This window comes from Aminobacter sp. LjRoot7 (assembly GCF_964252895.1).
Classification (GTDB): domain Bacteria; phylum Pseudomonadota; class Alphaproteobacteria; order Rhizobiales; family Rhizobiaceae; genus Aminobacter; species Aminobacter aminovorans_B.
Genome location: NZ_CAXUPX020000008.1, coordinates 279,877 through 322,471, shown reverse-complemented (window position 1 = coordinate 322,471; position 42,595 = coordinate 279,877). Strand labels below are relative to the sequence as shown.

General features: G+C 62.3%; 45 protein-coding genes, 1 tRNA gene and 4 pseudogenes (1 of these 50 cut by a window edge). 24 read left to right on the top strand and 26 right to left on the bottom strand.

Annotated features, from left to right (window positions below; genetic code table 11):
- Nucleotides 1–132: 132 nt before the first annotated feature.
- The 10 genes and pseudogenes from ACSQ3E_RS22445 (at nt 133) to ACSQ3E_RS22400 (ending at nt 8,010) form a co-directional block, all read left to right on the top strand.
- The gene (locus ACSQ3E_RS22445) at nt 133–1,896 is read left to right on the top strand and encodes a relaxase/mobilization nuclease domain-containing protein (RefSeq protein ID WP_310329921.1); all 1,764 of its coding nucleotides are present in this window, start codon (nt 133–135) and stop codon (nt 1,894–1,896) included.
- A gap of 22 nt (nt 1,897–1,918) precedes the next feature.
- A complete protein-coding gene (locus ACSQ3E_RS22440) occupies nt 1,919–3,901 on the top strand; it encodes a conjugal transfer protein TraG (protein WP_436124364.1) in 1,983 nt (660 codons plus the stop codon).
- Between the two features lie 3 nt (nt 3,902–3,904).
- A complete protein-coding gene (locus tag ACSQ3E_RS22435) occupies nt 3,905–4,312 on the top strand; it encodes a ribbon-helix-helix protein, CopG family (protein WP_192315278.1) in 408 nt (135 codons plus the stop codon).
- A gap of 269 nt (nt 4,313–4,581) precedes the next feature.
- The gene (trbB, locus tag ACSQ3E_RS22430) at nt 4,582–5,517 is read left to right on the top strand and encodes a P-type conjugative transfer ATPase TrbB (RefSeq protein ID WP_310325910.1); all 936 of its coding nucleotides are present in this window, start codon (nt 4,582–4,584) and stop codon (nt 5,515–5,517) included.
- Entirely contained in the window at nt 5,514–5,846 is a 333-nt protein-coding gene (locus tag ACSQ3E_RS22425; RefSeq protein WP_310325907.1) for a TrbC/VirB2 family protein, read from the top strand. Before trbB ends, ACSQ3E_RS22425 begins: the two co-directional genes overlap by 4 nt.
- A complete protein-coding gene (locus tag ACSQ3E_RS22420) occupies nt 5,846–6,109 on the top strand; it encodes a VirB3 family type IV secretion system protein (RefSeq protein WP_436124363.1) in 264 nt (87 codons plus the stop codon). Before ACSQ3E_RS22425 ends, ACSQ3E_RS22420 begins: the two co-directional genes overlap by 1 nt.
- A gap of 10 nt (nt 6,110–6,119) precedes the next feature.
- A complete protein-coding gene (locus ACSQ3E_RS22415) occupies nt 6,120–6,590 on the top strand; it encodes a TrbI/VirB10 family protein (RefSeq protein WP_436124362.1) in 471 nt (156 codons plus the stop codon).
- Nucleotides 6,587–6,817: a DUF2274 domain-containing protein gene (locus tag ACSQ3E_RS22410; RefSeq protein ID WP_310325901.1), complete on the top strand. Its 231-nt coding sequence runs from the start codon at nt 6,587–6,589 to the stop codon at nt 6,815–6,817. Before ACSQ3E_RS22415 ends, ACSQ3E_RS22410 begins: the two co-directional genes overlap by 4 nt.
- Before the next feature lie 174 nt (nt 6,818–6,991).
- Nucleotides 6,992–7,388 (top strand): annotated as a pseudogene (locus tag ACSQ3E_RS22405) (IS481 family transposase); the annotation flags it as partial.
- 136 nt (nt 7,389–7,524) lie between these two features.
- Nucleotides 7,525–8,010, top strand: a complete 486-nt coding sequence (locus tag ACSQ3E_RS22400; RefSeq protein WP_436124373.1) for a recombinase family protein — start codon at nt 7,525–7,527, stop codon at nt 8,008–8,010.
- A 232-nt stretch (nt 8,011–8,242) separates the two neighbouring features.
- Here ACSQ3E_RS22400 and ACSQ3E_RS22395 read toward each other — a convergent pair whose 3' ends face one another.
- The 7 genes from ACSQ3E_RS22395 to ACSQ3E_RS22365 all read right to left on the bottom strand — a co-directional run bounded on the left by ACSQ3E_RS22395 (nt 8,243) and on the right by ACSQ3E_RS22365 (nt 15,862).
- A complete protein-coding gene (locus ACSQ3E_RS22395; RefSeq protein WP_310325898.1) occupies nt 8,243–9,322 on the bottom strand; it encodes an NAD/NADP octopine/nopaline dehydrogenase family protein in 1,080 nt (359 codons plus the stop codon).
- Nucleotides 9,323–9,335: 13 nt separating this feature from the next.
- On the bottom strand, nt 9,336–10,421 hold the full coding sequence (locus ACSQ3E_RS22390) for a hypothetical protein (protein ID WP_310325896.1): 1,086 nt from the start codon (nt 10,419–10,421) through the stop codon (nt 9,336–9,338).
- A gap of 12 nt (nt 10,422–10,433) precedes the next feature.
- Nucleotides 10,434–11,573, bottom strand: a complete 1,140-nt coding sequence (locus ACSQ3E_RS22385; RefSeq protein WP_436124361.1) for a M24 family metallopeptidase — start codon at nt 11,571–11,573, stop codon at nt 10,434–10,436.
- Nucleotides 11,574–11,586: 13 nt separating this feature from the next.
- On the bottom strand, nt 11,587–12,747 hold the full coding sequence (locus ACSQ3E_RS22380) for a mandelate racemase/muconate lactonizing enzyme family protein (RefSeq protein WP_310325892.1): 1,161 nt from the start codon (nt 12,745–12,747) through the stop codon (nt 11,587–11,589).
- 103 nt (nt 12,748–12,850) lie between these two features.
- Nucleotides 12,851–14,416, bottom strand: coding sequence for a tripartite tricarboxylate transporter permease (locus ACSQ3E_RS22375; protein WP_310325888.1), 1,566 nt, complete (start codon nt 14,414–14,416; stop codon nt 12,851–12,853).
- On the bottom strand, nt 14,361–14,828 hold the full coding sequence (locus tag ACSQ3E_RS22370; protein WP_310325886.1) for a tripartite tricarboxylate transporter TctB family protein: 468 nt from the start codon (nt 14,826–14,828) through the stop codon (nt 14,361–14,363). Before ACSQ3E_RS22370 ends, ACSQ3E_RS22375 begins: the two co-directional genes overlap by 56 nt.
- Before the next feature lie 62 nt (nt 14,829–14,890).
- Complete coding sequence (locus ACSQ3E_RS22365; RefSeq protein WP_310325884.1) at nt 14,891–15,862, bottom strand: Bug family tripartite tricarboxylate transporter substrate binding protein; 972 nt, start codon at nt 15,860–15,862, stop codon at nt 14,891–14,893.
- Nucleotides 15,863–16,043: 181 nt separating this feature from the next.
- Between ACSQ3E_RS22365 and ACSQ3E_RS22360 the strand changes: the two genes are divergently transcribed.
- On the top strand, nt 16,044–16,766 hold the full coding sequence (locus ACSQ3E_RS22360) for an aspartate/glutamate racemase family protein (RefSeq protein ID WP_310325881.1): 723 nt from the start codon (nt 16,044–16,046) through the stop codon (nt 16,764–16,766).
- On the opposite strand, the gene ACSQ3E_RS22355 is transcribed toward ACSQ3E_RS22360, so the two are convergent.
- Genes ACSQ3E_RS22355 through ACSQ3E_RS22345 form a run of 3 tightly spaced genes read right to left on the bottom strand, consistent with a single transcriptional unit; the run spans nt 16,767 to nt 18,279 of the window.
- Complete coding sequence (locus tag ACSQ3E_RS22355; RefSeq protein ID WP_436124372.1) at nt 16,767–16,925, bottom strand: Rid family hydrolase; 159 nt, start codon at nt 16,923–16,925, stop codon at nt 16,767–16,769.
- Between the two features lie 3 nt (nt 16,926–16,928).
- A complete protein-coding gene (locus ACSQ3E_RS22350) occupies nt 16,929–17,123 on the bottom strand; it encodes a hypothetical protein (protein WP_436124360.1) in 195 nt (64 codons plus the stop codon).
- A gap of 1 nt (nt 17,124) precedes the next feature.
- A complete protein-coding gene (locus tag ACSQ3E_RS22345; protein ID WP_310325876.1) occupies nt 17,125–18,279 on the bottom strand; it encodes an alpha-hydroxy acid oxidase in 1,155 nt (384 codons plus the stop codon).
- A gap of 133 nt (nt 18,280–18,412) precedes the next feature.
- Here ACSQ3E_RS22345 and ACSQ3E_RS22340 point away from each other — a divergent pair, with 133 nt between their 5' ends.
- Entirely contained in the window at nt 18,413–19,120 is a 708-nt protein-coding gene (locus ACSQ3E_RS22340) for a GntR family transcriptional regulator (RefSeq protein WP_310325873.1), read from the top strand.
- A gap of 108 nt (nt 19,121–19,228) precedes the next feature.
- Here the strand turns inward: ACSQ3E_RS22340 and ACSQ3E_RS22335 are convergent, their stop codons facing one another.
- The 4 genes and pseudogenes from ACSQ3E_RS22335 to ACSQ3E_RS22320 all read right to left on the bottom strand — a co-directional run.
- Nucleotides 19,229–19,714 carry a D-aminoacyl-tRNA deacylase gene (locus ACSQ3E_RS22335; protein ID WP_310325870.1) on the bottom strand — a complete coding sequence of 162 codons (486 nt, stop codon included), beginning with the start codon at nt 19,712–19,714 and terminating at the stop codon, nt 19,229–19,231.
- Nucleotides 19,665–20,234 (bottom strand): M20/M25/M40 family metallo-hydrolase, encoded by a 570-nt coding sequence (locus tag ACSQ3E_RS22330; protein WP_310325946.1) that lies wholly within the window; start codon nt 20,232–20,234, stop codon nt 19,665–19,667. The genes ACSQ3E_RS22335 and ACSQ3E_RS22330 overlap by 50 nt, the downstream gene beginning before the upstream one ends.
- Nucleotides 20,135–20,758 carry a LysR substrate-binding domain-containing protein gene (locus ACSQ3E_RS22325; protein ID WP_310325944.1) on the bottom strand — a complete coding sequence of 208 codons (624 nt, stop codon included), beginning with the start codon at nt 20,756–20,758 and terminating at the stop codon, nt 20,135–20,137. The genes ACSQ3E_RS22330 and ACSQ3E_RS22325 overlap by 100 nt, the downstream gene beginning before the upstream one ends.
- A 26-nt stretch (nt 20,759–20,784) precedes the next feature.
- Nucleotides 20,785–20,979, bottom strand: a pseudogene (locus ACSQ3E_RS22320) (IS110 family transposase); the annotation flags it as partial.
- A gap of 70 nt (nt 20,980–21,049) precedes the next feature.
- On the opposite strand from ACSQ3E_RS22320, the pseudogene ACSQ3E_RS22315 reads away from it, so the two are divergent.
- Nucleotides 21,050–21,759: pseudogene (locus ACSQ3E_RS22315) on the top strand (IS21 family transposase); the annotation flags it as partial.
- A gap of 371 nt (nt 21,760–22,130) precedes the next feature.
- Nucleotides 22,131–22,333 (top strand): annotated as a pseudogene (locus ACSQ3E_RS22310) (integrase core domain-containing protein); the annotation flags it as partial.
- A 313-nt stretch (nt 22,334–22,646) separates the two neighbouring features.
- On the opposite strand, the gene ACSQ3E_RS22305 reads toward ACSQ3E_RS22310, so the two are convergent.
- Nucleotides 22,647–22,721, bottom strand: a tRNA-Gly gene (locus ACSQ3E_RS22305).
- A 210-nt stretch (nt 22,722–22,931) separates the two neighbouring features.
- Here ACSQ3E_RS22305 and ACSQ3E_RS22300 point away from each other — a divergent pair.
- The 4 genes from ACSQ3E_RS22300 to ACSQ3E_RS22285 all read left to right on the top strand — a co-directional run bounded on the left by ACSQ3E_RS22300 (nt 22,932) and on the right by ACSQ3E_RS22285 (nt 25,456).
- Nucleotides 22,932–23,444, top strand: a complete 513-nt coding sequence (locus ACSQ3E_RS22300) for a prolyl-tRNA synthetase associated domain-containing protein (RefSeq protein WP_310325868.1) — start codon at nt 22,932–22,934, stop codon at nt 23,442–23,444.
- Nucleotides 23,445–23,516: 72 nt separating this feature from the next.
- Entirely contained in the window at nt 23,517–24,485 is a 969-nt protein-coding gene (gene trxA, locus ACSQ3E_RS22295) for a thioredoxin (protein ID WP_436124359.1), read from the top strand.
- A 66-nt stretch (nt 24,486–24,551) separates the two neighbouring features.
- On the top strand, nt 24,552–25,223 hold the full coding sequence (locus ACSQ3E_RS22290) for an LON peptidase substrate-binding domain-containing protein (protein ID WP_436124358.1): 672 nt from the start codon (nt 24,552–24,554) through the stop codon (nt 25,221–25,223).
- Nucleotides 25,224–25,243: 20 nt separating this feature from the next.
- Nucleotides 25,244–25,456, top strand: coding sequence for a Trm112 family protein (locus ACSQ3E_RS22285; RefSeq protein WP_310325858.1), 213 nt, complete (start codon nt 25,244–25,246; stop codon nt 25,454–25,456).
- 290 nt (nt 25,457–25,746) lie between these two features.
- Here the strand turns inward: ACSQ3E_RS22285 and ACSQ3E_RS22280 are convergent, their stop codons facing one another.
- From ACSQ3E_RS22280 to ACSQ3E_RS22270, 3 genes are read right to left on the bottom strand one after another with little or no spacing between them, the layout of a single operon-like run.
- Nucleotides 25,747–29,088: an error-prone DNA polymerase gene (locus tag ACSQ3E_RS22280; RefSeq protein ID WP_436124357.1), complete on the bottom strand. Its 3,342-nt coding sequence runs from the start codon at nt 29,086–29,088 to the stop codon at nt 25,747–25,749.
- The gene (locus ACSQ3E_RS22275) at nt 29,085–30,521 is read right to left on the bottom strand and encodes a Y-family DNA polymerase (protein ID WP_436124371.1); all 1,437 of its coding nucleotides are present in this window, start codon (nt 30,519–30,521) and stop codon (nt 29,085–29,087) included. Before ACSQ3E_RS22275 ends, ACSQ3E_RS22280 begins: the two co-directional genes overlap by 4 nt.
- Nucleotides 30,496–31,482, bottom strand: a complete 987-nt coding sequence (locus tag ACSQ3E_RS22270; protein WP_436124356.1) for an ImuA family protein — start codon at nt 31,480–31,482, stop codon at nt 30,496–30,498. The genes ACSQ3E_RS22275 and ACSQ3E_RS22270 overlap by 26 nt, the downstream gene beginning before the upstream one ends.
- Nucleotides 31,483–31,672: 190 nt before the next feature.
- Here ACSQ3E_RS22270 and ACSQ3E_RS22265 point away from each other — a divergent pair, with 190 nt between their 5' ends.
- On the top strand, nt 31,673–32,095 hold the full coding sequence (locus ACSQ3E_RS22265; RefSeq protein WP_115730100.1) for a metallopeptidase family protein: 423 nt from the start codon (nt 31,673–31,675) through the stop codon (nt 32,093–32,095).
- 16 nt (nt 32,096–32,111) lie between these two features.
- Here the strand turns inward: ACSQ3E_RS22265 and ACSQ3E_RS22260 are convergent, their stop codons facing one another.
- Nucleotides 32,112–32,321, bottom strand: coding sequence for a DUF1737 domain-containing protein (locus tag ACSQ3E_RS22260; RefSeq protein WP_115730099.1), 210 nt, complete (start codon nt 32,319–32,321; stop codon nt 32,112–32,114).
- The gene (locus ACSQ3E_RS22255) at nt 32,318–33,217 is read right to left on the bottom strand and encodes an HpcH/HpaI aldolase/citrate lyase family protein (protein WP_436124355.1); all 900 of its coding nucleotides are present in this window, start codon (nt 33,215–33,217) and stop codon (nt 32,318–32,320) included. The genes ACSQ3E_RS22260 and ACSQ3E_RS22255 overlap by 4 nt, the downstream gene beginning before the upstream one ends.
- A 97-nt stretch (nt 33,218–33,314) precedes the next feature.
- On the opposite strand from ACSQ3E_RS22255, the gene ACSQ3E_RS22250 reads away from it, so the two are divergent.
- From ACSQ3E_RS22250 to ACSQ3E_RS22240, 3 genes are all read left to right on the top strand, one after another.
- The gene (locus tag ACSQ3E_RS22250) at nt 33,315–34,484 is read left to right on the top strand and encodes an NAD(P)/FAD-dependent oxidoreductase (RefSeq protein WP_436124354.1); all 1,170 of its coding nucleotides are present in this window, start codon (nt 33,315–33,317) and stop codon (nt 34,482–34,484) included.
- A gap of 234 nt (nt 34,485–34,718) precedes the next feature.
- Nucleotides 34,719–34,874 carry a hypothetical protein gene (locus ACSQ3E_RS22245; RefSeq protein WP_310329861.1) on the top strand — a complete coding sequence of 52 codons (156 nt, stop codon included), beginning with the start codon at nt 34,719–34,721 and terminating at the stop codon, nt 34,872–34,874.
- 97 nt (nt 34,875–34,971) lie between these two features.
- Complete coding sequence (locus ACSQ3E_RS22240) at nt 34,972–35,958, top strand: methyltransferase (protein WP_436124353.1); 987 nt, start codon at nt 34,972–34,974, stop codon at nt 35,956–35,958.
- Between the two features lie 267 nt (nt 35,959–36,225).
- On the opposite strand, the gene add is transcribed toward ACSQ3E_RS22240, so the two are convergent.
- On the bottom strand, nt 36,226–37,245 hold the full coding sequence (add, locus tag ACSQ3E_RS22235; RefSeq protein ID WP_436124352.1) for an adenosine deaminase: 1,020 nt from the start codon (nt 37,243–37,245) through the stop codon (nt 36,226–36,228).
- Nucleotides 37,246–37,399: 154 nt separating this feature from the next.
- On the opposite strand from add, the gene ACSQ3E_RS22230 reads away from it, so the two are divergent.
- Nucleotides 37,400–37,558 carry a hypothetical protein gene (locus ACSQ3E_RS22230; protein WP_436124351.1) on the top strand — a complete coding sequence of 53 codons (159 nt, stop codon included), beginning with the start codon at nt 37,400–37,402 and terminating at the stop codon, nt 37,556–37,558.
- An 80-nt stretch (nt 37,559–37,638) separates the two neighbouring features.
- Here ACSQ3E_RS22230 and pepT read toward each other — a convergent pair whose 3' ends face one another.
- Together pepT and ACSQ3E_RS22220 are read right to left on the bottom strand one after the other, a co-directional pair.
- Nucleotides 37,639–38,880 (bottom strand): peptidase T, encoded by a 1,242-nt coding sequence (gene pepT, locus ACSQ3E_RS22225; protein WP_436124350.1) that lies wholly within the window; start codon nt 38,878–38,880, stop codon nt 37,639–37,641.
- A gap of 154 nt (nt 38,881–39,034) precedes the next feature.
- Nucleotides 39,035–39,988 carry an alpha/beta fold hydrolase gene (locus ACSQ3E_RS22220; RefSeq protein ID WP_436124349.1) on the bottom strand — a complete coding sequence of 318 codons (954 nt, stop codon included), beginning with the start codon at nt 39,986–39,988 and terminating at the stop codon, nt 39,035–39,037.
- Nucleotides 39,989–40,098: 110 nt separating this feature from the next.
- Here ACSQ3E_RS22220 and ACSQ3E_RS22215 point away from each other — a divergent pair, with 110 nt between their 5' ends.
- Entirely contained in the window at nt 40,099–41,115 is a 1,017-nt protein-coding gene (locus tag ACSQ3E_RS22215; RefSeq protein ID WP_436124348.1) for a GlxA family transcriptional regulator, read from the top strand.
- Here the strand turns inward: ACSQ3E_RS22215 and ACSQ3E_RS22210 are convergent.
- The 3 genes from ACSQ3E_RS22210 to ACSQ3E_RS22200 all read right to left on the bottom strand — a co-directional run.
- The gene (locus tag ACSQ3E_RS22210; RefSeq protein WP_436124347.1) at nt 41,112–41,870 is read right to left on the bottom strand and encodes a DUF4239 domain-containing protein; all 759 of its coding nucleotides are present in this window, start codon (nt 41,868–41,870) and stop codon (nt 41,112–41,114) included. The two genes, ACSQ3E_RS22215 and ACSQ3E_RS22210, sit on opposite strands and share 4 nt — an antisense overlap.
- Nucleotides 41,871–42,157: 287 nt before the next feature.
- A complete protein-coding gene (locus ACSQ3E_RS22205) occupies nt 42,158–42,400 on the bottom strand; it encodes a DUF1127 domain-containing protein (protein ID WP_310325830.1) in 243 nt (80 codons plus the stop codon).
- Nucleotides 42,401–42,540: 140 nt separating this feature from the next.
- A protein-coding gene (locus ACSQ3E_RS22200) for a carboxymuconolactone decarboxylase family protein (RefSeq protein WP_436124346.1) crosses the window boundary here: on the bottom strand, nt 42,541–42,595 show its 3' portion. The gene runs 404 nt beyond the window's last position; the window shows 55 of its 459 coding nt (coding positions 405–459); its start codon lies off the right edge, out of view; it ends in the stop codon at nt 42,541–42,543.

The window sequence follows — 42,595 nt, the reverse complement described above, 5'->3', positions numbered from 1 at the left end:
GTTAAGCCATTGGCATGGCTAGCGTTTTCCGGTGCATGCCGGCCGGTCGCGGGCATGCTGCCCGAATTATTCCAATGTTTTCAATGCTTCGGCATGCACGACCAGTTTCAGATCACAACCTGGGGCACAGTCATGAGCGAGGGTGATCGCGACTTCCGCATCAAGCCAGGCCGGATCCGTTCGACGAAGGCGCAGAAGGCCAAGGGCTTCGTCAATCAGGTCCTCGCCGCGGCCAAGCGCGCAGGCCACATCTCTGGCGGCGCTCCATCGGGCAAGCCGGGCCGCCGGCTCGGCCGCTCGACCTTCGGACGCGGGCGCAATGTCTTCGGACGCTCCCGCATCTTCTCCTCGCATCGCCGCGTCGTCATCAAGGCGCGTATCGCCCGCCATCAGGGGCGGGCATTCCGTTCAGCACCGCTCTCCGCCCATGTCTCGTATCTCAAGCGCGAGGGCGTCAGCCGAGATGGAGAGAAGGGCGTGATGTTCGACGCCAACAACGATCGTGCCGAAGATCTCGCCTTCGCCAATCGCTGCAAGGACGACCGGCATCATTTCCGCTTCATCGTCTCGCCGGAGGACGCAGCCGAAATGACCGACCTCAAGGCCTTCACCCGAGATCTGGCGCGCCAGATGGAAGCCGATCTTGGTACCCGCCTCGACTGGATCGCCGTCGACCACTGGAACACCGACAACCCGCATGTGCATCTGCTCTTGCGCGGCGTCGACGACGCCGGCGCCGACCTCGTCGTCTCTCGCGACTATATCAGCCGCGGTCTGCGCTCCCGCGCCGACGATCTCGTCGACATCGAGCTCGGCCCGAAGCCGGAGCACGAAATCCGCAGCGCACTTGAAAAGGAAATCACCGCCGAACGTTGGACGCGGATCGACCGGGAGATCAAGCGCGCAGCCGATGAGACCGGCTACGTCAATCTCAGGCCAGACCGTTCCGCCCCAGCTGATCCGGAGCTCCGGCGCCTCATGGTCGGCCGGCTCCAGCATATCGAGAAGTTAGGGCTCGCCATCCAGGGCAATTCTGGAGAATGGGTCGTTGGTCTCGAAGCCGAACGCACTCTGCGCGATCTCGGCATGCGCGGCGATATCATCAAGACGATGCACCGCGCCTTCACCGAGCGCGGCCAGGATCGCGGCGTTGGCGATTATGCGGTCGACGGCGGAACCTCCGGCTTGCCGATCATTGGGCGCCTTGTCGATCGCGGCCTTCACGACGAGCTGACCGGCGAGGCCTACGCCGTCATCGATGGGGTCGACGGTCGTGCTCACCATGTCCGCCTCCGGGGCGTCGAAGCCTTCGATCTGGCTCCCGCAAATGGCGGCATTGTTGAAGTCCGTCACTTCAGTGGCACGCACGACCAACGCCCGACATTGGTGCTTGCGTTGCGGTCCGATCTCGACCTTCAAGCGCAGGTCACAGCACCCGGTGCTACCTGGATCGATCATCGCCTAGTCGAGCGCGATGCCATGCCGCTGTCGGAGGCCGGTTTTGGCCGCGAAGTACGCGAGGCCATGCAGGCGCGGGCCGAACTTCTCGCCGATCAAGGACTCGCCCGGCGCGACGGCCAGCGTATCATCATGCAACGCGATCTCCTCGCCACGCTCCGCCGCCGCGAGCTCGATGCCGTCGGCGAGAAGCTTTCGGCCGAGACCGGTCTGCCGCATGTGAAAACGATAGCCGGCCAGCACGTCGCGGGCGTCGTGCGCCAGCGGCTTGCTCTCTCGTCCGGCCGCTTCGCGATGATTGATAGCGGTCTCGGCTTCCAGCTCGTGCCGTGGTCGCGCGACCTCGATCGCAACCTCGGTCAGCATGTCGCCGGCATGACCAAGGTCAGCGGCGGCATAGAACTCACTGTCGGCCGCAAGCGCGACCTCGGCCTCTGACAACCACGGAAAGAGATCACGCATGTCAGCGACCAAAATCCTCTGGGGGCCAATCGCACTGGTCCTCCTGATCGTGATCGCCACGACCTGGGCTGCGACCCAATATGTTGCCTGGCAGCTTGGGTATCAGGCGCAGCTCGGCACGCCCTGGTTCAGGCTCGGTGGTGTCGCGATCTACTATCCGCCCGCGTTTTTCTGGTGGTGGTACTTCTTCGAAGCCTACGCGCCCGCGATCTTTAACAAAGCTGCCTTCATTGCGGCCTCAGGCGGCTTCATCGCGATCGCCGTCGCCATCGGCATGTCGGTCTGGCGCGCTCGCGAGGCCAAGAACGTCCAGACCTACGGCTCTGCCAGATGGGCCCAAAGGACGGAGGTGGAGGCCGCAGGGCTTCTCGGATCAGACGGCGTCGTGCTTGGCCGGCTGGATCACGATTATCTGCGCCATGACGGGCCCGAGCATGTGCTGTGCTTTGCGCCGACACGTTCCGGCAAGGGCGTCGGCCTTGTGGTGCCTACGCTCCTGACCTGGCCGGGCTCGGCAATCGTTCACGACATCAAGGGCGAAAACTGGCAACTCACAGCCGGCTTCCGAAACAGGCATGGTCGCGTACTGCTATTCGATCCAACCAATCCGAAATCAGCCGCCTACAATCCCCTGCTCGAGGTTCGGCGAGGCGATTGGGAGGTGCGCGACGTGCAGAACGTTGCCGATATTCTGGTCGACCCGGAAGGTTCGCTCGATAAACGCAATCACTGGGAAAAGACCAGCCACTCCCTTCTGGTCGGCGCGATCCTGCATGTCCTCTATGCCGAGGAAGATAAAACCCTTGCCGGCGTCGCTGCCTTTCTCTCCGATCCGCGTCGCCCGATCGAAGCAACGCTCGCAGCGATGATGACGACGAAGCATCTCGGCGAGGCTGGTCCGCATCCGGTTGTCGCGTCGACGGCGCGCGAGCTCCTCAACAAATCCGACAATGAACGATCCGGCGTGCTCTCTACTGCCATGTCCTTCCTCGGCCTCTATCGCGATCCGGTCATCGCGGAAGTGACTGGCCGTTGCGACTGGCGCATCGCGGATTTCACAGCCGAGGCAAAGCCGACGACGCTCTACATGGTCGTCCCGCCATCGGACATCTCCCGAACAAAGCCACTGATCCGCCTTGTCCTCAACCAGATCGGCCGACGGCTCACCGAGGACCTGCATGTCACGAAACGAAAGCATCGCGTCCTCATGATGCTCGACGAGTTCCCAGCTCTCGGCCGCCTCGATTTCTTTGAGTCCGCGCTTGCCTTCATGGCCGGCTACGGCATCAAGAGCTTTCTCATCGCTCAGTCGCTCAACCAGATCGAAAAGGCCTACGGCGCCAACAACTCGATCCTCGACAATTGCCATGTGCGCGTGAGTTTCGCGACCAATGACGAGCGTACCGCCAAACGCGTCTCCGATGCTCTCGGCACAGCCACCGAAATGAAGGCGATGAAGAACTATGCCGGCCACAGGCTCTCGCCATGGCTCGGGCACCTGATGGTCTCGCGTTCAGAAACGGCACGCCCCCTTCTCACCCCGGGTGAAGTCATGCAACTACCACCGGCCGAAGAAATCGTCATGATCGCAGGTACGCCGCCGATACGGGCAAAAAAGGCGCGCTACTATGAGGATGTGCGCTTCCGCGAACGCGTCATGGAGCCGCCGGATCCATCCGAATTGGACAGGACCAGCCGAAGCGACAACTGGTCGACAGTCCTGCCGCAGGATCCCGATCCCGTATCAGCAACCGCTGATGTGCCAGACAGCGCCAATGCGGGGCTGCGCCGCGAACCGGAGCTCCCCGAACACGTGGCCATCGCAAAGGAAACCACGGATCATACGCCTGCTCAGGAGTTCGCGCATTTCCTCGACGACGAGCCGGAGGACGCCGCTCGGCGTCGTCAGGCGCTGCGCCGCCAGATGAGCGGTGTCGCCCGCCAGGTCGCACTCGACCAGGGCGACGGCATGGAGCTCTAGGGAATGCGTGATCGTCTCAATCTCACCCTGCCGGTGGAACTTATCGGACGCATCAACGAGCTTGCCGACCGAAAAAAGTTGCCGAGGTCGGCCATCGTGGAGGCGGCTGTCAGTTCGTTCCTGTCGCCTGACCATGCCGATGCCCGCGAAGCAGCCTTCGCACGCCGGCTCGACCGACTGTCCAGGCAGATCCAGCGAATGGAACGTGATCTTGGCGTCACCGCGGAAACCCTCGCCCTTTTCGTGCGCTTCTGGCTTTCGATCACTCCGCCGTTGCCGCCGGAGGCGCAAGCTTCCGCTCAGGCCAAGGGGCGCGAGCGTTTCGACGGCTTCGTTGAAACGCTCGGCAAGCGGCTTCAGAAAGGCCAGAGCTTCCTGCGCGAGATTCCCGAAGATGTTGAGGGCAATTGAATACGTGGATGTGGCAATGGGCGGGCTCACGAAGGGCGCGCGCGTCCAGCTGAACCAACACGTCGGTCGCGCTCAGCCATGGCTATCCCGCCCTTCTCCTGCAATTGCACGCCACGCTACTACACCCTCTGAAACCTGTTGAACCTGCCTGATTTCTGGCTCCCTTAATCATCCCCGATCAGGGTCGCGCGGCGCGCCGCCCTCACCAGAACGGGGACGATGTGGAGACTTCTCAACGACATTCCGAAGCATCCTTACGGGGCGCGCGCATGCTGCGGACCGCACTGGGCCCCGCGATCGCTGGGTTCCTGGAAGATCCATCCATCGTCGAAGTGATGCTGAATCCCGACGGGCGGCTCTGGATCGACCGCCTCTCGGGCGGGCTTGAAGACACAGGTTGTACTCTCATGGCCGCGGACGGCGAACGCATCATTCGCCTCGTCGCCCACCATGTTGGGGCCGAAGTACACCCAGGCAATCCACGTGTTTCGGCCGAGTTGCCCGAAACGGGAGAGAGGTTCGAAGGGTTGCTGCCGCCCGTCGTCGCAGCACCCGCCTTCGCGATCAGAAAGCCGGCTGTCGCCGTTTTCACCCTGGACGACTACGTTGCAGCCGGTGTCATGACCGCGCAGCAGGCAACCGTGCTGCGCCAGGCTGTTGCGGGGCGCGCCAACATTCTCGTTGCTGGTGGCACCTCGACCGGCAAGACCACGCTCACCAATGCGCTTCTTGCAGAAGTCGCCAAGACCTCGGATCGCGTCGTCCTGATCGAGGACACGCGCGAGTTGCAATGCGCCGCGCCCAATCTCGTAGCCCTTCGTACCAAAGAAGGCGTCATCTCCCTCTCAGATCTCGTTCGATCGTCGCTTCGCCTGCGCCCCGACCGCATTCCCATCGGCGAAGTGCGCGGCTCCGAAGCGCTCGATCTTCTCAAAGCCTGGGGCACCGGCCATCCCGGCGGCATCGGCACCATCCATGCAGGCACCGGCATCGGCGCACTGCGACGTCTCGAGCAACTCATCCAGGAAGCCGTTGTCACCGTCCCGCGCGCACTGATCGCGGAAACCATCGATCTCGTCGCGGTCCTGTCCGGGCGCGGTTCCGCCCGGCGACTGGCCGAACTCGCTCGCGTCGAAGGGCTCGCTCCCGACGGCGACTACCGCATAGCCCCCATCACCTCCAACAACGAAGGAACCACCGCATGACCCCGCCCTTGTCCCAAGCTGGACGCCGCATCGCGGTATTCTGCTCGGTCACCGTCCTTGCAATTGCGATTGCCCCTGTCGCACACGCCGCAGGCTCGTCCATGCCCTGGGAACAGCCACTGCAGCAGATCCTGCAGTCGATCGAAGGCCCAGTTGCCAAGATCATCGCCGTGATCATCATCATCGTGACCGGTCTGACGCTCGCCTTCGGCGATACCTCGGGCGGTTTCCGGCGACTGATCCAAATCGTCTTCGGCCTCTCGATCGCCTTCGCCGCATCAAGCTTCTTCCTCAGCTTCTTTAGCTTCGGCGGCGGAGCGCTCGTCTGATGGAAGAACCAGTCCCAGGGTTCAGCGCACCTGTTCATCGGGCGCTTACAGAGCACATCCTGCTCGGCGGCGCCCCTCGCTCAATCGCCATCCTGAACGCCACACTTGCCACGGCCCTCGGGCTCGGCCTGCGGCTCTGGATCATTGGGATCGCGCTGGGGTTGATCGGGCACCTTGCTGCCGCCTGGGCCGCCAAGCGAGATCCGATGTTCGCCGAGGTTGTGCGCAGGCATCTGCGCATCCCCGGCCACCTCAGGGCGTGAGGTAATCGCCATGATGAACCTTGCCGAATACCGAAACCGAAATGCCCGCCTCTCGGACTTCCTGCCCTGGGCAGCGCTCGTGCGCGAGGGCGTTGTCCTCAACAAGGATGGCAGTCTCCAGCGCAGCGCCCGATTCCGCGGCCCGGATCTCGACAGTTCGGTTGCAGCTGAATTGGTCGCCATCTCCAGCCGTCTCAACAACGCTTTCCGACGCCTTGGCTCGGGTTGGGCGATCTTCGTCGAAGCCCAGCGTCATGCAGCCGGCGCCTATCCGGAAAGCACAGAGTTGGCGATCGACGACGAGAACCGGCTATTGCGCGCAATCCGCGATGGAGCGCAGGACACGATCAACGACGCCGGCCAGCAGATCATCCGCAGACAGCTCAACGTCGCGCCGACGCTGACCATCCGGCCGGGGTTTCCGGTGCGCGTCATCGTCACGCGCGACCTTGTGCTCGAGCCTTATGGAGCAACGCAATGACCAAGCTGAAACTACGCCCCATCACCGACGACAGGCCCGTCAAGGTAACGTTGGAGCTTCCAGCGTCGCTGCATCGCGATCTCAAGACTTATGCCGATATCCTCGACCGCGAGAGTGACCAGCCGCCTACCGAGGCCATCCGGCTGATCGTACCGATGCTCCAGCGCTTTATCGAATCAGATCGAGGGTATGCAAAGGCTCGGCGAAACGCCCATTCAGATTCATAGCGTGTGCACATGTTCACGATATCGAAGAAGGTCCGGTCTAATGATGTTGGCTGTCATAAGTTATAACCAATTAAAAATCTCCAGACAGATAGTTCTTCGATTGTTGTGACTACGTACTTCCTGAAGAATTCATCGGTCATAAATGACTTGAACTAAAAGACTACTATCGACAAAATTTACTCAATAACATCTCAAGCCGAAGCCATCCGCTCCGTTTCTGTGGCAAGAAGCCTGAGATCGCTTGCCGAGCGCTACGGCATAAACCAAAAGACGGTTGCCAATGGCCCAGCGAACCGAAGTCCACGGTTCTGTCCAGTGAAGACGAGGCGATTATCGTTGCCTTCCGCCGACACACCCTGCTGCCGCTGGACGACTGTCTCCACAGCTTGCAAGCGACGCTCCCGCACCTGACACGATCGTCCTTGCATCGCTGTTTGCAGCGCCATGGCATCTCTCGCTTGCCGGATGTCGAGGTGACAAGCCTGACTGGAAGACGTTCAAGGCCTATCCGATTGGCTTTTTCCACATCGACAGTGCCGAGGTGCAGACGGGAGAAGGCAAGCTATATCTATAAGTCTGATAGTCGATGGAAGCCAGCTTCATAACCTTCAGCGTGATGCACTGGTCAAGGCCGGCGTTCTGCCCGAGCACATCTATGGGATGCCGCATCTGGACGCCGGGATAATCGCCACGGTCTTGATGTCTGTCTGAAAGCACTCCATGCAGGGGATGCGCTGGTCGTGTGGAAGCTGGACCGGCTCGACCGTGATCCTCGCCACCTCGTCAATCTCGTTGATGACCTGACGAAGCCGGAGATCGGGCTGAAGGTATTAGCTGGCGAAGGTGTCGTCGATCGACACGACGACAGCAAATGGCCGGCTAGTGTTCGGGCCGCGCTGGCCGAGTTCGAGCGGGCGCTGATCGTGGAACGGGAGAAAGCGGGGCTGGAGGCGGCTCGTGCTCGTGGCCGTAATGGTGGACGGCCATTCAAGATGACATCGGCGAAGCTGCGCCTCGCCCGGGCAGCAATGGGTCGGCCGGAAACGAAGGCGACCGACCTATGTACCGAACTCGGCATCACCAGGCAGACACTCCACCATTTTGTCGGGCCAAAGGGCGAACTTCGTGCAGATGGTGAAAAACTCCTGGCGAGGAGAATGGCAAAAGCCTCAGGACCCCCGTTCGCCCTTTGAACTTCCTACCGTATCTCCGTGCCCCTAAAATGTTCAGGGCCACTCTGGCTAGGAAACTACGCCCGGTAACCGTTTTCACGAGATCTGCCCTCGAAACTGCAGTTTTGTCTTTGACCCACGATTTGACCACGGCCGCAACGAGCAGATTGTAGCATCCTAGGAGTGACCTTCGGCGACAAAATGGCCCTCGCGGGTTAATCCGGAGGGCCAAAAGAGCCGGGAGCGATGTGCGTCAGTTCTTACCGGCGCGAGCAATCATCGACTCGAGTGTCGCGCCATCGAGCCCCATTGCCACTGCATCGCGCGGCGCGGGCTTTGGCAGGCCAGCAACCATGATCGCGTGCAGGTTTGAGATAGCCCGGGCCGTCGGCACTTCGAGACCGGCAATGTCGGCGTAGACGAGGAACGGCGTGAGACCGTGGGTGAAGTCCTCGACATAATAGCGATGCGTAAGCGAATCCGGCGCCTTGATGCGCTTGTTGGCTTCGCCCGCCGCAATGGCGCGGTAGTCGTCATCCGACGCGTACGTCTCGACCGTGCCGATCGCCTTCATCTCGGCGATAATAGTCGGCAGATCATGGCCGAACTCGCGGCCGACAGCGATACGCTCGCGGTCGAGCGCTTCCATGACACGTACGACACTATCTGTCAGACCCTGTACGTAGAACGTGAAGTCCCCGCCGGTCGCCTCGACCCAGGATGCGCCGAGCATCGCGCCAGGCGGATGCACGATCATGTTGACGTTGCAAAGGTCGGACGCGATCACGTCGCCACAATCGTAGCTGCCCGGGAAAAGTTCAATCGCTGCCTGAAGCGCAGCTGCACCATTGCGCAGCGCCGCAGCGCGCAATGCCTTGGCACGGCCGGTGACATTAACGACATCCGGCGCCGGCTTGCGCGCAACGTAGGCGAGCGTTGCAAACTCGGCAATCGGTGGAACCCTGCCGCCAAGCTTGGTATAGGCAGTTTCGAACTCGAAAGCACCGCCGGTGTGGCCGGGGTTGAGTACTACCGGTCGGGACCCATCCCAACCGGCTGCGTGCAGATCAGCCGCTACGGTTGCCAGCGCGAAGGTTGGCAGTGCAACGACGACGCAGTCCGCGCCTTCGAGGGCCTCTGAGAGGTCCGTGGTGATCAGAGCGGGTTTCAGCACGCCCTGGCCGAACACGCCCTGATAACCGATGCCGTTGTTGAGGAACGGCTGGATCGTCGGCAGCGAGCGCCCATGCAGGGCAACATCGTGGCCAGCAAGCGTAAGCTCGACCGTCGCTGCAGCGCCGCCATTACCGGCGCCAATAATTGCTACTCTCATGACTATCTTCCGATCAGGCCATCAGGCGGGTGCGCAATGCATCAAGTTCAGCCGCAGCTTCCTCGACGTCCGTAACCTTGAAACCCTTGGCGAGCTCCGGGCTGTACTCGGCAAGCAGCGTGCGAACGCGCTCGGCGTAGGTCACATCCCCATCCCGGATAGACACACCGTCGGCGTCTTCGAACTGCTCGTTCCAGGCGATGGCGTCCGCCTTGCCGACCGTCGAAGGCAGATCAAGTGCGACACCCGACGTGTCCGCAATGACGGGATACCCGCCAGTCAATCCTCCTGGCCCAGGGACATGCACGCGTCGGGCCCCTTCGCCGGCTAGCGCCAGCAGAACCGGCACGGCATTGGCTGCCGAAATCATGTTGAGCTCCCGATATGGAAGCTGGATGTCGAGTGTCATCGCATCGACGTCCTCGATCTCACGGTCGCCAACAAAGGCGCGGACCGGTGCACCGGCACGCTGGCCAGGAGCCTTGCGCCATTCGACGATGTGGCGGTGATGGCCGAGCACGCGAAGGTCCGCACGCTCTTCCAGCGGCAGGCGACCGGCGATGACCGCCGAGAAGATGGCGATGTTGCCAACACCGGCGGTGATCGGCAAATCAGCCTGCGCCAGCACCTGGTTCACACCATCGGGATAGCAAGTGTTGACGAAGTGCGTGTTGGCGCCGAGCGACTTGATTGCGCTCGACGTGCGGAACGACAGTAGTGAATTGAAGGCGATGGTCAGGCCAAAGCCAGCCGCCGCCACCAGACGTGCCCAGTCATTCTCATTGTTGTCGACCCGCCACGGCGATTGTGCCGAGGCGGATTGAACGACGATGCGGGGATTCACCTTGGCGAACGTCTCGGCAATCGAAGCCGCCGAGGACGAGTCGAGGTAAACGCTGTCGAAGGAAAGCGTCGTGCCGAAGTTGGCGGCACGTGCGCGACACGCTTCCACCAGCCACTTCAGGCGTTCCTTGTTACGGCCAGCAATGACCACCGAAAGCGGCGTACGTGCGGTAATGGCAAGGTCGGCCAGCATGATCTCGGCATAATAGCCCGTGCCGGAAACCAGGATGTCGCAGGAAGTAGGCGTGTTGCTCATGAGGTTCCTCTCTTATCCGCCGATGCGGATGAGCTTGTCGGTGTTGCTGTAGTCGGAAAGCAGGACCGAACCGTTGCCGGTGACCTGCAGGACATCCTTGTTCTGCACGCCGAAGCCGTAGCCGGTGCGGTAGCAGAGGGGTTCGAAACCGAGCACCATGTTTTCCTCGATCAGCGCGTCGTGACCCGGCAGGCCCAGCGTCGGGGTCGAGCCGATATACGGATCTTCATGCAGGTGCAGGCCGATGCCGTGGCCGACGAACGAAATCGGCGGCAGCTTCATCTTGTCGAGGCGAGCAATGAAGTCGTTGTAGATCTTGAGACAGCTTGCACCCGGCCTGATCTGGTCGAGGATCGCGTACTTGCACTCGACCATCAGATCCCAGATTTCTTCAGCCATCGCTGGCGGCTCTTCGACATAGGCGGTGCGGCAGACGCCCGCCTGATAGCCGTTGATCACCGAGAATATCTCGACACGCGCGATGTCACCGCGCCCCAGGATACGGCTGCTCGGGCCGACATTCGGCAGTTGGCTGCGCTCGCCGGTGGCGATGATCAGAAGCTTGAAGTTCTCAGCGCCGAGTTCGTAGATGCGGCGCGTCAGAACGGCAGCGATGTCGAGCTCGCTGTCGCCAGCACGCACAGCCGACAGGCTGTCTGCGATTGCCTGATCGGCAATGCGCGACAGGCGGTGGATCAGCTCGACTTCTTCCGGCGTCTTGATCTGACGCGCGCGCGACAGCTGCTTTTCAAAGGCACCGAAGCTTGCCTTTGGCATCAGCGCGGCGAGGCGCTCAAAGTCACCTGCCGGCAGATAGTCCATCTCGACACCGATCTTGGCTTCCGACAGACCGGCCTTCGTCAGCGCTTCGGCTAGGATGACCATCGCGTCGTCATGAAACTCGCGCCAGACGGTCAGCGGCGTTTCCGGCGCGTTGCGTGCGATCGTCGTTGCTTCCATGTCGACGCCGAACAGGCTCTCGTCGCCGTTAGCGGTCAGGATCGCCATGGCGTGGCGGTGACGGATGAGTGGCTGCGTCGGAACGACGAAGCCGGTCAGGTAAGCGAAGTTCTCTGGCGATGAGGTGACGACGACGTCGAGGGCCTCTGCCTTCAGAACCTTGCAGATCTTTTCAACAATAGTCTTGCGCATTCAAAAGCTCACTTCAAAGGGAAACGGTGTATTTTTCGATCTTCGCTTCATCGACAGCGATGCCCATGCCCGGTGCGTCGGGAACGCGAACGCCGCCGTTCTCGAACACCAGCGGCTCAACCAGCAGGTCGTCGGCGTAGTAGATGCCGCCGATACGGCCGTTCTGGAATTCAGCCGGCATCGAAACCGGGATGACGTTGGAGAGCGTCGCAGCCGGGGCAGAAGCGGCGAGATGGACGTTGGCGAGGTTGCCGACGCCGGTCTCGACCGAGCCGTTGACGTTACAGACGATGCCTGCGGCCTGGCACACCGCCGACACCTGCATTGCCTTGAACAGGCCGCCCGGCTTGGTGGTGTAGATCGACACGATCTGGGCTGCCTCCTGCGCGATGATTTGGACGACGTCATGTGCGTTCCAGGCGGACTCGTCAGCCATTACCGGAGCGTCGATCGCCTTGGCGACGCGGCCGATACGCTCGATACCCATGACCGGCTGCTCGACGTAGATCAGGTTGCAATCCTGCATGCGGCGCACGGTCTGGATCGCCTGACCCGGCGTTGCATAACCTTCGTTGGCGTCGACGCAGAGCGAGATGCTTGGGCCAACCGCCTCGCGGATCGCCTTGACCATGTTCACGTCACGGTCCGGATCGACGCCGATCTTGATCTTGATGGTGCGGATGCCGTCGGCCACGACCTTGGCAACTTCGCTGACGGCTTCCTCGATGCCGAGAAGGCCGATCGAGTGGGTGATGGCGACGTTGTCGCGCAGCTTGCCGCCGAGGAGCACGTGGACCGGTACGCCCAGAACCTTGCCGGTCAGATCGTAGTAGGCAAAGTCGACAGCGGCTTTCGCGTATGGATAACCCTTGATCACTGCGTCCATGCGCTGGTGCAACCTTGCCGGGTTACCGATTTCGAGGCCCTGAACCGCAGGCGCCAGGTATTTCGAGATTACGAGATCGACGATGGCAGCGCTTTCGCCGAAGTAACGGCCGAACTCGCCGCCCCAGTCCTTCAGTGCCGGCGCTTCGCCCCAGCCAACCGTGCCGTCGCTCGCCGTCATCTTGATCAGCATGTACTGGCCGATCGGCTCAGTCAGGCCGGTCCATTTATGCTCGCGGCGGGTTGGCAACCTTACCAGGCGGGTTTCAATCGACGTGATGGTAGCCACGGGTTTTCTCCTCAGTGATTTCGTTTTGTGATCACACAAATCCTGTGAAAAAACCCATCTCCCCCGGAGACGGGCTCTTTCGCGGTTTTTTGGATGCTGCGTCCTAGTCCGCGCCGGCTTCGCGTTCGGCCTGCGCCAGGCGTTCGCGGACGTTTCCGAAGAACGGCAGCGCCAGGACGATGAAGGTAATGATCAGGAGTACTGCCGTGATCGGACGCTGGGCAAAGATGGTCCAGTCGCCGTAGACGATCAATGTGCGGCGCAGGTTCTCTTCCAGGAGAGGCCCCAAAACCAGACCGAACATCATCGGTGCCGTCGGAATTCCGAGCTTCACGAACAGGTAGCCGACTGCACCGAAGACGATCATCAAGATAACGTCGAACACCGAGTTCTGCACGGCGTATGAACCAGTTACGCAGAGGATCAAAATGCCAAGATAAAGTATACGTGGCGGTGCCGAGAGTATCTTGGCAAATACGCGGGTCAGGCCAAGCGACAGGATGAAAGTCAGGATGATCGTCAGGCCGAGAGCGACATAGATCGTCGCGATGAAATCCGGGTGTTCACTGAAGAGGGCCGGTCCCGGCTGCAAGCCATGGATCAGCAAAGCGCCGACCAGAACCGCCGTCATCGTGTCTCCAGGGATGCCGAGCGTCAGCAGCGGAACCAGCGCACCACCAACGGCTGCGTTATTGCCGGTTTCAGCTGCAACGATACCACGCGGATTGCCGTCACCGAAGGTTTCCTTCTTCTCGTAAATCTTCTTTTCTTGCGCATAAGACATCGACACAGCAACTGCGGTGCCTGCGGCAGGAATGATGCCGACGATGAGACCGACCAGCGAAGAACGGACTGCTGTTGCCCAGGTGCGGACAACTTCGCGCAGCGGCGGCCAGATCGCACCGATCTGCGTCGCGGCCTTGTCTATCTTGATCGGCTGTTCGAGCAGGCGCATGATCTCGGTGAGACCGAAGATGCCGACTGCAAACGGGACGATGTTGATACCGGCGGTAAGGCGCGTGATGCCGAAGTCGAAGCGCGACAGGTTGGTGATCATGTCGAGGCCGACAGTACCGAGCATCAGGCCAAAAATACCGGACATGATGCCAAGGAAGGTCGAACCGGGCGACGCATAGGCCAGCATCGACAGGCCGAAGATCATCAGAACCGCAAATTCGGGGCTCTGGAACGCAAAGCCGGCCTTGGCCAGCATCGGCGCGAAAATGACGAGGCCAAACCAGCCGACTATGCCGCCGAAGGTCGACGCGATCAGCGCATATGTCAGAGCGACCCCCGCCTGACCACGCTTGGCCAATGGATAGCCGTCAAGCTGCGTCAGCATCGATCCGGGCGTGCCGGGAATATTTATAAGAATAGCCGAGATCGATCCACCCCAGGCGCTGCCGTAGAAGGCGCCGAGCAGGAAGACCATGGCGTTGCCCGGCTCCATCGTGAACGAGAACGGCAGAAGCACCGCCAGCGTCATTGTCGAAGAGATGCCCGGCAGAGCCCCAAGAATAATGCCGACGAGCGTCGCGATTACCGCCAGCGCCATCGTTGTCGGGTCGGTCAAAATCGTGACGGATGCATTGAGCAGTTCGGTCATTTGACCCTCACGGGAAAGGAACGTTGATGCCGTAGGCAAACAGGTAGTAGATGCCGCCAGCAACGAGGCCGGCTTCGACCAGCAACTGGATCAGATAGCGCTGCGTGAATTTTCCGCCCGCCCGCCAGTGCAGGATGAAGACCCACGGCAGTGCAAAGATCAGGCTGGCATTTAGAAAGCCGATCGGCTTCATCGCCATCTGGAGACCGACCAGCGACGCCACGAGCGCAGCCGGAAGCCACATCTTCGACAGGACAAACTCGCCGCTGAAGGTGAATCCGCCCACCTTGCGCGATTGGATGAATGTCACTACCATCTGCGCGATGCCGCCGAAGCCGAGAGTGAAAATCCCTATCCACGGAATGAAGGTGGGGCCAGGGTCGTTACCAGCCTTGCCTATATCGAGGTACGGGTCAAAGTAGATGCTGTAGGCACCGATCAGCGCCAGGATCAAAAAGACGGCACCTGCGGCCATCCCAGTCGCCGGTGGCTGCACTGCCGGCAAACCCCCGGCAGCACTGTTTTGTGGCTCGACGCTCACTTCTGACGAACCTTGACCAGGCCCGCACCGTTGAGGATCGGGTACATCGACTTGTCGAGATTGGCGAAGAATTCCGAACCTTCGGCACTGGTCATCGGGGTGATGGTGAAGCCGGCGTCGGTCGCAGTCTTAACGAAAGCCTCGTCCTTGAGCGCGCCGAGGATTGCTTCTTCAAGCTTCGCAGCGGCGGCCTCATCAACGCCAGCGGGAGCAACGAGCGCGCGCATGGTGCCGTAAATCAACGGGAAGCCTTGCTCGGTGAAGGTCGGAACTTCGGGGGCCTTGAAGTGGCGCTCAGAACCGGCAACGCCGAGGATCTTCACATCGCCGGAAGCGTGCTGCGCTGCAAGGTCAGTCACCGACGGAGTCGCCGTCTGAACTTCGCCTGCCAAAATGGCCTGAACGACTGGAGCCGAACCTGGGTAAGGAACTAGGTTCAAATCGACGCCGAGAATCTGCTCGAAGAATGCCGCGCCGATATAGGCCGTGCCGCCCGGTTGGTCGTTGGCGTTACGAATCTCGCCCGGCCTCTCGTTTGCCTTGGCAACGAACTCTGCCAGCGTGTTGACGCCAAGGTCAGGACGCACAGCCAGGATCGACGGGTCGGTGCCGATGAAGGCGAGAACCTTGAACTGGTCCAGCGTTGGTGCATTCGGGTTGCCGTACTGCTCGGCAACGAAGCCAGTTGCGACCATCGAGATGACGTGGCCGGAAGTGTCGCCGTCGGCGACCTCACGTAGCGCAAGCGAGCCACCAGCACCTGGCTGGTTGACGACGACGACCGGCTGAGTCAGCTTTTCCGACGCCTTCTGCGCGATCATGCGCATCAGGATGTCGCTACCGCCGCCGGCCGGCCAGGGGACAACCAGCGTCACTGGCTTAGACGGGAAGTCAGCAGCGTGGGTGATTGTGGCGACGGAAAGCGAGAGCGCCAGACCCGACAAAAGGGTGGCGGCTAGATATTTCATACGCATATTTTGTTCCCATTGTTTTAGTCGTATTCTTATTTTGTTATCTCACTATGTGATCACAAATTGAGATTGGCAAGCACTTTATTTGGATCGGCTCGTAAATTTTTTGCTTTCCCAAAAGCTTGCCTAAAGATTAGCATCACGTTTCGTGATCACAAAATCCGATAGGAAATTCTCAATGAAAATTCGTGACATCGTTCCTGTCCGTTCGCCGAAGGTGATGGCGGGCATGAAGGAGCAACGGCAGCTCTGGGCACGCGAGGGCGTCGAGATCGAAGTGGTCCCGATCGAGCGCGGACCGTTTTCAATGGAGTTCGCAACCGAAGAGGTCTTGGCTGGCCCGTACATTCTCGAAGCCGTCCGTCAGGCTGAAAAGGACGGGGTCGATGCGGTGACACTCGACTGTTGCGTCGACCCAGTCCTGCGCGCCGCGCGTGAAACTGTGAGAATTCCAGTTCTTGCGCCGCTCCATTCTGGCCTTCACGTCGCCAGCATGCTGGGGTATCGGATCGCCGTTCTCAGCATGCGCAACGGTCAGCCGGCTATCGAAGAGCACATCCGGGCCTACGGTTTCGACCACAAGGTGTGCTCGATGCACATTGTCGACTGCCCGCCAGCAGACCTGATCGAATCGGCAGAATACTGCCTCGAAATCATTGAGCGCGCGATCGACGCGGCGATGACGCAGCATCGCGCCGATGTCATCCTCTTCGCTTGCACCGCAATGTCCGGCTACGTGCCGGGATTGCGCTCGAAGTATAACCTGCCAATCGTGGAGCCGATGGCCTGTGCCATCACCATGGCAGCTGCCCTCGTTACCCTTGGCATGACCCACAGCAAGGTCTGCTTCGAAACGCTGCCCGCACGCGGAACCGCGCCGGGCAGCATCGATATTCCCTGATCAGGCGAGAGCGGCGCTCGCCTGGATCTCGATCAGAAGATCAGGCGATGCGAGCGCCGATTCAACGCAGGCGCGCACCGGCTGGAAACCCTGCGCGACCCACGCGTCATAGACTTCGTTCATCGCGTCAAAATCACGCGTGTCGGAAATCCAGATCATCACTTACAACAGGTTTTCTTTTGATAGGCCAGCCTCTGCCAGCAGCACGTCGAGCTGACGCAGAACGTCCGCCGTTTGCTCCTTGATGTCCCGCGGCAGGCCGCGGGCGGTGATACCTTTGGTGAGCAGCATGCCGTTATAAGCAACCATGTTGCTCATGCGTTCGGTGCCAGGGTAGCGTTTAACTGACGTGCTCATTTTAGTCCCCGTGTCCGGGTGTACGAGTGATCGAGTCGCGGCCAATCTCGGCCAGCGACTTCCAGCCGCCGATCGTCATGGCGTTGATGATTTCCATTCGCAGCACGTTGAGGATGGCTTCGACCCCGTCTCCGCCGGCAACCGCCATGCCCCACAGGTGTGAGCGACCGATGACGCAGGCATCGGCACCGAGCGCGATGGCCTTGAGTACCGATGTGCCCCGCTCGATACCGCCGTCGAGCAGGATCGGGACACGCTTGTCGACGGCTTCCGCAACCGCTGGCAACGCATCGATGCAAGACAGCGTGCTGTCGAGCTGGCGGCCGCCATGGTTCGAAATCTGGATCGCATTTACGCCGCGCGCGATGGCTTCGTTTGCATCTTGTGGGTGCAAAATACCTTTCACGGTGAGGAACCCGTCATATTCTTCGCGCAGCCACGACAAGTCATCCCAGGTGATGTCCGGATTGAGAACGCTAGCGATGTAGGCCGCCATGTCGTTCATGTCGCCATCCGAGCGCGATGCGAAATTCGCCATCTGAAAGCGGGGCTGGCCCGCCATTCGCATCCACCACCTATAGTGGACCGCCGCGTCGAGCATTGTCGGCAGCGACAGCCGCTGATCGATCGCAAAACCGTTGCGATAGTCCTGCTCGCGACGGCCATGCACGGGAGCATCCGTGGTCACGACAATGCCGGTATAGCCTGCGTCCTTGGCGCGCGCGATGAATTCGCGGGTCAGACCACGGTCGCAGTAGAGGAAAATCTGCAGCCATTTTTGACCATGACCAGCTGCCGCAATGTCTTCCATCGACAGGATCGAGCCGGCGCTGACTTCCATGATCGTGTTGACGTTGCCTGCAGCGCGGGCAGCTTCAGCTTCGCCGCGCGGCCACAAGAGGCCGGAGCATCCTGTGGGAGCAATAAGGACAGGAAGATCAAGCTTGTGCCCACCAAGCTCTACGGAAATATCCGGATTGGAGTTGGAAGCAAAGCTGCGCGCGCGCAGCCACCAGTCGGAAAACCCATCGTGGTTTCTATTTCCAGTTTGAGCGTCTAAAGCGTAGCCTGACACGAAATCATACAGGACGCGGGGGAGTGCTTTACGGGCAGCACGGCGATAGTCATCTACGTTGACAAGCTGCTTGTTAGACATGGCTAATTTGACTGCGTTGCGACACGAACTGCGTTCCTCATGAACCCGCTTTGACTTAGCACGGATCTACGCTTTAAAATGATCACAAAGTGTCATCACAATTTTGAGTCGTCAAGCAGGAGGATGAAAACGAATGGAAGGGGCCGAACAACCAAAGAGCGCGCGTGGCAACGTGCAGGACAAGGTCCTGTCGCAGCTTCGCTATGGCTTGATGTCAGGCTTGTTCGTTCCGGGGCAAGTCTTCAGCCTTCGCAAGCTCGCTGCTGTGTTCGGCACCAGCGCGATGCCGGTGCGTGAGAGCCTGAGCCGCCTGATCGCAGCCAATGCCCTTGAAGAACTGCCCAACCGGTCGGTCCGCGTACCGCGTCTCGGCGCCAGGGCGCTGGAGGAACTGTTCGAACTGCGTGCCCGCGTTGAAGGCCTTGCAGCAAGGATCGCTACCGACAGAATCGGCGCTGCGGGACTGCAAAGCCTTCGCGACATCAACCAGACGCTTAAGGACGCACATGTCCGCGGCGCCATGGGCGATGTCCTGAAGGCCAACCGAAACTTCCACTTTACCCTCTACGGCCTGACTGAATCCTCCATCCTGCTACCAATGATCGAAGGCCTATGGCTCCGCTCCGGCCCGACTATGTATTTCTCACTCAACTCGCCAGGTCTGTGGGACACCTCGACACATCTGGAAATCATCTACGCGCTCGAAAAGAAGGACCCGGACGCCGCAGAAGCTGCGATGCGCCGCGACATCATGAAGAGCGGTCAGGAACTGATCGACCAAGCCAAAAGTGGCGTCCGCACCGGGCCGATCGCAGAACTTTCAGATTTCGGGATGGAGTGAGTTTGCGTCGAGGGTCGGCGATTCAGGGCTGTTCAAAGGAGTTCCTTCTGTCGCACGCCACGAAGATCACCGGAGTCGGAAGCATCCGCGCAATCGCGCCGAACGTGGCTAGATCGACGCCGTGCCCAGCCAGATCGTCACGGGACCGTCATTGACCAACTCAACCCACATGTCCGCGCCGAATACACCATTCGCAACGGCAACACCAAGCGCCGAAACTTTGGCGGAAAAGTCCAAATAGAGACGTTTTCCTTGCCCGGCGATGCACCCGTAGAAAAGCCGGACCGGTTGCCTTTCGTCTCGGCGGCGAGCGTGAACTGGCTGACGATGAGAGGGAACCGTCGACATCGACGACCGAACGTTCATTCGATCCGCATCGTCTCTGAAAATACGAAGGTTGATGATCTCGCGCGACAACCATTCGCTGTCCTTCTCCGTGTCACCCTTGATCGCGCATACGGAGACCAGCAGGCCATTGCCGATTTCCCCGATGATCGCACTGTCACGATGACACGGGCGGACGACACCCGCTTGACGAGTGTTCTCATAAGGCGGGGTTCCTGCTCTTATCAGCTCCGAGACGGTCGCGGACAAGCTCTACCCAAAACCGCGGGCCAAAAGATAGGAGAGCATCATTAAAATCATAGTCGGACGCATGAAGCGGTCTCCCGTGCGCGCCCGTCTCGCCATTTCCGAGGAGGAGGAAACAGCCAGGTACAGCGGTGGAAAAGTGGGCGAAGTCTTCTGAAAAGCTCATTGGCGAGCGATCCGGGATGACGTCCAGTCCCGCCGCCCTACCAGCGCGCACGACAGCATCAACGGCCTCGGGCGCATTGATCGCCTCGATGAACTCGGTCTTGCATGACAGGGTGGCGGAGACTTTGTGGGTGGCGGCGACCCCATCGACGATCTGCTGCATAAAGCCGATCGCAGCTTGCCTATCTGCCGGCGTGCGAGCCCGCATGTCCCCTTTCAACGTCGCGTGGCCGGGAAGCACATTGCGTTGCCCGTCGGTCAAGAACTCCGTGACGGAAACAACGACGCCGGCGCCAGGAGGGAGCTTTCGTGCCACGATGGTTTGTAAGGCGAGAACCAATTCGGAACCGACCGTAATCGTATCGACGCCGACATGGGGCATCGAGGCGTGACCGCCCAAACCGTCAATATTGATAGGGCGCCCGAGGCGATAAGATCGTCGTTCACGTTGCCCCAGGCGAGGATGGCCCCTTGCCCTGGAAGCGGAACCAGCAACGGATAATTGTTGAAGCTCAATTCCGGAAGACGGCCAATTTCGATACATTGGACGGCGAACCACCACTTCCATTCCGAATAGGACGCAGCAGGGCCGTCGAGATCCAAAAGGCGGGCTAATCTCAGGTCTTCCGTTGAATTGACGGGAAAGGCGGTCAGATAAGACGGGCTACCTACGGGAAGAATTTCACGCCAAAAAAGAAATGACGAATCCAGATGCGGCCAATTGCCGTTTCCGTAACGGATGGCGACATCCACCCGCTCTTCTGTCGGGTCCAGCACCGCAACGCGGGCGATCAATATAATTCTGATTTCGGGGTACTCAGCGCGGAAGCTGGCGATAAGGGCATGGTCGAGAGCGTTGGCCAAGGCGACCGTCGTGGTTATCGTCAGCTCAGCTCAACTTCTCACGCGCCCACTCCTGCCGCAGGCCGTGCCGGATGATGAGCGCTGGCGCAAGCTTCCATCGCGATCGTCTTCGGTGCCATGTCGTTCACGGTGTCTGAAAGCTTTGCGCGGCTCACGTTCCGCGACACAACCACACCGTCATCATCGATGCCATGCAGGTGGAACGACTGTTTCCTAAGGTCGATCGCAAACAGATCCATTGTCATGCTTTCCTCCGCAAGGTTGGTCACCCCAATGTGACGGAGAAGAGGGAGGCGTCCATCCCATACCATGAAGACGGCGGTGGACGCGATCTTCATCGGCAGGGATCGCCGCTACTGCCGCCACTTTGCGCAAATATGCGGGCATTACCTTGTCGAACCGGCATGCACACCAGCGGCCGGCTGGGAGAAGGGGCAAGTCGAGAACCAGGTTGGGCTGGTGCGCGAGCGCTTCTTCACACCGCGGCTGCGCTTCAAGCCGCTGGAGCCTCAACGGCTGGCTGGCCGTCAAATGTGTCGCCTATGCCAAGGCGCATCGGCATCCCGAACAAGGCGAGCGCCCGTGTGGGAGGTGTTCGAGGAAGAGCGTGCCAGCATCCTCCCCTATGCCAGGCGCTTTGACGGCTTCCATTACATTCCCGCGTCGATGTCGAAGACCTGCACGGGTGCTGTCGGGTGCCGCCGCCCGACCCGTCGAGATCCATGCTCCGCAACGAGGTCATCTACGATCCCTGGCACTACGTGCCGGGGCTTGCCCGCAAGCCGGGCGGATTGCGCAACGGCGCGCCGTTCCTTGGCTGGGTCCTGCCGTCGGCAATGGAGAAGGTGCGCCGCAAGCACAAGGCGGTTGATGACGGGGACCGGCAGATGGTGTCGATCCTCACTTGCGTGCTGACCGACGGGTTGAGCGCGGTCGAGGCCGCCTGCCAGGAAGCCATAGAGCACGGCGTCTCGTCGGCCGTGGTGATCCTTAACATCCTGGGGCCCGCAGCCGCGATCCGGCGCCGCCTTCATCGCCAGCGCGACGGTCATATCGACGCCTGGAATGGTCATCAGACGCTTCGCGCCTTCATCGAGAGCCGAACGGGCAAAATCGCGCTCGATAAGCTGGAGGTCATCGCCCAGCCGGTCGAACTCGCGCAGGTGCCGATCGATCTCTAGGCGCTCGGCCTCCGGCACGTAGCGCATCCGGGAAAGTCGCGAGGGGCGGCCATGTAACGAGCTTGGGCTCTCAGCCCACGGTCTAAAGACGGCCTGCCCGCACTTTCCTGCTCCCGGTGCCCCACGTCCCGGATGGGCTTACTATAAGGCCGTTCCCAAAGAAGAACAGCAGGACGAAAAGGCACCGCAGATCACATACCGGATAATGGCAAGGAGAGCGCTTCATTCAGACCGCGCTCAGGGAATGGGCCTACACCATTGCCTACCCGACATCCGATCATCGTGCCGGATACTTCCAATCTGGCTGCACCGATACAATTGGCATCGACCACACGGCTGCCTAAAGTCTAAAACACCAATCAGCCGCCTCGGGCTAACCGAGGACAACCTGTTGAGGTTCCACAGCATCTAGCTCTTGGCCCAACACGACCTCCCAGCGGCATCGCCGGCAACGTCTGCTTCAGCGCGCCACGCTGCCGTCGCGATTTCGCAAAGTGTGAAGCGATTTCCTGTAAAAAACCTGTTTTCCATCAATTCAAGGCCCGCGCATTAGCCAGCTGGGCCGAACGGATTCGTTTTTAGACCGCAATTGAAGGCCAGATCAGTGCAGGGGTTTCCTTGGCTATCGCCCTCAACGGTGTTGACCAGGTGGTGACCACGCCAAAAATGAGAAAAGCCGCCCGAAGGCGGCTTTCTCATAATGCTTTGTTTTCCATAAAGAAAACTGGAGCGGGTGAAGCGATTCGAACGCTCGACCCCAACCTTGGCAAGGTTGTGCTCTACCCCTGAGCTACACCCGCTCGCCGCGGCTCGTCGCCGCAACGGCTGCTATATGGCCGAAGCTCGCGGCGAATGCAACAGGGAAAAACCGCTCTTTCTTGAACTTTTTTCCGCAGACCCGAGAATCCCATATTTCCCCTCGGGAAGCACCATGCCGGCCAAAGCCGGACTTGTGCAGAAAGCCGGCTTTGCCCATAAACCTCGCGCAACGGCAATTCCCGGAAGCTGCGATGACCGCCTCGACGACACCCAAGACCCGCGCCGAACTGCTCGCCTATCTGGCCGGGCTCGGCATTTCAGTGACCACCCACGACCATCCGCCGCTCTACACGGTCGCCGATTCGCAGGCGCTGCGCGGCGCCATTCCCGGCGGGCACACCAAGAACCTCTTCCTCAAGGACAAGAAGGACAACTTCTTCCTGGTCACCGTGGACGAGGAGGCAAGCGTCGACCTCAAGCAGATCCACCAGCTGATCGGCGCTTCGAGCCGGGTCTCCTTCGGCAAGCCCGAGGCGCTGATGGAGCTGCTCGGCGTGGCACCTGGTGCCGTCACCGTCTTCGGGCTGATCAACGATACTTCGGCCAGGGTGAAGCTGGTGCTAGACAGCGCGCTGATGGAAAACGCCGTCATCAACGCCCACCCGCTGACCAACGAGGCGACGACCTCGATCGCCAATGCCGACCTGCTGCGATTCGTCGAGGCAACCGGCCATGATGCTGTTATCTTGAAAGTCTCGGGCTGATCGCCACATGGTGGACGGACAGCCGCTGGGCCTGATCGCCGGCAGAAAATAGCGAATACCGGAAGAGTGAAGATGAGCAACGAAAGCAATCCCTTCGGCGGCATGAGCAGCCAGTACGCCACCAACGTGCAGTTTGGCGCAGCGCCCGCCAACGGTGCAGCACCCGCGGCCGATCTCATCAAGGACACGACGACCGCCGCCTTCAGCGCCGACGTGATCCAGGAATCGCGCAAGCAGCCGGTGCTGGTCGATTTCTGGGCGCCGTGGTGTGGCCCGTGCAAGCAGCTGACCCCGGTCATCGAGCGCGTCGTCCAGGCTGCCGGCGGACGGGTCAAGCTGGTCAAGATGAACATCGACGACCATCCAGCGATTGCCGGCCAGCTCGGCATCCAGTCGATTCCTGCCGTCATCGCCTTCAAGAACGGCCAGCCGGTGGACGGCTTCATGGGTGCGGTGCCCGAGAGCCAGATCCGCGACTTCATCGACAAGATCGCCGGCAAGGATGGCGGCCAGCCCCAGATCGCAGAGGCGCTTGCGGCCGCTACCGAAGCGCGCGAGGCCGGTGACCTGCAGACGGCGGTGCAGATCTATGATGCCGTGCTCGAACAGGTGCCCGACAACATCGATGCCATCGCGGCACTTGCCGACATCCTGTTCGAAGCTGGCGACGTCGAAGGCGCAAACGAGGTTCTGGCGCGTGCCCCAGAGGACAAGAAGGCGGTCGCCGCACTGGTTTCGGTCCGCGCCAAGATCGCACTCGCCGAAGAGGCGGCGGCACTCGGCGATTCGGCCGAGCTCGAACGCAAGCTGGCGCAGAACCCCGGCGACCACCAGGCGCGTTTCGATCTCGCCATGATCCAGAACGCCAAGGGCCAGCGCACCGAAGCGGCCGACAACCTGCTTGCCATCGTCAAGGCGGACCGGACCTGGAACGATGACGGTGCCAGGGCGCAACTGCTCAAGCTGTTCGAAGCCTGGGGCTTCACCGACGAGGTGACGCTGGCCACGCGGCGCAAGCTGTCGTCGCTGTTGTTTTCGTGACGGCACAAGCGTTGCGGTCTTGCGTTTGACCGCCGCTACCCCAGATGAGTAGCAGCTGAGGAAAAGATGCAGGCAGGAAACGCGCATTACCGGCTCGACAGCGATCTACCGACAACGCTAGCGGTGTTCCCGCTGACGGCTGCCTTGTTGTTGCCGGGCGGGCGCATGCCGCTCAACATCTTCGAGCCGCGCTACCTCCAGATGATCGACGATGCGATAGCCGGCTCGCGGCTGATCGGCATGATCCAGCCCTCGCTCGACGGCAATCTGCGCCCCGACGGCGAACCGGCGCTCTGCCCGGTCGGCTGCATCGGCCGCATCACCTCGCTCGCCGAGACCGGCGACGGCCGCTACCTGATTTCGCTGCAAGGCGTCTGCCGTTTCCGCGTCGCCCAGGAACTGGCCGTCAAGACGCCGTTCCGGCAGTGCAAGATCACCTCCTTTGCGGCGGATCTCGGCGAGGACAAGGCCGGTGCGGAAGTCGACCGGCCGGCACTGCTCAAGGCCTTCCGCACCTACCTCCAGGCCAATGAGCTCGAGGCCGATTGGGAGAGCGTCAGCCGCGCCGACAACGCCATACTGGTCAACGCGCTGTCGATGATGGCGCCCTATGGGGCGGCCGAAAAACAGGCACTGCTCGAAGCCCCCGATCTCAAGACCCGCGCCGAGACGCTGATAGCGATCACCGAAATGGCGCTGGCTCGCGAGAACGAAGATTTCGGATCGAGCCTGCAATAGGCGACGGCCAGGAGAGCTGAATGGTCGATACCAATAAGCGCGACATCGACGTCAAGCTGCTCGAACTTTTGGCCTGCCCGCTGACCAAGGGCCCGCTGAAGTGGGATGCCGAACGCGGCGAGCTTGTCTCCAGGCTCGCAAAGCTGGCCTACCCCGTGCGCGACGGCATTCCCGTCATGCTGCCCTCCGAGGCGCGGCAGATCGGCGACCAGGAGACCGGCTCGGGCGCCTGACCCGCGACCCTCCTTGCCCGTCGCCGCCGGGCAAGATATTGCGCCCCGCATACGCGGCTGAGCGGAGCGGCCTCGCTTCAGGCAACAGCCTCTTGGACCGGCACTTGGGCGGCCTTGCCTGCCGGCTTCGCCATGCGCGTGATGCCCCCCGCCATTACTGCCTACTTGTCGGCAGGGTTTTTGTGACGTGCCGTGGCGCCGCATGACCTACGGTCCGCGCCTTGTCTGCTGTCGCCTGGCATAGCCTGCCGTTTGCCTGCGTTGTTCATCCCTCCCGTATTCCCTTCCTCCTATTGAAAGTTGCGGCCTTTGGGCATGACGCTGCTCGCCTTGCGGGCAAGCGTTTCGTAGCTCGGCAGCATGCGCGGGTCGCGTGCGGCCTTGTTGGCGGCGCTGGCCCGTCCTTCCGCAACAGGCCGGTCGCCTTGGTCGGCAGTTGCCTGCAATTCCTCCGACATCGTCGCCAGCCAATGCGTCCAGTCCTCCATCTTGTCAGCGACGATATGGATGACACCGGATTCTTTCTGCAGCTTGCCGGTGACGCGGATAAACTTCGATCCCATAATGACAGGCCGGAAGCGCTCAAAGACACGTGCCCAGACGACGATGTTGGCGATCGAACGCTCGTCCTCCAGCGTGAGGAAGATGGCATTGCCCTTGCCCGGCCGCTGGCGGACCAGCACCAGCCCGGCGACGGACACGCGTCGCCCGTCGAGCACATCGGCGAGCCGGGCATTGGGCGTGATGCCGGCGCGATCGAGACGATGCCTGAGAAAGGCCACCGGATGCGCTTTCAGCGACAGGCCGAGCGAACGGTAGTCGTGGATGACATGCTCGCCGAGCGGCATGTGCGGCAGATGCGTCTCCGGCTCGTTGTCGACCAGCTGCACCTCGGGGCGGTCGAACAGCGGCAGCATTTCGGCGGCACTCTTGCCGTCGAGCGCCCGCACCGCCCACAACGCTGTGCGCCTGTCGATATCGATCGAGCGGAAAGCATCAGCCTGGGCGAGCAGCTCGATCTCGCCGACATCGAGCCCCGAGCGCAGCCAGACATCCCGCACCGACACATAGCCCTTGCCCCGCCGCGCAACGAATGCCTGCATCTTCTTGTCGGAAAGCCCCTTGATCTGGCGGAAACCGAGCCGGACGGCATGGCTAGTCCTGATGACATCCCGCATCTCGGCGTGGCGTTGCTGAATGCGTTTCGGGTCGAAGCCTGAGCGCTCGAGCGTGCAGTCCCAGACGGAGTGGTTAATATCGATCTGGCGAATCTCGACGCCGTGATCCTGTGCATCGCGTACAAGCTGGGCCGGCCGGTAGAATCCCATCGGTTGCGCGTTCAGGATCGCCGCGCAGAACACGTCGGGATAGTAGGCCTTGAACCAGCAGGAGGCGTAGACGAGCAGTGCGAAGGCAGCGGCATGGCTTTCGGGAAAGCCGTACTCACCAAAACCCTCGATCTGCTTGAAACAGCGCTCGGCGAAGTCGCGTTCGTACCCGCGCTCCACCATGCCCTTGATCATGCGGTCGCGGTAATTGCCGATCGTGCCGGTGCGCTTGAAGGTCGCCATGGCGCGGCGGAGCTGGTCGGCCTCGCCGGGCGTGAAGCCGCCGGCAACGATGGCGATCTTCATCGCCTGCTCCTGGAACAGCGGCACGCCCAGCGTCTTGCCCAGAATGTCTTCGAGCTCCTTTTTGGGGAAATCGACCTTTTCCTTGCCCTGCCGGCGGCGAAGATAAGGATGCACCATGTCACCCTGGATCGGGCCGGGCCGGACGATCGCCACCTCGATGACAAGGTCGTAGAACTCACGCGGCCGAAGCCGCGGCAGCATCGACATCTGCGCCCGGCTCTCGATCTGGAACACGCCGAGCGTGTCGGCCCGACAGATCATGTCGTAGACCTTGGGGTCCGCCTGGGGCAGCGTCGCCAGCTCAAGCGGACGGCCATGGCGGTCACGCTCGTCATAATGCGCCTCAAGCAGGTTGAAGGCCTTGCGCAGGCAGGTGAGCATGCCGAGCGCCAGCACATCGACCTTCAATATGCCGACGGCATCGAGGTCGTCCTTGTCCCACTCGACCATCTTGCGCTCGTCCATCGCCGTCTTGACGATCGGCACGATCTCGTCGAGCCGATCCCTGGTGATGACGAAGCCGCCGACATGCTGGGACAGGTGGCGAGGGAAGCCCATGATCTCATTGGCGCGATCGATGACATGTCGGGTCACGGGATCGGCCTTGTCGAGGCCACCGGCTGTCGCCTCCTTCTCACCCAGCTCGGACGAATACCAGCCCCAGATCGAGCCCGACATGGCGCCCCTGACGTCGTCCGACAGCCCCATCGCCTTGGCGACCTCGCGCAAGGCCGAGCGACCGCGATAGGTGACGACGGAGGCCGCGAGCGCGGTCCGCTTGGAGCTGTATCTTTCGTAGATGAACTCGATGACCTCGTTGCGCCGCTCGTGCTCGAAATCGACGTCGATATCTGGCGGCTCGCCGCGTTCCTCCGAGATGAAGCGCTCGAAAAGCACATCGACGATGTCGGGTCCGACATCGGTGATGCCGATGCAGAAGCAAATGACCGAATTGGCAGCAGATCCGCGCCCCTGGCAGAGGATTTCTTTCGAGCGGGCAAACTTCACGATCTCGTGGACGGTGAGGAAATAACGGGCGTAGTTGAGCTTTTCGACGATGCCGAGCTCATGCCGGATGATGCCCTGCACCTTCTCCGGAACGCCGTCAGGATAGCGCTTTTTCGCCCCTTCCCAGGTCAGCCTTTCCAATTCCGCCTGCGGTTCCAGACCCGATTCCGTCGGTTCGTCGGGGTAATTGTATTGGAGCTCCTTCAGCGAGAAATGCAGGCTTTCGGCGAAACGCAGCGTCTCGGCCAGGGCCTCCGGGTGATTGCGGAAAAGCCGCGCCATATCGGCTGGCGACTTGAGGTGGCGTTCGGCATTCGCCTTGAGCTCGAAGCCGGCCTCGGCAACAGGCACGCTGAGGCGGATCGCCGTCAGCACGTCCTGCAGCGGGCGCTGGCCCGGTGCGTGGTAGAGCGCATCATTGGTTGCCATCAGCGCCACGCCTGCCATGGCGGCCATGGTTGCGGCCTGCTCGATCCTGAAGCGGTCGTTGCCGCCGAAATTCGGCGCGACCGCCAGCCACAAGGAGCAGCCGAACCGCTCCCTGAGGCTGCGCAGGAGCATAACGTCATCTTCCGTGGCAGCTGTGATGTCGGGCAGGACGGCTAGCGACAGCAGGTCGCCCCACTCGAAAAGATCCTCCCGATAGAGAAGCGGTGCACCCTTTTCGCTCTCATCCCGGGTATTGGCCTGGGTGAGCATGCGGCACAGATGCCCCCAACCCTTGCGGTCTTGTGGGTAAGCAAGGATGTCGGGCGTGCCGTCGGCAAAAACCAGCCGACATCCCGGGTGGTAGGTCAGCCCCTCCGTCTGAGCCATCTTCCACGCGCGGACGACACCGGCCACCGTGTTGCAGTCGGCAAGGCCGATGGCCGAAAGCCCCAGGAACTTAGCCGCGATCACCAGCTCTTCCGGCGCGGAGGCACCACGCAGGAAGGAGAAATTCGACTGGATGCCGAATTCGGCATAGCTGGCAGCGACGACCATGTTCATGCGAAGACCCCGTGCAGGAACCAGCGCGGCACCGCTTGCGCATTGTAGAGGCCTTGCCGGTAGAGCCAGTAGCGGCGGCCCTCGGCGTCCTCGATACGGTAGTAGTCGCGCGTCGGCGCATCCGACTCCTCGCGCCACCATTCGGGTGCGATGCGTTCGGGACCTTCCGCCCGCGCCACGCGATGCAGCGCCCGGCGCCAGCGGAAATTGAGCGGCGGGCCATCAGGAACCTCGGTCGCAGGAACGTCGATGGGTTCCGGTTGGCGAAACAGGCGGATGGGACGGTCGGCCTGTCGAGGCCGCCGCCCGGCTTGCTGCACCGCCCGGGTCGGGCGATCGCCCATGCCTTTGCGGGCCTCTTCCTGGGCATAGGGTCGGGCGGGCGCCGCACGTTCCGGCAAATGGCTCTCGACGGTGACAGCCTCAAGCACGGCTGCCTCGCCAAGGCGGGCACCGATGCGATCGGCAAAGATCGCCAGTTCCTCGCCACCATCTTCGACCTCACCGGCAAGGTCGGCCTGGCGCGCGTCGAAGCGGGCCGTCGACAGGGCGGAGAGACGCACCAGGTCGAAGCCGTAGCCGGCATCAAGGCTCTCGCCGAGCGTCGCCAGCCGCTCATGGAACAGCCTGCGCACCAGTGTCGGCTCACGGATGGGGCGCGAGGCGCCGACAGTTATGCGGCTGACCATGCCATCGACCCGGAACAGCAGGAGTTCGAGCGCGCGTGCGCCCTCCTCCCTGCGTTCGAGATCGACCTTGAGGGTGGCGGCGAGCAGGCCGATCAGCCGCTCGATGTCGTCGATGAGCGACAGCGGGTCGGCGAGATGGCGTTCGACCGAAAGCGGGGCGACAGGCAGGCGCGGCGAGATCGCCTCCTCGAGCCAACCCAGCGCCTGGTCAAGGCGCTCGATGAGTTGTGTCCCGAAGCGGCGGACCAGCGGCGCGCGCGGCCCGTCCATGATCGCGCCGACGGTACGTAGCCCGACGCTTTCGAGGCTTGCCTTGGTCCTGGCATCGATCCTGAGCGCCGAGAGCGGCAAGCGGGCGAGAAAATTGCGTTCGTTGCCCGGAGCCAGAATCTGGCTGGCGGCAAAACGTGCCGCTGCCCATGCAGCACCGGGCGTCGAGGCAAGACCGGCGCGCACGTCGAAACCCTGATGGAAGAAGCGCGCCATCAGATCGGCAAGCAGCGCCTTTTCGCCACCGAAGAGGTGGGCGCAGCCGGTGATGTCGAGGAACAGTCCGTTTTCGCCGTCGATCGCGACAAGCGGCGTGTAGCGGTCGCACCAGTCGGCAAGGCCTTCGAGCAGCCGGCGGTCGGCCTCGGGATCTGCTTCGACGACGTCGATATCAGGGTGCATGGCGCGCGCTTCGGCGATCCCCATGCCCGGCTTCAGGCGGAGCGCCTCAGCCCGTGCGTCGAGGCCGGCGATGCGCTGGGTGTTGCTCTCGCGATGGCTTGTTACCAGCGGCTTCAGCGGTTGCGGGCTTGAACGCCAGGACCGCCCCAGCCTGCGCCGGAAGATGCGCTCGGCCGCGAGATGGGGAAACCACAGCGACACGATTCTCTGGGCTTCGTTCTGCGAGGGTGCGTGCATCGGAGTTCCATTCCAGAATGAAGCTGCCGGGAAGAGCGGTACGGCTCTTGCCGATCTCAACAGCGAAGGCGGGGGCTGCGATCGAGCCGGCCAGCGGCCCGAGAAGCGTTTGCCGCAAGGTGGCCGGCGCGGGTGAGACGACCAGGCGGACGGGTGCTGCCGTCGGCTCCGGCACGGCCGACTGGCGCAGCAGAAAGATGGGGCGGCCGCTGTCCTGCGCCCGGCGGTGCAGGCGGCGTGTCGCTGTGAGATCAACACTGCGCGGATTGCCGCGCAGTTCGACGATGACGGCTGCGATCTCCTCGATGCGGGCAGCCTCCTCGGCGATCCACAGCACGTCGGCGGCTTTCGGCGCCTCGGCAAGCAGCAGGCTTTCGGCCTGTATGCCGAAGAAGCCGGCAAGGCCCGGCGCGTAAGGAAGCCCCGCCTCGCGGAACATCTCTGTCGTGCCGACCCACAGCACCAGATCCCTGGGCCGCGACCGCTCCTTCAGCATGGCGCTGACGAGGCAGAGCGCGAGCCCCGCGGCGGCACCTGCATTGCGGGTTTCAGTGCCGTGAATCTCGGTCAACGCCGCTTTCGGCAGCCCGCCGCCGAGCACTTCGTCAAGCCGCTCGACACTCGTCGGCAAGAAGAAGTCGCGCGCCGAGGCATGTCCGTTGCGGCGGACCAGAAGCCCCGCGACCGGCTGGCCGTCGGCAGGCGCGACCAGCCTTTCGGCCAGCGTGCCCTCGATCTTCGCTATCTTCTGGCGCAAGGCAAAAACGACATCCCGCGCCACGGCGCTGGTCGCCATGTCGATCTGCTTCCCCGGTTGTTCCTGTTATGTTCTTATAGATTCCAGAGGTGCCGGGGAGAGTCAAGCCGATTCAAGGAGAATTTATTCCTCTCCTGCCCTGTTGCTGCCGCCGCTAAATTGGCGCCCGAGCGGCAAAGGCCTCGTAAGCGTGGCGGCAAAGGGCTATATGCCCCCAAAAGGACAAAGAATGGCCCGCATTTACAAGACCCGCGCCTGGCACGACCAGCTTTCGCCCTCGATCGAGGAGATGGAGCTCCTGGCGCTCGAAGCCTATGCGCATCTGCCGGAGGAGTTTCGCCAGCTGACCGGCGAGGTCGTCATCCTGCTGGCCGAATTTCCGACCGACGAGATCATGGACGACCTGTCGCTGGAAACGCCGTTCGACCTGCTTGGGCTGTTCGAGGGCCGCGGCATTGCCGAGCGTTGGAACCCGCAGACCGGCGAAGGCCCCAACCGCGTCACGCTCTACCGCCGCGCCATTCTCGACTACTGGGCCGAGAACGAGGAGACGCTGGGCGACATCGTCACCCATGTGTTGATCCATGAGATCGGCCACCATTTCGGCCTGTCCGACGAAGACATGGAAAGGCTGGAGGAAGCCGCCGAATAGCGGCAGCTTCCGAAAATCAATAGTCGCTGAGCTTGGTGACGCCGGCTTCGTAATCGTGGCCCTCGACATCCTTCACCACGGCCTGGCCGCAGCGCATCGTCCTGGTTTCGGCGTCGAACGAATAGGTCGGCGAACCGAACAGGTGCCAGCCCTTGTTCACTGCAGCCGTGACCTTGTGGCAGAAGGTGGCGTCGTCGGGGCCGGTCAGGAAGCGGTAGAGTTTCATTTCTCGTCTCCGGTCATCTCAGCGATCATTGCAGCCCTCGCCAGCACCTTCTCGGCCTGGACGAGATGCAGCCGCTCAACCATCTTGCCGCCGAGCGAGATTACACCGCGTGAGGCGTTGTCGGGAAGCGCGAAGGCGTCCACGACGGCGCGCGCCTCGGCAAGCGCCTCGGCTGAAGGCGAGAACGCCGCATTGGCAGGGCCGATCTGGGCCGGATGGATGACGGTCTTGCCCGAGAAACCCATGGCGGCAGCCTCGCCGCACTCGGCGGCGAAGGCGTCGAGATCGCGGAAATCGTTGGAGACGCTGTCGAGCATGTCGACCCCGCCGGCACGGGCGCAAAGCACCATCTGCATCAGCCAGGGCTGGAGATAGCGGCGGTCGGGCGTGAGCTTGACGCCAGTGTCCTTGGCAAGGTCGTTGAGCCCGGCGATCAGGCAGGACAGCCGTGCCGAGGGATCGCGGCCGAGCTCGGCGATGGCCGCCAGGTTGACCAGTGCGCGTGGCGTCTCGATCATCGCCCAGAGCTTGAGCGTGTCGGGCGCGTCGGCCTCGTCGAGCACGTCATTGGCTTCCAGCAGGTCGCGCGGCGTCTCGATCTTGGGCAACACCACGCCATCGGTCGCCCAGCCGCTGGCAGCAGCGAGATCGTCCGCCCCCCACGCGCTTTTCAGGCCATTGATGCGCACGACATATTCGCGCGCGCCCGCCGGCCGTTCGGCGAAGAATTTTGCCAGCCTGTCGCGTGCCGCGGCTTTCTGCTCGGGCAGCACGGCATCTTCCAGGTCGAAGATGACGGTATCGCAGGCAAGCTGCGACAGCTTGGCGATCGCCTTTTCGTTGGTGGCGGGCACGAACAGCACCGAGCGGCGCGGGCGGGGTAGAGAATGTGACATCTGGTCTTCTTGCCCGGCAATGCTGGCCCTTGCAAGGGCTTGCCGGGCGATGGCGTAACTGCTTTTGTCCTCCATCACAGACAGACGGGAACACTCCATGGCACGCTACGACGTGGTCATCACAGGCGGCGCGATCGTCGGCAGCTCGATCGCCTATTATCTGCGCGAGGAGGGTTTTAACGGTTCGATCGCCTTGATCGAGCGCGACCCGCAATTCGCCAATGCCGCGACCACTTTGTCCTGCGCCTCGATCCGCCAGCAGTTCTCGATCCCCGAAAACATCCGCCTGTCGCAGTTCACGCTCGGCCTGTTCCGGCGTCTCAAGGAGGAGTTCGGCCCCGACGCCGACATCGGCTTCCGCGAGGGCGGCTACCTAATCCTCGCCGGCGACAACGGCCTGCCGATCCTCAGGGCGAACCACGAGGCCCAGATGGCCGAGGGCGCCGACATCGTGCTCGAAGATGCCGAACAGCTGCAAAAGCGCTTTTCGTGGATCTCGACCGAGGGCATTTCCGCCGGCGCTTACGGCCGCAGCGGCGAAGGCTGGTTCGATGCGCATGCCATGCTCGGCCTGTTCCGCAAGGCGCTGAAAACCAAAAACATCGACCTGATCACCGCGGAGGTCACGGGCATCGAGCGTGCGGGCAACCGCGTCACCGCAGTCACGCTTGCCAATGGCGAGCGGCTGGAGGCCGGAACGCTGTTCAACGCCGCCGGGCCGAATGCCGGCAAGGTCTCGGCCATGGCAGGCATTGCCCTGCCGGTCGAGCCGCGCAAGCGCAATGTCTTTGTCTTCGAGTCGCGGGACAAATTCGCCGACATGCCGCTGATGGTCGATCCCTCCGGCGTCTATGTCCGCCCCGAGGGTTCGGTCTACATCACGGGCGGCGCCGAAAGCGAGGATGGCGAGTTGGCCGCCGATCCGCAGGATTTCAATCCCGACTGGGGCCTGTTCGAAGAGGTCATCTGGCCGGTGCTGGCCACCCGCGTGCCGGCCTTCGAGGCGATCAAGGCGACGCAGGCCTGGGTCGGGCATTATGACTACAACGCACTCGACCAGAACGCCGTCATCGGCCCGCATCCCGAGGTGACAAATTTCATCTTCGCCAACGGCTTCTCCGGCCACGGCCTGCAGCAGGCGCCGGCGGTGGGCAAGGCGCTGGCCGAGCTTCTTGTCCATGGCGCCTACCGCACCATCGACTGCTCCGCCTTCGGCTACCAGCGCATTGCCGATGGACGCCCGTTCCGCGAGCTGAACGTGATCTAGGGTTTTCGCCCTCACCCAAGCACCGCCCTCATCCTGAGCCTGTCGAAGGATGGGCGCAGGAATCGCCGGCCCCTTCCCACAAGGGGGAGGGAACAGCCGGCAGCCCCAGGCTCCAGTTCGGCAACGCACTTATTTCAGTCATTGACGTCATCTCTGCCGCGACCCCAATGCTAACGTTGCGCGCGATACCGCTGGTGATCTTGTTTGCCGGCCGACAAACAAAATGGAGGACGGATGCCAAAGGTCAAAGGTGAGAGCGCCCTCGACAAGGAGCGCGCCAAAACAGAGAAGCTCCTCAAAAAGGTGGGGTACACGGCCTTGAAGGAGGCCGGGGTGAAATCCAGGCGACCCGACCTCCCGAACCTGAAGATCGAAAAGCGCGGGAAATAGCGCGGCCACTGGCGTACTCGCCCGCAAACTGCCCCGGTTGCTTCCGATCTTGCGAACTGCTTCAAAGTCGGGCCTGGATCGCGGAGGGGGATGCGACGTGGTGGATTCTGATCGGATCGACAAGCTGATCGCAGCGGTGCCCCCCGCTTTGGCGCTTCGTGCCGGGCTGGACCTCGGCATCTTCACCCGGCTCGGTGACAGCACCGCGACTGCCGACAGTCTTGGGGCCGCGCTCAACGTCGCGCCCGATCGCCTGTCGCGGCTGCTCTACGCGCTCGCCAGCATCGGTCTCCTCGACGTCGAAGACGGCCAGTTTCGCAACGGGGCCGAAGCGGCGGCCTTTCTCGACGCGTCCAAGCCGAGCTATCGCGGCGGCGACCATGCGCTGCTGCGCGAGCTATGGGGCGCCGACCTTTTGACCGCAGAGTCGCTGCGACAGAACCGGCCGGCCGCGCTGCACGACTTTTCCGAAGCGGACCGTGAGTCCGCGGCGGCCTTCAGCCGCCTGCTCGCACCGGGCGGGGTGATATTCGGCCGACACCTGGCCCAGGAGATCGACCTTGAGGCGGTCGGTTCGGTGATCGACATCGGCGGGGGCGCAGGCACGATTCTCGTCGGCCTCCGCGAGCGACGGCCGCAGATTGCAGCAACGCTGATGGAACTCCCAACGGTCGCAGCGGTCGCGCCGGCTATCCTGTCGGAATACGGTGCCGACGACGTGGTTGTCGAAGAGGGCGACATCACTGTCGCGCCATCGATCGGCCGGCACGACCTGGCGATCCTGAAGGCCGTCGTCCAGGTCCTTCCGCCTGATCAGGCGCGCAGTTCGATCCTGAACGCGGCGCGTTGCCTCGCACCCGGAGGCGAGATCGCAATTGCGGGGTGGGGTGTCGTCGATGACGACCGCCTTGGCCCGCCCGAGGGTGTCTTTCTGAATCTCACCTTCCTGAACCTTTATCGCCACGGCGAGGCGTACACTGAAGGCCAGTATCGCGCGTGGATGACCGAGGCTGGATTGCGGGAAATCTCGAGGTCGCGCCTGACGGACGGCACCACGTTGTTTCGCGGGCGCCTCCCGGGCTGATCGTGGCTGAATAGCTGGTTTTGGAGGCAAGTGCTCTCTGCAAAGCTGACTTTGCCACACCGAACGCGTTGACTGCTTTCAAGCCGATCCAACTTGAAAGCTGACTTTCCGTGCCGGCTACTTATGCCCGATGGGATGGCGGCGAAGCTGGTATCCGACGGCTGACCGGAGCACCTTGAAGGCGCGTTCGTCCAAGCTCTGCAGAAGATTGCACCTTAGCTTCATCTCAGGTTCTTCAGCGGACCAAAGCCTACTGGTGTTGATCACTCATGCAGATATGTATTGGTGGTGCTCTACCTCACCATTTATTTGCGCTGCATAGGCGGAGATTTCCGCCAGCAGCATGCGCTTGTCGTCTTCCGGCATGTAGGAGGCCAGGACACCGGCCCGGGCGATGGCTGAAATTTCCGCCGCGCCGAAGTCCATCGCTTCTGCCACCAGCAGATACTCGCGGTTGATATCAGTCGAGAAGGCTGCCGGAGCATCGGTGTTGATCGTCACATTGAGGCCTGCCCTCAGCATTTCCGTGATGGCTGACGCGCGGCCGTTGACCAGTTCGCAGGAACTCCAGCAAGCGGTGAACGGGATGCGGCTCTCCCGAAGTCGAGACATGAGGTCGGGGTCATCGACCACGGCATAACCGTGATCGATGCGCTGGATATCCAGCAGGTCGACGGCATCGCGCAACTCAACCGTATCGAAACGCTCGCCCGCATGCGCGCTGACGTGAAGGCCATGCGCGCGTGCGCGATCGAACGCTTCGACATACTGGCCCGGTTGACCAAGCACCTCGTTATTGTCGAGGCCGATGCCGATGACATGTGCATGCCGATGGCGAATGACGTCTTCGACCATTGCCATCCCGCGCGCAGCGCCCAGCGCCCGGTTGATCGATGGAATCAATCTGGCGCGGATTCCAAAACGAGCCTCCGCGGCATCTATCGCATCACAATACGCCTCGAGCATGGCCGGGTAAGCAAGGCTGTGGTCGTCTGGATTGAAGAACAGCTCGCAATAGCGGACATTGCAGCCGGCCATGTTGCGCAACGCCTCGAAGAGGAGCTGGCGAAAGTCCTCCGGCCTGGAGAGCGCGGAACACACGACAGCGAGACGCTCCAGGTAGTCTTCGAAATCCACCGATTGGTAGATCGTCTCTTGCGTGTACGGCGCGAGCGAGACGCCATTTGCCTCGGCGAGGTCGAACAGCATCGCCACCGGCATGGCATCGGCAATATGACAATGGAGATCGACCTTCGGCAGGCCGGCAATGAATGCGCGAAGGTCCATGCGATGTTCCCGAACTGTGACGAGCAAGAGCATAACTTTCGCCTCGTGAGCCGAGAATGCCTGTGCGGTGCCAAAACCTATCCAGCATTACGGTCGAGAAGTCTGGTGCAGTCTCCTTTTGGCCGTAGCGGTCATGCCCACCAGGGGGACCGTCATGAAATTCTCCATGCTCTCGGCAACGCCGCTCGGGAAAGCGTGCAAGGCCTTGTTCAAGTCCACTTCTTGGGACGACACTCCATCTTCAGTGGCGAGCTGGCCCGCTCACGGCCGCGAACTGATGACTGCTTTCGCCATCTGGCTTCCCGAAAGCTGACTATCTGCTTGCGGCCCCAATCGAGACAAGAACTCGCCACCGAGAGTCCGCGTCTGGCGCAGGCAAACTTGCCCCGCCCCCTACGCCCTCTCCTCCCACACCTTTGCCAGTTCCACGATCGTCTTTACCGCCTTTTCCATGTCCTGGCGGCTGACCCATTCGAGGGGGGAGTGGAAGGCGTGGCCGCCGGCGAAGATGTTGGGACAGGGCAGGCCCATGAAGGACAGGCGCGAGCCGTCGGTGCCGCCGCGGATGCTGCCGCGCACCGGTTCCATGCCGGCGCGGCGGACGGCCTCAAGGGCGTTTTCGACGATCTCGGGGTGGCGGTCGAGCACCACCTTCATGTTGCGGTACTGCTCCTTGACCGTGAAGGCATAGGACGAGCCGGGATAGGCCTTCATCACGTCCTTGACGATGTCTTCGAGCAGCTTTTCCTTGACCGCGAGGCCCGCCTCGGTGAAGTCGCGGACGATCAGGCTGAGCGAGGCCTTTTCCATCGAGCCCGACAGAGCGGTGGGATGGAGGAAGCCTTCGCGGCCTTCGGTGGTTTCGGGGGCCAGGTCCTTCGGCAGCCGGTCGACGATGGCACCGGCGATCTTGATGGCGTTTTCCATGCGGCCCTTGGCGAAGCCGGGATGGATGGCGACGCCCGAAATGGCGATCTCGACGCCGTCGGCCGAAAAGGTCTCGTCCTCGATGTGGCCGGCGGTCTCGCCGTCCATGGTGTAGGCGAATTTGGCGCCGAGCTTGGCGAAATCGACCTTGTCGACGCCACGGCCGATCTCCTCGTCGGCGGTGAACAGAAGCTTGACCGCACCGTGCTTGATGTCGGGATTGGCGATGAGGAACTGCGCCGCCGTCATGATCTCGGCGATGCCGGCCTTGTCGTCGGCGCCGAGCAGCGTCGTGCCATCTGTGGTGACGATGTCGTTGCCAATCTGGTTCTTGAGCTCGGGGTGCTCAGCGACGCGGATGACCTGCTGCGGGTCGCCGGTCAGCCGGATGTCGCCGCCGGCATAGTTGCGCAGGATCTGCGGCTTGACGTTGGTGCCGGTGAAATCGGGCGCGGTGTCCATGTGCGAGCAGAAGCAGATGACCGGCACCTGCTTGTCGGTGTTGGCCGGCACCGTGGCATAGACATAGCCGTGCTCGTCGAGATGGGCGTCGGTCAGGCCGATCGCCAGAAGCTCCTCGACGAGCAGGCGGCCGAGGTTCTTCTGCTTCTCGGTCGAGGGCTGGGTCGGCGAGCTGGCGTCGGACTGCGTGTCGATGACGACGTAGCGGAGGAAGCGGTCGAGCACGGTGTCGGTGGTGGCGGTCATGTCAGGCTCCAATGCATCGGCGATGCACTGCTATAGCCGCCCGGACGGGTGCCGTGAACGGGTTTCGCGCCTGCTACGGCCGCTGTCCGCGCGATCGACGCGGTCTGGCCCAAAGCGCCCGGCGGACCGGGCGCTCAGGGCGATGTGCCTCGCCTCAGCGTGCCGCGCTGTTCTTGACGATAGCCGGGATGACGATGCCCCAGTCGTCCTCGTGCAGCTCATGGCCGCCGCCGTCGATGACGAGATATGTCGAGCCGTTGACCGCATCAGTGATCGCCTTGCCGTGGACGATCTGGAAGATCGGGTCGGCGCTGCCGTGGATGACGGTAAGCGGCACGTTCAGGCCGGGAAGCTTGCCCTTCACTCCCTCGCCGCCGGTCAGCATGAAGTGGTTGGTGGCCGAGAGGTAGCCACCCGAGCGGTCGTGGTCGCGCTCGATGAAAGCGAGAGTCTTCGCCGCGTCATGCGAATGGGCGGTGCTTGCAATCACGCGGGCCTCGCCGGCGATGAAGCCGGTCGCCTGGGCGCGGTCCGACCAGTCGACGCTTTCGCCCGTCGCGGCATGCTCCATGTAAGCAGGGCTCGGCGGCGGCAGGTCGAGATCGAGGCCGATGGGCGTCGTCGACACCAGCGTCAGCGAGGCGACGCGGCCGGGCGCCGACAGCGCCAGGATCTGGGCGATCATGCCGCCCAGCGACATGCCGACGACATGGGCCTTGTCGATGCCATAGGCGTCGAGCACGGCGATGGCGTCTTGGGCCATTTCGTCCATCGAATAAGGCGGCTTGCCCGGCGCGAACTTGGTCGACAGACCGGTGTCGCGGTTGTCGTAGCGGATGACATAGCGGCCGCTGGCGGCGATCCGGCGGCAGAAGTCCTCCGGCCACCACAGCATCGAGGCCATGGCGCCCATGATCAGCAGCACGGGCGGCGCCGACGGGTCGCCAAAGGCCTCGGTGGCGATCTCGACGCCATTGGCGCGTACTGTCTTGGTGGTGGTCGTTTCGCTGGCCATCGCCTTGCTCCTGAGGGTTGCGCCAACGACGGCGATTGCTGCTGCGGAAAGCAGGAAGCGGCGCCGGCTGGTCGGGGTGGTGTGGTTTGACATTTCGGTCTCCTCGCGCCCGCTGGGCGGCTTGAACGGACACTAGGGACGTCGAAGCTGGCCCGCGAGAGCGATACTGGACAAAAACGAGGCATACGTGCCACTCATGGCACATGACCCAGCAAGCCGAACCTCTCCGCATCAGCCTGCTTGCCTTGCCGCAGACGACACCGGCGGCGGTGTACGGGCTGTTCGAGGTGCTGTCGGCGGTCGGCTCGATCTGGGACCGGCTGACCGGGCAGCAGACCAGGGCACGGCGCATCTCAGCCGAGATCGTGGCACGGCGCAAGGAGGCGTTCACCTGCGCCATCGGCACGCCGATCCAGCCGCATGCGACATTCGCCGATACCAAGAGCACCGACGTGGTGATCGTCACCGACCTGGCGCTGCCGCTCGACGGCGGCGCGGCTGGTGGCTGGGACCAGGAGATGGCCTGGGTGCGGGCGCAGCTTTCCGCTGGTGCCACGATCTGCTCGGTCTGCACCGGCTCGATCTTCCTCGCCGAGGCAGGGCTGCTCGACGGCAAGGACGCGGCCTCGCACTGGATCGCCGCCGACATCTTCCGCGACAACTATCCTTTGGTGCGGTTCCGGCCTGAGCGGATCGTCTGCGACATGGATCCCGAGGGACGGCTGATCACCACCGGCGGCGCGTCGTCATGGGAAGACCTCGCGCTGCACCTGATCGCGCGCTACAGCGGCAGGGAGGAAGCGGCGCGCATCGCAAAAGTGTTCCTGCTTGGCGACCGCAGCGACGGCCAGCTGCCCTTCGCCACAATGGCGAAGCCAAGGCGCCACGAGGATGCGGCGATCGGCGACTGCCAGGTCTGGATCGCCGACAATTACGCCGCCGCCAACCCGGTGACGCGCATGGTCGCCGAAAGCGGCCTGCCCGAGCGTACCTTCAAGCGCCGCTTCAAGGCGGCGACCGGCTACACGCCCGTCGACTATGTCCAAAGCCTGCGTATCGAGGAGGCCAAGCAGATGCTGGAGGCCACCACTGAGGCGACAGACGCCATTGCGGAGACCGTCGGCTACGAGGACCCGGCGTTCTTCCGCCGGCTGTTCCGGCGCCATACCGGCATTACGCCGGCGCAATACAGGCAGCGGTTTCGGATTCGGCCGGGCTAATTCTTCAACTCGGCCAGCGCCCGCTCCAGTGGGGCCGGCGAAACCTGGATCGGCCCGTCGAACGGCACGTCCATGTCGAGGACAAGGTAAAGCGACGCGGCGAGCAGCGCCGACGAGGCGATGAAGGTGGTCACAACGACGGCGTTTCTCGGCGCGCGGAAGCCGAAGCTGGCAAACACCAGCACAAGCCAGGCGACCAGCATGACGATCAAAAGCCGTGGGATCGTGCCTTCCGATCGTTCGATCAGGGTCCAGCGCAGTTCGATCACCTTTTGCAGATTTTGGCGCGCGTCCTGCCATAGCACCGTCTGTTCGGCGTTGACCGGCTTGAGATTGCGCAGCCGGCTGCCGATTTCGCCGATCAGCCGTTCGGACAGCTTGTTGGCGACGGTCGCTGGCTCGTTGCTGGGTCTCGTCTCGTTGTCGACGATGCGCTGGACATAGGCGATGAGCGGCTGGCGCGCGTCTTCGGCTTCGGAGCCATAGTCGCGCAGCGCGCGGTCGAGCAGGATCAGCTGAGTGGCGTAATCATGCACATTGTGGTCGATCTGCTCGAAGGTGTTCCGGGCCGAATTGAGCATCAGGCCCATGACCAGCGAGGTCATGACCACGAAGATGTTGGCGACAAGTCTGACCACCCCGGTGGTGTCGTCCTGGCGATGCCGGGTCGGCAACCTCTCATGCGTCAGCATGCTGCCAAGCGAGGCCACGACAAGGCAGACAAAGATCAATATCGCGATCTGGGCTTCGCGCATCGTCGCCGTCCCTCGGTTGAACAGCCCCAGCCGAGGGTGAATTCAATTCGCAGGCAAGGCAAGAGGACCGCGCCGTAGTTGAAAACGCTGGCGCACGCTTGAGAGCGGTCAATGGCCGTACGACGACGATGTCTGGGTCCCGCGGCCACCGCTTTCCTCCAGTGCCAGCGATGCCACACGTGGTTCGGAAGAGGTGGTGCGCTTCAAGAGGTAGCGTAGCGGGATCACCGTCGCGGGATGGCAGCCAATTGCCACCACCCGTGACGTGTTGCCTGCGACGGTCGGTACTAGCGCATCGATTGCAGTTTGGTCATGAGGCCGGCCTCGACCTCGAGGCTGGCAATGTCATCGACGACAGGATAGCCGATGTCCTTCAGCTGCTCCGGGCTGAGGTTGGCGATGATCCGCCGGCTCTGGGCGCGGCGGTACCACGCCTCGATCGCGGTGATGAGGCGTGTGGTGGCCTGGAGGAAACGGATCGTCGGGTTTGTCGTCTGCTGTCTGTGGCTGGAATGCACTGAGTAAGCCATCTCGGCCTCCCGTCTACTGACATGACCGGGCAAGCTTGCCATGCAGGCGTGAGCACAACGTATCAGGCGCGTGAACGAGACGTCAGAACGGGAAGGCGCTGCCCCTGGCGGAAGGGGCAGCGCCTTGGCCTGGTATCAGGTCAGTTCCAGGCGGCGCCCGCGACCTGCCGCACCGCGGCATTGAGGCGGTTCCAG

Bases quoted from the DNA above. Each gene is read 5' to 3' on its own strand.
- ACSQ3E_RS22410 (WP_310325901.1), top strand. From the start codon at position 6,587: ATGACCAAGCTGAAACTACGCCCCATCACCGACGACAGGCCCGTCAAG.
- ACSQ3E_RS22345 (WP_310325876.1), bottom strand. From the start codon at position 18,279: ATGTCTAACAAGCAGCTTGTCAACGTAGATGACTATCGCCGTGCTGCC.
- ACSQ3E_RS22365 (WP_310325884.1), bottom strand. From the start codon at position 15,862: ATGAAATATCTAGCCGCCACCCTTTTGTCGGGTCTGGCGCTCTCGCTT.
- ACSQ3E_RS22370 (WP_310325886.1), bottom strand. From the start codon at position 14,828: ATGGCCGCAGGTGCCGTCTTTTTGATCCTGGCGCTGATCGGTGCCTAC.
- ACSQ3E_RS22385 (WP_436124361.1), bottom strand. From the start codon at position 11,573: ATGCGCAAGACTATTGTTGAAAAGATCTGCAAGGTTCTGAAGGCAGAG.
- ACSQ3E_RS22210 (WP_436124347.1), bottom strand. From the start codon at position 41,870: ATGCGCGAAGCCCAGATCGCGATATTGATCTTTGTCTGCCTTGTCGTG.
- ACSQ3E_RS22425 (WP_310325907.1), top strand. From the start codon at position 5,514: ATGACCCCGCCCTTGTCCCAAGCTGGACGCCGCATCGCGGTATTCTGC.
- ACSQ3E_RS22265 (WP_115730100.1), top strand. From the start codon at position 31,673: ATGGCCCGCATTTACAAGACCCGCGCCTGGCACGACCAGCTTTCGCCC.
- ACSQ3E_RS22205 (WP_310325830.1), bottom strand. From the start codon at position 42,400: ATGGCTTACTCAGTGCATTCCAGCCACAGACAGCAGACGACAAACCCG.
- ACSQ3E_RS22215 (WP_436124348.1), top strand. From the start codon at position 40,099: ATGACCCAGCAAGCCGAACCTCTCCGCATCAGCCTGCTTGCCTTGCCG.
- ACSQ3E_RS22420 (WP_436124363.1), top strand. From the start codon at position 5,846: ATGGAAGAACCAGTCCCAGGGTTCAGCGCACCTGTTCATCGGGCGCTT.
- ACSQ3E_RS22350 (WP_436124360.1), bottom strand. From the start codon at position 17,123: ATGAGCACGTCAGTTAAACGCTACCCTGGCACCGAACGCATGAGCAAC.
- ACSQ3E_RS22360 (WP_310325881.1), top strand. From the start codon at position 16,044: ATGAAAATTCGTGACATCGTTCCTGTCCGTTCGCCGAAGGTGATGGCG.
- add (WP_436124352.1), bottom strand. From the start codon at position 37,245: ATGGACCTTCGCGCATTCATTGCCGGCCTGCCGAAGGTCGATCTCCAT.
- ACSQ3E_RS22340 (WP_310325873.1), top strand. From the start codon at position 18,413: ATGGAAGGGGCCGAACAACCAAAGAGCGCGCGTGGCAACGTGCAGGAC.
- ACSQ3E_RS22255 (WP_436124355.1), bottom strand. From the start codon at position 33,217: ATGTCACATTCTCTACCCCGCCCGCGCCGCTCGGTGCTGTTCGTGCCC.
- trbB (WP_310325910.1), top strand. From the start codon at position 4,582: ATGCTGCGGACCGCACTGGGCCCCGCGATCGCTGGGTTCCTGGAAGAT.
- ACSQ3E_RS22440 (WP_436124364.1), top strand. From the start codon at position 1,919: ATGTCAGCGACCAAAATCCTCTGGGGGCCAATCGCACTGGTCCTCCTG.
- ACSQ3E_RS22230 (WP_436124351.1), top strand. From the start codon at position 37,400: ATGAAATTCTCCATGCTCTCGGCAACGCCGCTCGGGAAAGCGTGCAAG.
- ACSQ3E_RS22355 (WP_436124372.1), bottom strand. From the start codon at position 16,925: ATGATCTGGATTTCCGACACGCGTGATTTTGACGCGATGAACGAAGTC.
- ACSQ3E_RS22300 (WP_310325868.1), top strand. From the start codon at position 22,932: ATGACCGCCTCGACGACACCCAAGACCCGCGCCGAACTGCTCGCCTAT.
- trxA (WP_436124359.1), top strand. From the start codon at position 23,517: ATGAGCAACGAAAGCAATCCCTTCGGCGGCATGAGCAGCCAGTACGCC.
- ACSQ3E_RS22280 (WP_436124357.1), bottom strand. From the start codon at position 29,088: ATGAACATGGTCGTCGCTGCCAGCTATGCCGAATTCGGCATCCAGTCG.
- ACSQ3E_RS22270 (WP_436124356.1), bottom strand. From the start codon at position 31,482: ATGGCGACCAGCGCCGTGGCGCGGGATGTCGTTTTTGCCTTGCGCCAG.
- ACSQ3E_RS22395 (WP_310325898.1), bottom strand. From the start codon at position 9,322: ATGAGAGTAGCAATTATTGGCGCCGGTAATGGCGGCGCTGCAGCGACG.
- ACSQ3E_RS22245 (WP_310329861.1), top strand. From the start codon at position 34,719: ATGCCAAAGGTCAAAGGTGAGAGCGCCCTCGACAAGGAGCGCGCCAAA.
- ACSQ3E_RS22290 (WP_436124358.1), top strand. From the start codon at position 24,552: ATGCAGGCAGGAAACGCGCATTACCGGCTCGACAGCGATCTACCGACA.
- ACSQ3E_RS22260 (WP_115730099.1), bottom strand. From the start codon at position 32,321: ATGAAACTCTACCGCTTCCTGACCGGCCCCGACGACGCCACCTTCTGC.
- pepT (WP_436124350.1), bottom strand. From the start codon at position 38,880: ATGACCGCCACCACCGACACCGTGCTCGACCGCTTCCTCCGCTACGTC.
- ACSQ3E_RS22220 (WP_436124349.1), bottom strand. From the start codon at position 39,988: ATGTCAAACCACACCACCCCGACCAGCCGGCGCCGCTTCCTGCTTTCC.
- ACSQ3E_RS22285 (WP_310325858.1), top strand. From the start codon at position 25,244: ATGGTCGATACCAATAAGCGCGACATCGACGTCAAGCTGCTCGAACTT.
- ACSQ3E_RS22250 (WP_436124354.1), top strand. From the start codon at position 33,315: ATGGCACGCTACGACGTGGTCATCACAGGCGGCGCGATCGTCGGCAGC.
- ACSQ3E_RS22415 (WP_436124362.1), top strand. From the start codon at position 6,120: ATGATGAACCTTGCCGAATACCGAAACCGAAATGCCCGCCTCTCGGAC.
- ACSQ3E_RS22445 (WP_310329921.1), top strand. From the start codon at position 133: ATGAGCGAGGGTGATCGCGACTTCCGCATCAAGCCAGGCCGGATCCGT.
- ACSQ3E_RS22390 (WP_310325896.1), bottom strand. From the start codon at position 10,421: ATGAGCAACACGCCTACTTCCTGCGACATCCTGGTTTCCGGCACGGGC.
- ACSQ3E_RS22435 (WP_192315278.1), top strand. From the start codon at position 3,905: ATGCGTGATCGTCTCAATCTCACCCTGCCGGTGGAACTTATCGGACGC.